This is a genomic window from Rhodopseudomonas sp. (assembly GCF_036404135.1).
Taxonomy (GTDB): Bacteria; Pseudomonadota; Alphaproteobacteria; order Rhizobiales; family Xanthobacteraceae; genus Rhodopseudomonas_A.
The window spans coordinates 1-53,237 of sequence record NZ_DASWPE010000025.1; the positions used below are offsets into that span (position 1 = coordinate 1).

Consider the following 53,237-nt stretch of genomic DNA (forward strand, 5'->3'; position numbering starts at 1 on the left):
CCCAGCGAACTCGCCACCGCGATCAGCTGCTTGAACAGCGTGCTGCCGACGCCCTTGCGCCGCAGGCTGGCCTCGACGCTGAAGGCGATTTCGGGCAGCGAGTCGGACGACAGGTCGGGCTGGTGCAGTTCGGCGGCGGCATGCACCGCGCCGTCCTCGGCGAAATAGGCCAGAATGATGGTGCCGTCGCCGGCGCATTTGCCAGCGTAGCGCTCGATGAATCCCTCATCGGCGTAACCGTTGAAGCGATCCCGGCGGCTCTCCGGATCGAGCCGCATCAGGTGATCCTTCAGTAAGGGCAGTTCCTGATTGATCAGCGAGCGAACCCTGCACTTGGCAGCCGTCTGACCAGCTATCGCAGCGTCGTTCATTGCCTTGCTCCTCTTGGAAGAAGGCCCTCGAGGAGGCGTTCGATTCCCTAGACCGACAATATTGTGCATCGCAGCATGCATTTCAAGAGCATATGCCATGCGTGCCCCACAGGGACGAACAGGATCCCATGCGGACCAAGTCTTAAGCAAAACTAAACGACTGTCGTTAAAGGGGACTTAAGATAAATCAAACCACCACGGACTGTGGTCAGTCCTAGGCGCAGCCGAAGGTTGCGCGCCGCGTCGCGACGCCCGCCGGCCTCAGAGTACCAGCTGAGTCGGCGTCACCGCCGCGACCAGGCGGCCGTCGTCGGTTTCGATCCGGGTCTTGCCAGACCGGCAGTCCCAGCAGCGCGGCCAACGCCAGCGGCCGCGACCGGATCAGCTCGAGCGGCGTCATCGCTCTCCCTGACCTGTGTCGCGGTCGCAGCTCGCGGCCCGCTGTCGCTATGCGGCTTCGACGCCACACCATTCGGCGATGAACAGCGCGGTGGCCTTGGTGGATTGCCGCAACGAGTCCAGATCGACGAATTCGTTGAAGCCGTGCATCGCGCCGCCGCTGGCGCCGAAACACAGGCTGGGGATGTTGTAGTTCAGCCCATAGAACCGGGTATCGGTCAGCGCGGTGAACGCCAGGTCCGGCGCGGTGCCGCCATAGACTGCGTCATAGGCCTTGCCGAATGCGGCTTCCGGCGCCGCGGAGTTTTTCAGCTCATAGCCCTCGGAGAGAAACCCGGTCCATTCCACCACCGGCGGATTGTTCGACAAGAAGCGATGGTCGCGCGCCGCCGCGGCCACGCAGGCCACGATCTCGGCCTGATGCTCAGCCACCGACCAGCCCGGCATGATCGCGATCCGGCAATCGACGTCGCACCACGCCGGCACGCTGGACGCCCAGTCACCGCCCTTGATGATTCCGGGATTGAAATTGATCGGATGCGGCAGCTTGCCGAAATGCGGATCGGACGCCGCGCGCGCGTTCCAAGTGGCTTCCAGTTGTTGCAGCGCCTGGATCAGATGATACGCCGCGGTGATGGCGTTGGCGCCGGCGCCGGCCTCGTAGACATGCACCGGCAGGCCGCGCACCTTCAGCCGGAACCAGATCACGCCGACCTGCGAGCGCACCATCTTGCCGAAGGTCGGCTCCGGAATGAAACAGGCGTCGGCGCGATAGCCGCGCTGCAGCGTCGACAGCGCGCCGAGCCCGGTGCTCTCCTCCTCGATCACCGACTGGAAGTGAATCCGCGCGGTCGGCTTCAAGCCGGCGGCCTTGATCGCATCCAGGGCATAGAGCGCGCCGATGGTGCCGGACTTCATGTCGCAGGCGCCGCGGCCGAACAGCTTGCCGTCCTTCACCACCGGCGAGAACGGCGGGGTGTCCCACATCTCCACCGGCCCCGCCGGCACCACGTCGCAATGGCCCTGCAGGATCAACGAGTGGCCATCATGGCGCATCGGCCGATAGCTGCCGACCACGCTGCGGGCCTTGGAAAAATCGTGTTCGATCGGACCGAAGCCGCGCAGCTCTTTCAGCTCGTCGATATCGATATGCCAGTCGTCGACCTCATAGCCGCGCTGCCGCAACAGATCCGCCATCATGTCCTGGCACGGCGCTTCCGCGCCGCGGGTGCTGGGGATCGCCACGAAATCGCGCGTGGTGGCAAGCTGGGCGTCGAAGCCCGTATCAACCGCGTCAAGAATGCGGCGTTGATCATCGTTCAAGGTTGGGTTCTCCTGCTGTCAGCCGGCGGCTGTCGTCGCGCTGGGCCGATGCGATCAAATCACGTCTGGCGAAGATTTGAAGCGGTTTCTGCAAGCTTTGAGAATCGCCGACCGACAATTACAGTTGTGGTTCTGCAACCACCTGGAGAGCCCCGTGCCCACCAATCGCAATGTTTTGTTTCTGATCATCGGCGCACTGGTCGTCGTGCTCGGCGTCGTCGGCTACAATCTTTATCAAGCGAAGCAGGAGCCGAAGGGCGTGCAGATCAACATCGGCCCCGACGGCCTGAAGATCGAGAACAAATGATGATGCTGAGAGCCAGATCGACGAAGCCTATTCATGCATTGCTCGCCGCCGGTTGCGGAATGGCTGCGTTGCTGCAGGTGGGGGCCGCCGCGGCCGAGCAGGTGCCGCGCGAAAACGACATCGTCGACTTGCGATTGGGCCAACGCATTCTGGTCGACGACGGCTCCTGCCCGACCGGGCAGATCAAGGAAGTGCTGGGGGCGACGCTGACCTCGAGCGGCATCACCCGGACCCGCAGCTGCGTGCCGCGGTTCGGCACCAAAAAGAAATAGCAACGCACGCATCGCGCGGGTCGCGCCGCACTCGGTCTTCGCCGCCGATCAACACGATCCGTCTTTGCAACAAGACGACTCATTCTCCACAGAGTCCGACCGAAAAAGCAGCGAGCAAAATGGGCGTGTCATTGCGAGCCGAGGCCGGCGCGTAGCGCCGAACGAACAGCGAAGCAATACAGGGGCTGCATGCGTGGCCCGGATTGCGTCGTCGCAACAGCTCCTCGCAATTGCGCGTTGAATGTCTGATTTCATCGATCGCTTTTTGAGTGAGACTCTCACATCAAATTCCGCTGCTTGCGTTCGTCCTCGCGCGAAGCTGTTGCGACGAAACATGCGAGAGCCCTCGCTTGCATACCGGCGGCCTGCCCGCGCGCTCCCGACGAATCCGCCCCTGCCCGCAGAGCTCGCAGCCAAGGCCGCGCCACTGCCCCGACATCATTTAGCTCATTTCGGGTCGTAACCGGGCGGCACGGTCGAGCGCAGATATCCACAATGCGGGTGACTACGCAGTTACTTCGGCCGGATCATTCTGCAAATGTGACCACAATTGAACGTGACGCCGTCGTGGTATGATCAATAATGCAAGGCGCAGATCTCTGCGGAGGCTATCATTATGCCCAGGCAATCCCCCGCCAGTTCAGACGCCTCAGCCGAATTCAATTTGCGCGGCGAGGCGGATTACCGCATCGCGAAAAGTCTCACCATGATCAGCGGTATCGTGCGGCTGCAGGCGTTCCGCGGCGAGTCCACCGACCCGCAACTGGTGCTGCTGGAAATCGCCAACCGCATCGACGCCGTGGCCAGGCTGCATAGCCTGCTGGCGCATTCGATGACCGGAACCATCCAGCTCAGCAAGTATCTCGAAGATATCTGCGAGCGTTCGATGCGCGCGCTGTGTTCGGCCGCCACCACCTTCGCGGTGACCTGTTCTCCGGAACATGTGGTGCCGTTCCGGCTGGCGCTGCCGCTCGGGCTGATCACCGCGGAGCTGTTTTCCAATTCGGTGAAGTACTCGCATCCTGCCGGCCTTCCGCTGCGGATCTGGATCAGCTGCCGCCGCGACCTGCGCGATTCCCTCACCTATCAGTACCGGGATGACGGCGAGGGCTTTCCCGAGAATTTCGACGTCGGGCGGGACGGCCATGTCGGCATGCGGCTGATCAAGTCGCTCAGCGAGCGCGCACGCGCCGTCCATCGTTGGTCGAGCGGCCCGCGCGGCATCAGCTTTGAGATGGTGGCGCCGATGGCGATGACGCCCGGCCTTTCGGCCTGATCGTCGCGCCGCGTCAGCCGGCGGGCGCGCCGCTCAGTTCAAAGGTTCGAACATGCATTGCAACGCCGGCTTGGCGATTTGCGTGAAGGTTTCGTCGATCCGGGATTGTTTCGACGCCGGCACCCAGTCGCTCTCGATGGTCGGAACGCCGGTTTCGCCGATCCCGCGCAGCAGCGCCTCGCGCAGATCCGGATCCTGCACCGCGGCGATCGCGTGATCGTGCAGGCAACCGCATACCGCCTGGGGATGCGCCCACCGTCCCGCCATGTGGCTGGTGCACAGCCGGATGAACTCGCCGCGCCGATCCGGCGATTTCAGCGGGGCCCAGAGTGGCGGCGCCGGCGCTTTGGCCTCGACCGGAATCGGGCGTTGCAGCGCGACTTGCGCCGCGGCCGCAGTTCCCAGACCGGCGACGGCCAACGCGAAGAACGCCATCATTCGAAACATCATCAGGCTTTGACCAACTCGGACCAACTCGCCCCGGCGGTGGTGATCAGCAACCGCCACCTCGATCTGCGGAAGTGGCGCCGGCCAACCGCATCGTGCGACGCCGTGCCGCCGCCGTTGCAGTTTTGATAACCAATCGATGTTTCAGGATGTCTGCGTGCGGCAAGGAAACGGTTTCGTCACGCGTTTGAATTGTTTCGTCGGTACAAAGGCGACGAAACAAACCGTGCGTTGCCGAACCAAATGAACTATCCTGGAAGTGGCAATCGCCGGGATGGAACTTTTCCGTCGCTCGCGGGTTACCCAACAATATTCAGGGAAAGGATGACGATCGTGAACAGAAGCACGCGTATCGGCGACGCTTCATCAAACGTTGGATCATCTCAGATGGCGGCGCGGCTCAGCAGCCGGCGCAGTCTGGCGCAGGACAGGATGATGCTCGGCGATACGCCGGGCGAAATGGCGCTGCAATCCAACAATAATCACCATTCCAGCTACTGCGCGCCGCAAGGCTTCGTGCAACTGGTCGGTTATCGCGACCCGAGTGGCAAGTTGCGCGCGGGACAATCCGCCGAGCGGCGCGGCGCGCGCTAGCGCCGCAGTTTGAAGGGGTGCTTTCGCTCGCCGTTGACACTTTGTTCCGAGACTCTGACCGGAATCCCGAGAGTCGGACCGGAAAAGCAGCGAGCAAAATCAGGGTTTTTGTCATTGCGAGCCGAAGGCGGCGCGCAGCGCCGACCGAACAGTGACGCGATCCAGGGGCCTCATGCGTGGCCCTGGATTGCTTCGTCGCAAGAGTTCCTCGCAATGACGCGTTGAATGCCTGATTTCATTGATCGCTTGTGAGTCCGCCTCTGAGGTGTGGTGATCATCCGGCTCGCATCGGTGGGTTCAGTCAGCAGCGCTCGGACAAAGCTCCTTCAAGTGGACCAACGTTAGGATGGGCTGGCCGGCAACGGTCAGCCCATCATGCGTTTGCGCGGTGCTTTTAGCGCCGATCGTTTGCCGCGGTTACTTGAAAAAGTCCGCGCATTTCTGAACCGCGGCGTCGCCCGCGCCCCACGGCATCACCGGCACCGAGGAGGTCGAATTCTTCGGCGAGCCTTCGATGATGCGGTCGGAATACACCATGTAGACCAGCACGTTGCGCTTGGTGTCGCAGCCCCGCACGATCTGCATCTTCTTGAAGAACAACGAGCGCTTCTTCTGGAACATATCGTCGCCCTGCTCCAGCTTGTCCTTGAAGTGGATCGGCCCGATCTGGCGGCAGGCCAGCGAGATGTCCGACACCTCCTCGGCCAGTCCGAGCCAGCCCTTGAAGCCGCCGCGCTCGGGCACCGTGAAATGGCATGCGACGCCTTCGACTTCCGGATCGTCGAGCGCGTAGGTGGCAAGCTTGTCGTTCGGGCTGAGCCATTTGAACACGGTCGAGCGCCGGAAGATCAGGTCGGGTTCTTCGGCGGCGCTGGCCACCGACCCGGACAGCATCGCGAAGGCGAGCGCGGCGAGGGTCCAGGTCTTCAAATTGGAAATGCGAGGGGCTCGAACAGTCATTGATGTCTCCGTCAGCAAAGGTTCCCCCTATGTAGGACGACGCGGCGATGCTGATAAGATGCCGCGGCCGGGCATTAACCCGTTGTGAGGCTTTTCTGTTACTGTCGAGACGAAATGAGCATGAATTCGAGCGCTGCGCTGGTGACAGTGCAGCGGCTCTGCGACACATATTAACGATTCAGTCGCAGCGACGGTATTCGAGGGCATCAAGTGGACCAGCAGCAGGCGTTTCATCCCACTGGTCCGCATCGCGCGAATGCCCTGCCCGTCCCGGCGATGCGATCCCCTTCGTGGTTGCGCCTTGCCATGATCGCGGCGGCCGGGCTGCTGGTCAGCCGCGGCGCCGAGGCCTCGCCGGCGCTGTACTGGCCCGACGACACCGCCGATTACAGCAGCACCGAACCGACGCCGCCGCCCGCACCCGCGCCGAAGCGGCGGCACAAGGCGCAGCGCCGTCCGGACGTCAAACCCGACAAGCTCGGCAGCGAGGCCCGCAAGCCGCAGGGCCCGCTGGTGATCGCGATCTCGATCGACAAGCAGCAGCTCAAGCTCTACGACGCCAACGGCCTGTTCGCGGAAACCCCGGTGTCCACCGGGATGCGCGGCCATTCCACGCCGATGGGCGTGTTCAGCGTGATTCAGAAACACAAATGGCACCGCTCCAACATCTATAGCGGCGCGCCGATGCCCTATATGCAGCGCATCACCTGGTCCGGCGTGGCGATGCACGCCGGCGTGCTGCCGGGCTATCCGGCCTCGCATGGCTGCATCCGGATGCCGACGAATTTCGCCACCAGGATGTGGGGCTGGACCCGGATGGGCGCGCGGGTGGTGATCACCCCCGGCGAGATCGCGCCGGAGCATTTCGCGCATCCGCTCTTGATCGCGCAGAAGCCGGCGCCGGTGCCCGGCGCGGCGCTGCCCGAGCCGGTCACCACCGGCAAATCCGACAAGGCCGCCGCGGCGCCGGTCGTCCCCGAATTGCGCAGCACGCTGGCCTCCGACAAGCCGGCGATCGCAGCACCCGCCATTGCCTCGAGCGCGCCGGCTCAGCGTCGCACCGCCGACGCCAGCAGCGTGCTGCCGGGTCCCGCCGCGAGCGACGCCATCCCGAACGGCAAGGACGCCGCCAACGAGGCCGCGGCGCCGGTCGCGCCGGCCGCCAGCGAGGCGACGACGCCGCCGGCCGCCGAGCCATCGGCGGCGAAAGCCGTCGAGACCACCGAATCCGTTGCGCCGCCGGCCGCAGCGCCCGAGCTGCCCAAGGATCAGGGCCGCGCCGCGGACGCCGGCGCCGCCAAACCGGATCAGGCTCAACCGGCAAAGCGCGGCGGCCCGATCTCGGTTCTGGTCAGCCGGAAGGACGGCAAGCTCTATGTGCGGCAGAATTTCGCGCCGCTGTTCGACGCGCCGATCGAGATTGCCGGCGATCGCCCGCTCGGCACCCATGTCTTCACCGCCAAGACCGACAAGGCCGACAAGGCCGACGCCAGCGCGATCACCTGGTCGGTGCTGTCGATGCCGAATGCGCCGCGGCGCGCCGAGATGGCGGACGATGACGGCCCGGCGCGACGACGCAAGAGCGTCGGCGCGATCGAGGTGAAGTCCGTGCCGTTGCCGGGCAGCGCCGCCGAGGCGCTCGACCGGCTGAAGATTCCGCCCGACGCGGTGGCAAGGATCGCCGAACAGCTGTCGACCGGCAGCTCGATCATCGTCTCCGATCAGGGCATCGCCGCCGGCGAAACCGGCGAAGGCACCGACTTCATCGTCCGGCTGCGCTAGATAGCGCCGGCGCGCGGCCGCGCATCGCCGCCCACCTCGGAGAAATCCCAGTCGCCCCGCGCAGCAGCCGGGACAACGCATAAAAACGTTGCCGTTTCGGCGCGGCTGCCTCTAGGCTGGTGAATCAGGCGGGATCCAACTCCGGCCCCGAGCCGGAGGACGCGAGCGAAGGGAAACGCGATGCGCATGGCGACAGGATTGCTGGTTGCGGGTGCCGTTTCGGTCGGCGTGGCGGTGACGGCTTTCGCGCAGAGCACGCCGCGCAACACCCACGCCGCCGCCCAAGCCGCGGCGCCCACCACGGTCGGCGCCGCGCCGCAACCGGCGCCCGCCGCGCCGGCTCCTGCCCCCGCGGCCGCGCCGGCGAAAGCCGTCTGCGGCAATCCCGATGCACTCGGCGTCGGCCGGGTGGTCGAAATCGACACCACCGGCGGGCCCGGCTTCGGCTTCGAGCATTTCAAGCAGCTGGATTTCCTGCGCGACAAGGAAGTGGTGCTGACCTTCGACGATGGTCCGTGGCCGGTCAACACCCCCTCGGTGCTGAAGACCCTGGCCGACGAATGCACCAAGGCGATCTTCTTTCCGATCGGCAAGCACGCCACCTATCACCCGGAAATTCTCAAGGCGGTGGCTGCCGCCGGCCACACCATCGGCGCGCACACCTGGTCGCATGCCAACCTCAACAACAAGAAGCTCACTGAGCAGCAGCAGAAGGACGAGATCGAAAAAGGCTTCAGCGCGGTGAAATGGGCGCTCGGCACCGCGCCCTCGCCGTTCTTCCGCTTCCCGGCGCTGCAGCATCCGCCGGCGATGGTGAGCTATCTCGGCAGCCGCAACGTCGCGATCTTCTCCTGCGATCTCGACTCCTTCGACTTCAAGGCCGGCAAGCCGGAAAAGATCATCGACACCGTGATGAGCAAGGTCGACCGGCTCGGCAAGGGCATCATCCTGATGCACGATTTCCAGAAGCACACCGCCGAGGCGCTGCCGACGCTGTTGCGCCGGCTGAAAGCCGGCGGCTACAAGGTGGTGCAGATGAAGGCCAAGGCGCCGGTCGCGACGCTTGCGGAATATGACGACGCGCTCGCCAAGGAGACCAAGCTGCCGACGGTGTCGACCCGCCCGCTCAACAGCGTGGTGCAGACGATTTCCGAATAGCATCGTAGCGATCGAAATGGCGTCGTGTTGAGTTGGTGATTTCGCAGCAGTCCAGGCTTGTGGTCGAAGGCTACGTCATCGTGTCGGCGGACGGCATGTTGGCGGACGCGCGCCACGTCATGCCCGAGGCGCTGAAATTCCCCGGCGACCAGCGCTTCTTTCTCGCCGCGCTGGAGCGCGCCGCGCTGATCGTGCACGGCCGGCATTCCTATGAGGATCAGCCGAATTCGGCGCGGCGCAAGCGCCTGGTGGCGACCCGAAGCATCGCCGCGCTGGCGCCGGACCCGTCCAATCGCAATGGCACGCTGTGGAATCCGGCCGGCGCCGCGTTCGAACAGGGCTGCAAAGCCGCCGGGGTCGACGCCGGCAGCGTGGCGATCATCGGCGGCCCCGAGGTGTTCGCGCTGTTCTTCGACCGCTTCGATACGTTCTGGCTGTCGCGGGCGCCGCAGGTCCGCCTGCCGGACGGCGAGCCGTGCTTTCCCGGCGTGCCGGAGCACACCCCCGAACAGATCCTGGCAGCGCACGGGCTGCGCGCCTGCGAGGCCGAGATGCTCGACGAGGCAGCCGGCGTCAGCGTCACCGCTTGGCGCCGTGCCACGCCGTCCTGATCGGTAAGCCGCCACGGCGATCCGATTCACCGCACCGCACCTGCCTCGCATCGGCGCGTCTCCGGACGGCTTGAACGGCCGCGGCGCTGGCGAGACTACTGAATAACACAACCCCAGGTCACGCCTCTTGCGCAGAGCGACTCTGCGAGCAATGATGCCATATAGCAACCAAGGATTGAAAGAGGGAGACGTACCATGCGTGCCATGCGTGCCGGCTGCTTGACTGTGCCGATTGTCGCTCTGGCGCTGACCGCCGGCTCGCCGGCGCGGGCCGCGGACCCTCCGCCGATCTTCGCCGACCAGGGCCCGAAATGGAACGCGGTGTCACGCGCCGACTATTACAGCCGCGACCAGGGCTCGCGGATGATCCCGCTGGCCTGGCTGCAAGCCTTCAAGCAGCCCAACGGCCAGCCGTTTCTGGCCGACAGCCTGGCGCGCTACGGCTATCTGCCGAACCCCGCCAACAGCGACGGGCTTCCGGTCGGCTTCACCGCGTCGGGCGCCGCCGGCGTCGAGATCGCCGGCATGACCTGTTCGGCCTGCCACACCAGGCAGATCACCGCCGAGGGCAAGACCTATCGGATCGATGGCGGCCCGGCGATCGTCGACTTCCAGGCCTTCCTCAGCGATCTCGACGCCGCAGCCTCCCAGGTCCGCGCCAGCGACGCCAGCTTCAACCCGTTCGCCGCGACGGTGCTGCATTCGGCGACGCCGGATCCGGACGACGTCGCAACGCTGCGGCAGAACTTCGAACTCTGGTACTTGCGCTACCACACGCTGATCACCCGGGCGCTGCCGGCTTCGAGCTGGGGGCCGTCGCGGCTCGACGCCGTCGGCATGATCTTCGATCGCTTGACCGGGCTCGATCTCGGCCCGCCGCCGAGCTACCTGATCGCCGACAACATCAAGCGCGCCGACGCGCCGGTGCGCTATCCGTTCCTGTGGAACGCGCCGATCCAGTCGAAGACGCAGTGGCCGGGCTTTGCCGACAACGGCAGCGACATCCTGGCGCTGTCGCGCAATCTCGGCGAAGTGTTTGGCGTGTTCGGCGTGTTCGAACCGCAGAACGACGGCCTGGTGGTCGACTTCCTGCACAACAATTCCGCGAATTTCGACGGCCTCAACAAGCTCGAGCAGCTGGTCAAGGATATCGGGCCGCCGAAATGGCCCTGGCTGGTCGACGACGAGCTGGCGGCCCGCGGCAAGGCGATCTATGCCCGCGCCCAGGCCGATGGCGGCTGCATCGAATGCCACGGCATCAAGGCCGGGCCGGTCCGCTTCCCCAATCAGCAGACCTGGGCGACGCCGGTCGACAATGTCGGCACCGACACCCGCGAATACGACGTGCTGGCGTGGACCGCCAAGACCGGGGTGCTGCAGGGCGCTTTCATCCCGTTCGTGACCGAGCCGCTGAAGGACACCGACCTGGCGTTCAACGTACTGGCCACTTCGGTGATCGGCTCGATCGCCGAGCAGGCGTTATTTGGCGCCACCGCAACGCCGGGGGCCTCGGCGCTGGTGGCGACCGCGGCCAACGCGCCGACCCGCACCGCCGCCAACGCGCCGCGGGCGCCGCTGACCCGGCTGCCGCCGGCGCTGCGCGATCTGCAAGGCGCGTTCCGCACTGCGACGCCCGCGGCCCCCTCGCCGCAACCGCAGGATCTGCGCATCCAGGGCGCGGTGCCGCCGGGACTGACCCAGGCCGCCGCGGCGCCGCCGCCGAAAGGCTCCTACGAGTCCCGGGTGTTGCAGGGGATCTGGGCCGCCGCGCCCTATCTGCATAACGGCTCGGTGCCGACGCTGGTGGAATTGCTGAAACCCGCAGCCAACCGCGTCAAGCAGTTCAAGATCGGGCCGGCCTACGACACCATCAATGTCGGGCTGGCGGTGGAGCAAGGCGAGTTCAACTACACGCTCACAACCACCGACTGCGCCAACCTGAATTCCGGCAACAGCAATTGCGGCCACGAATTCGGAACGCAACTGCCCGCCGAGGACAAGAAGGCATTGCTGGAATATCTCAAGACGCTGTGACGCGGCGCCTCACGACGGCGACGCCTGGTCAGGCGTCGCTGTAGGTCGGCTCGGCCGCCACCGGGCGCGGGCCGCGGCCGATTCCGATTATGATCAACAGCGCGCCGATCAAGGACAGGTTCTTCAGCGCGTGGATCATGTTGTTGGTGGATTCCGCGCCGCTCTGATTCCAGAAATCATGCTGGGTGTAGGTCGCCACGATGACGAACACGATCAGGATCATCGCGAAGTAGCGAGCGGCGAAGTTGAAGCCGATCATCACCCCACACAGCAATTCGGTGACGCCGGCGGCGATCGCCAGCATTTTCGGCGTGGTCATCCCGGCCATGGTTTCGAGTTCGGCGGTATAGGGCGTCAGCAGCGCGGGGATCGCGATCTTCGACACCACCTCGGTGGTCGCCGCGAGGTCGAGCAGTTTGGCGGCTCCGGAAAAGATGAACAACACGGCGAACAGAAAGCGGCCGAAACTGATGAACGCAGGCATGGTCGACCTCACTGAGAGCAGAGACGGTTGGCGATGGCGCGCGGAGTATGCGGGGTCGGTCGGCGGTTTTCAAACGATGATATGATGGCGGCGGCGCGACCAAAGTGGCGCGCGCGTTGCGGCGCGGTGCTCGGGGGGCTGACCGTCATTGCGAGCCGTAGGCAGCACGCAGCACTTCGATCAGTTCGACGCTCGGTCAGCACAAATCTGTCATCCGGCCGGCTCGGCCAAAGGCCGGAGCCGAATACGCAATGACGAAGCTTTCAGGCAAACAGCGCCGGCTGCTGGCGCCCGGCGCGTTCCTGGGCCTCGACGGCGGCGACCGCGGTCATGTTGAGAATGCCACGCGCGGTCACCGACGGCGTCAGGATATGCGCCGGCCGTGCCGGCCCGATCAGGATCGGCCCCACCGGCAGCGCGTCCGCCAGCACCTTGATCATCTGATAGGCGACGTTGGCGGTATCCAGGTTCGGCATGATCAGCACGTTGGCTTCGCCCTCCAGCCGCGAATGCGGCAGGATCAAGCGCCGCGCCGCCTCCGACAGCGCGGTGTCGCCCTGCATTTCGCCGTCGGCTTCGATCTCCGGATGGTTCTGCGCCAGGATCGCGGTGGCGCGGCGCATCTTGCGCGAGGATTCGGTATCGTAGCTGCCGAAATCCGAATGCGACACGAAGGCGATCCGCGGCTTCATGTTGAAGCGCTGCACGTGGATCGCGGCGAGCGCGGCGATTTCGGCGAGTTCTTCCGGGCTGGGGTTCGGCCGTACCTGGGTGTCGGCGATGAAGATCGCGCCCTTCGAGGTGATCATCAGCGACAGCGCGGCGAAATCGGTGACGCCGGGCAGCGAGCCGAGGATCTCGCGGATGTGGCGCAGATGGCTCATGTAGCGGCCGTCGACGCCGCAGATCATCGCGTCGGCCTCGCCGCGCGCCACCGCCAGCGCCGCGATCACGGTGGCGTTGGTGCGCACCACGGTGCGCGCGGTCTCCGGGGTGACGCCGCTGCGGCCGGCGGCGTCGATATAGGACTGCACATAGGAGCGGTAGCGCGGATCGTCCTCGGGATTGACCAGGTCGAAGTCCTCGCCGGCGCGGATCGACAGGCCGTAGCGCTTGATCCTTGCCGCCACTACCGCGGGGCGCCCGACCAGGATCGGCCGCGCCAGCTTCTCCTCGAGGATGGTTTGCGTCGCGTGCAGCACGCGCTCGTCCTCGCCTTCGGCGTAGATCACCCGCACCGGCTGCGCCTTGGCCTTGGTGAACAGCGGCTTCATCACCAGACCGGAGCGGAACGCGAAGCGCTCGAGCTGGGCGCCGTATTCGTCGAAATCGCTGATCGGCCTGGTGGCGACGCCGGAGTCCATCGCCGCCTTGGCCACCGCCGGCGCGATCCGCAGGATCAGCCGCGGATCGAACGGGCTCGGGATCAGCGAGCCCGGGCCGAAGCCCAGTTCCTCGTCGCCGTCAAAGCCGATCGCCACCGCTTCCTGCGGCGGGTCGCGCGCCAACTGCGCGATGGCGTCGACCGCGGCGGCCTTCATCTCCTCGTTGATCGCGGTGGCGCCGACGTCGAGCGCGCCGCGGAAGATGTAGGGAAAGCACAGGACGTTGTTGACCTGGTTGGGGAAGTCGGAGCGTCCGGTGCAGATCATCGCGTCGGGGCGAATCTTGCGCACCTCGTCCGGCATGATTTCCGGGGTCGGGTTGGCGAGCGCCATCACCAGCGGCCGCTCCGCCATCTGCGCCACCATCTCCGGCTTCAGCACGTTCGGCCCGGACAGCCCGAGAAAGATGTCGGCGCCGCCGATCACCTCGGCCAGCACCCGCTTGTCGGTCGACTGCGCATAGATCGCCTTCCAGCGGTCCATCAGCACGGTGCGGCCTTCATAGACCACGCCCTCAAGGTCGCAGACCCAGATATTCTTGCGTTGCGCGCCGAGCGACACCAAGAGGTTGAGGCAGGCCAAAGCCGCGGCGCCGGCGCCGGCGGCAACGATCTTGACCTCGTCGAGCTTCTTGCCGGTGAGCCGCAGCGCGTTCTTCACCGCGGCGCCGACGATGATCGCGGTGCCGTGCTGATCGTCGTGAAACACCGGGATCTTCATCCGGTCCTTGAGCTTGGCTTCGATCTCGAAGCACTCCGGACCCTTGATGTCTTCCAGATTGATGCCGCCGAAGGTCGGCTCCAGCGCCGCCACCGTCTCCACCACCCGCTCCACGGTGTCGGCGGCGATCTCGATGTCGAACACGTCGATGTCGGCGAATTTCTTGAACAGAACCGCCTTGCCTTCCATCACCGGCTTCGAGGCCAAGGGCCCGATATTGCCGAGCCCCAAAACCGCGGTGCCGTTGGTGACCACCGCCACCAGATTGCCGCGGATGGTCAATGAGGCTGCCTGGGTCGGATCGGCGGCGATGGCGTTGCAGGCGGCGGCGACGCCGGGCGTATAGGCCAGCGCCAGATCGAGCTGGTTGGCGAGCGGCTTGATCGCCTGGATCTGGAGCTTACCGGGACGCGGCAGGCGGTGATACGCCAGCGCCGCGGCCTGCAGCTCTTCGGAATTGCTCACCATGCGTCCCCCCGGCAACGTCGTCGGCATTTTAGTCGGCGTTTTAGCCGTTATTAGTTTTCCGGCAGATTGAGCCGGATGTGCAGCTCGCGCAACTGCTTGGGCGTGACGTCGGACGGCGCGCCCATCAGCAGGTCCTCGGCGCGCTGGTTCATCGGAAACAGCGAGATTTCGCGCAGATTGTTGGTGCCGCACAGCAGCATGACGATGCGGTCGACGCCGGCCGCCATGCCGCCATGAGGCGGCGCGCCGTATTGGAACGCGCGGTACATGCCGCCGAAACGATCGACCACTTCCTGCTCGCCATAGCCGGCGATCTCGAACGCCTTCACCATCGCCTCGGGGCGATGGTTGCGGATGCCGCCCGAGGCGATCTCATAACCGTTGCAGGTGATGTCGTACTGGAACGCCTTGATGGTCAGCGGGTCCTGCGTCAGCAGCGCCTCCATGCCGCCCTGCGGCATCGAGAACGGGTTGTGCGAGAAGTCGACCTTCTTGTCGTCCTCGTTGTATTCGTACATCGGGAAGTCGACGATCCAGGCGAGCTCGAAGCGCTCCTTGTCGACCAGGTTCAATTCCTCGCCGAGTTTGGTGCGCGCAAGTCCTGCAAAGCGGACAAACTTCGCCGGATCGCCGGCGACGAAGAACGCGGCATCGCCGGCCTTCAGGCCAAGCTGCTCGCGGATCGCCGCGGTGCGCTCCGCGCCGATGTTGTTGGCCAAGGGGCCAGCCCCCTCGCCGCCCTCGCGCCACATGATGTAGCCGAGGCCGGGCTGGCCCTCGCCCTGCGCCCAGGAATTCATCCGGTCGCAGAACGCGCGGGAACCGCCGCCCGGTCCTGGGATCGCCCAGACCTGGTTGCGCTCCTCCTCGAGCATGCGGGCGAACACCTTGAAGCCGGAACCGCGGAAATGCTCGGAGACCTCGGACATCTCGATCGGGTTGCGCAGGTCGGGCTTGTCGGTGCCGTACTTTTTCAGGCTGTCGGCATAGGCGATCCGCGGCCATGATTTGGTCACGGGTTTGCCTTTGGCAAAATCCTCGAATACGCCGGTGATCACCGGCTCCATCGCCGCGAACACGTCGTCCTGGGTGATGAAGCTCATCTCGACGTCGAGCTGGTAGAATTCGCCGGGCAGCCGGTCGGCGCGCGGGTCCTCGTCGCGGAAGCACGGCGCGATCTGGAAATAGCGGTCGAAGCCCGACATCATCAACAGCTGCTTGTATTGCTGCGGCGCCTGCGGCAGCGCGTAGAACTTGCCCGGATGAATGCGCGACGGCACCAGGAAGTCGCGCGCGCCTTCCGGCGACGACGCCGTCAGGATCGGTGTCTGGAATTCGAAGAAGCCCTGCTCCTTCATACGCTTGCGCATCGAATCGACGATCGCGCCGCGGGTCATGATGTTCTGATGCAGCTTGTCACGGCGCAGGTCGAGGAAGCGGTACTTAAGCCTGATGTCCTCGGGATATTCCTGCTCGCCGAACACCGGCAAAGGCAGCTCGCCGGCGGGTCCCAGCACCTCGATCTCGGTGATGAAAATCTCGACCTGGCCGGTCGGCAGGTCGTCATTGTCGGTGCCTTCGGGACGGCGGCGGACCTTGCCGTCGATCCGCACCACCCATTCGGCGCGCAGCTTCTCGGCATCCTTGAAGGCCGGCGAATCCGGATCGGCGACGCATTGCGTCAGCCCGTAATGGTCGCGCAGGTCGATGAACAACAGCCCGCCATGGTCGCGGATGCGGTGGCACCAGCCGGAGACGCGGACGGTCTGGTCGATGTGGCTTTCGCGGAGCGCGCCGCAGGTGTGGGATCGGTAACGGTGCATGGAAATCCTGGAAAGCCGTCAGAGGGCAGAATCAAACGGTTCCGCAGCGGCTGCGGAACGGGTCAGGGTTTAGCCGAGCCAACCGGGTGGGGCAACCGCATGCCGGCGCAGGGGCAGGCGTGCAATGGCAGGGATCGCGCGGCATTGCAACAAATCGGAACGACTTGCAGATGCCACGCTTGGGTGATTGTCTGAACCTGGATCGATCCCCAGCTGGGTGTGTGATGACCGTACATTTTCCGTTCGACAACAGCTACGCCGCGCTGCCCGAAGGCTTCTTCCAGCGGGTGGCGCCGACCCCGGTGGCGACGCCGCGGCTGATCAAGCTGAACCGGCCGCTGGCGCTTGAGCTCGGGCTCGATCCGGATCGGCTCGACAGTCCGGAGGGCGCCGAGATCCTGGCCGGCAAACGCATCCCGGAGGGTGCCGAGCCGATCGCGATGGCCTATGCCGGGCACCAGTTCGGCCAGTTCGTGCCGCAACTCGGTGACGGCCGCGCCATCCTGCTCGGCGAGGTGATCGATCAGCACGGCGTGCGCCGCGACATCCAGTTGAAGGGCTCGGGTCCGACGCCCTATTCGCGCCGCGGCGACGGTCGCGCGGCGCTGGGGCCGGTGTTGCGCGAGTATATCGTCAGCGAGGCGATGGCGGCGCTCGGCATCCCCACCACCCGCTCGCTCGCAGCCGTCATCACCGGCGAAACCGTGGCCCGCGAAACCCTATTGCCCGGCGCGGTGCTGACCCGCATCGCCACCAGCCATATCCGGGTCGGCACCTTCCAGTTCTTCGCGGCGCGGCGCAATCCGGACGCGGTCAAGGCGCTCGCCGACCACGTCATCGCGCGGCATTATCCCAATGCGAACAATGACAAACAGCCATATCTTGCTTTGCTGCAGGAGGTGATCGCGCGGCAGGCCGAACTGGTGGCGCGCTGGTTGTTGGTCGGCTTTATCCATGGCGTGATGAACACCGACAATTGCTCGGTGGCCGGCGAGACCATCGATTACGGCCCCTGCGCCTTCATGGACGGCTACGATCCGGCCAAGGTGTTCAGCTCGATCGACCAGACCGGCCGTTATGCCTATGGCAACCAGCCGCGGATCGCGCTGTGGAATCTGACCCGGCTGGCGGAGTGCCTGGTGCCGCTGATTGCCGACCAGCAGGACCAGGCGATCGCCGACGCTGAGGCCGCGCTCGGCCAGTTCTCGGAGCGCTTCGGGCAGGCGTACCACGCCGGGCTGCGCGCCAAGCTCGGGCTATTCACCGCGCAGGACGGCGACCGCGAATTGATCGGCGACCTGCTCGCCGTGATGACCGAGCAGCAGGCCGATTTCACCCTGACCTTCCGCATGCTCAGTGACTTAGCTGGAAATGCTGAGACGGATTCGGTGCGCGCCTTGTTTGCCGATCCGGCCGCCTTCGACGGCTGGCTGGAGCGCTGGCGGCAGCGCATCGCCGCCGAGCCGCAGGATGCGGCCAGCCGCAGCAAGGCGATGCAGGCGGTCAATCCGGCGTTCATTCCGCGCAACCACCGCATCCAGGCGGTGATCGAGGCGGCGGTCGAGCGCGACGACTTCGCGCCGTTCGAGGAATTGCTGGCGGTGTTGGCGCATCCCTATGCGGATCAGCCGGCATTTGCCCGATATGCTCAGCCGCCGCAGCCGCACGAGCAGGTGCTGCAGACCTTCTGCGGAACTTGATCGCGGCGGAGGGAGCGTGTCTAGTGGGCGGATTCGCCCGCCATTTCTCGAAAGCCGCTTGACATATCAGCGCTTTGGGCAGAACGCCGGTCAAGAAGCGTTATGGACAATCCATGGATCTGATCACCACCACCGACCAACTCACCGCGGTTTGCGACCGTCTTGCCAAGCACCCGGCGATCACCGTCGATACCGAATTCCTGCGCGAGACGACTTACTATCCTTTGCTCTGCGTGGTGCAGATGGCCAGCGCCGAGGACGCCGTGGTGGTCGATACCCTGGCGCCGGGCATCGACTTGAAGCCGTTCTTCGACCTGATGGCGAATGACGACGTGCTGAAGGTGTTCCATGCCGCCCGGCAGGACATCGAAATCGTCTGGCACCGCGCCGGCATCGTGCCGCATCCGATCTTCGACACCCAGGTCGCCGCGATGGTGCTGGGTTATGGCGATTCCATCGCCTACGACCAGTTGGTCGAGCGCATCACCGGGCATCGCCCCGACAAGACCCACCGCTTTACCGACTGGGCGCGCCGGCCGTTGACCGAAGAGCAACTGCATTACGCGGTGTCCGACGTCACCCATTTGCGCGACGTGTTCGCGGCGCTCGACGCCGACTTGAAGAAGCGCGGCCGCAGCGACTGGGTCAGCGAGGAAATGCGGGTGCTGACCTCACCGAAGACCTATGACTTCGACCCCGGCAGCGCCTGGGAACGGTTGAAAACCCGCGTGCGCAAGCCGAAAGAGCTGGCGGTGCTGATGGAGGTGGCGGCCTGGCGCGAACAGGAAGCGCAGAGCCGCGACGTGCCGCGCTCGCGGGTGCTGAAGGACGACACCGTCGGCGATATCGCGACCCATGCCCCGACCACGCTGGAACGGCTCGCCGGGCTGCGCTCGCTGCCCAAGGGCTTCGACCGCTCGAAATGGGGCGCCGACATCGTCGCCGCGGTGCAGCGCGGCCTCGCCCGCGATCCCGCCACGCTGCCCAAGATCGAGAAGCCGCGCGGCAACGGCAACGGCGCGGCGATCGTCGAATTGCTGAAGGTGCTGCTGCGGATGACCTCGGAGCGCCACGCGGTGGCCAGCAAGGTGATCGCCACGGTCGACGATCTCGAGCAGATTGCCGCCGATGACCATGCCGACGTCGGCGCGCTGCAAGGCTGGCGGCGCGAATTGTTCGGCGAAGCCGCCCTCGCCCTGAAACAGGGCCGGCTGGCGCTGGCGATCGAAAAGGGCAAAGTGGTGCGGGTCGAACGGACCGAAGTCTAACGCCGCACGATATTGCCGGAGCAGCCGACCAACCGCGCCAGTTGCTTGAAGCGGCTGCCGACCCGGTCGGCCACCAGGTCGACCATGCGATGCTCGAACACCAGCGTCAGCTTGCGGCCCTTGCTGCTGAAATGCGTCGCCGGCAACACCCCGGGACGCGCCGCGCTGATCAGATGGGCGACCCGGAACGCGGCGCCGAGCAGCTTGGCGCGCTCGTCCATCGCCGGCGTCACCATGGCGCGGACCTGCGGCGACGGCTCGTTCTGTTCGCCGAAGCCGGCGTAGCGATAGAAAACCGACAACGCTAGGAACGCGCGGCCCTGATGGCTGACGTCGCCGAAATTGCCGTTGATGATCAGATTGAGGGTCTGTTCGCCGCGATAGTCCGGATGCACCCGCCAGCCGACGTCGGACAAAAGACAGGCGGCGTGCCGCAGCCTCCGGTCGTCGGGGGTCTCGGCCTGCTTGGCGATCCTGATGAAGCGGTCGGTCCAGCCGATCAGCTCCTGGGCGTGCAGCGCCGAGCGCGACAGCAATTCGTTGAGATTGCCGGCGGCGCAGATCAGCCCGTCCTTGGCGCGTTCCGCCGCGGGCAGCTGTTCGTAGAGCAGGCCCTCGCGCACCCCGAAGGTGGAAAACACGATGGTGGTCGGCTGCGCCACCCGGATCACATATTCCAGGACCAGCGCGGCATAGACCAATAGCGGCCGCCGCGCCTCGGCGACCGACTCGATATCGGCCAGCGTGTCGGCCGCCGCCAGCCTTCGCAGCCGGCGGGCAAAGCGCAGCGCCTCGGTCGCGGGAATCGCGTAGCCGTGCATCACCCGCAGCGGATATTCGCTCTGCAGGATGTGGATGCGGGCCAGCGCCCGCCAGGTGCCGCCGACGGCGTAGAAGGTGCGCCCTCGCCCGGCCTGCAGCGGCCCGACCTCGGCCAATGCCGCCTGCACGATGCGCTCGGCGCGCTTCGGCGATTTCTGCGAGGCGTCCTGCAGCGCCAGGCTGCCGAGCGGCAAGGTCACGCCGGTGCGAACGCGATTGCCGCGCACGTCAATCAGTTCCAAGGAGCCGCCGCCGAGATCGCCGACGATGCCGTCCGGCTTGTGCACGCCGGAGATCACCCCCAGCGCCGACAATTTGGCTTCGCGCGGACCGGACAGGATTTCGATATCGACGCCGCAGATCCGCTCGGCATTGGCGATGAACTCCGGGCCGTTGGTCGCGTCGCGGCAGGCCGCGGTGGCGATGGCGTGGACGCGGCCGACCTTCATCACCTTGATCAGCGCGCGAAACCGCCGCAGCGAGGTCAAAGCCTTGTCGACCGCATCGGCCGCCAACAGCCCGGTCGACTGCACCTCGCGGCCGAGCCCGCACAGCGTCTTTTCGTTGAACAGCGAAACCAGGCTGCGCGCCATCGATTGATAGACGACGAGACGGACCGAATTCGATCCGATGTCGATGACCGCCACGCTGGGGTCGGGCTTGCGCCTCCGGCTGGTCACCACGTGATCGTCCTAGGACGAGTGCTGCCGCTCCGCCTTGCGGGTGAGCCTGCGCGGCGACGATTCCTTGAGCGACTTTCCACGGCCTGACAGACTCGGATTGGTCATGAAATAATTATGCACGTTGAACGGCTCCTCGCCCTTCGCGGCCTTCATACGCGTTGACGATCCATCCGGCAATAACTGCCAGCTCTGCTCGGTGTCCTTCAGATTGGCCACCATGATCTGTTCCAGAACCTGCTGGTGTACCGTGGGATTTTGCAACGGACAGAGCACCTCGACGCGGCGGTCGAGGTTGCGCGGCATCATGTCGGCCGAGGAAATATACACCGCCGCCCTCGCGGACGGCAGGCCGTGGCCCATGCCGAAGCAGTAGATCCGGCCGTGCTCGAGGAAGCGGCCGATGATCGACTTGACCCGGATGTTCTCCGATAGCCCGGGAACCCCGGGCCGCAGGCAGCAGATTCCGCGCACCACCAGTTCCACCGAAACGCCGGCCTTGGAGGCCTCGTACAGCGCGTCGATGATCTCGGAATCGACCAGCGAATTCATCTTCAGCCAGATCGCCGCCGGCTTGCCGTGTTTGGCAAAAGCGGTTTCGCCGTGGATGTGGTCGAGCATGCATTTGCGCAAGGTCAGCGGCGACACCGCCATCTTCTCGATGTCGCTCGGCTCGGCGTAGCCGGTGATGTAGTTGAACACCCGCGCGGCGTCGCGGCCGATGGTCGGGTCGGAGGTGAAGTAGGACAGATCGGTGTAGATCCGCGCGGTGACCGGATGATAGTTGCCGGTGCCGGTGTGCACGTAAGTGGTCAGGCTGGATCCCTCGCGGCGCACCACCAGCGACAGCTTGGCGTGGGTCTTCAATTCGAGAAAACCGTACACCACCTGCACGCCGGCGCGTTCCAGATCGCGCGCCCAGCGGATATTGGCCTCTTCGTCGAACCGCGCCCGCAGTTCGACCAGCGCGGTGACCGACTTGCCGGCCTCGGCGGCCTCGGCCAGCGTGCGCACGATCGGCGAATTGTTCGAGGTGCGGTACAGCGTCTGCTTGATCGCCACCACGTCGGGATCGCGCGCCGCCTGCTGCAGGAACTGGACCACGACGTCGAAGGATTCGTAAGGGTGATGGACGATCAGATCCTTCTGCCGGATCGCCGCGAAAATATCGCCGCCGTGGTCGCGCACCCGCTCCGGATGCCGCGGCACGTAAGGCGTGAATTCGAGGTCGGGGCGGTCGAGCCTGGTCAATTGCGACAACTCGTTCATCGCCAGCACGCCGTCGACCAGCAGCACCTCGTCGTCGGAGGCCGGCAGCGCGCGCTGCACGAAGTGGCGCAATTCCTCCGGCATGGTGGCCTCGACCTCGAGCCGGATCACCGAGCCGCGGCGCCGCCGCTTCAGCGCGGTCTCGAACAGCCGCACCAGATCTTCGGCCTCTTCCTCGATTTCCAGTTCGGAATCCCGGATCACCCGGAACGCGCCCTGGCCCTTGACCACGTAGCCGGGAAACAGCCTGCCGATGAACAACGAGGTGGCCTGCTCCAGCGTCATCAGCCGCACCACGCCGTCCTTGCCGGACGACGGCAGCCGGATGAAGCGGTCGATCCTGCCGGGCATGCGGATCAAGGCATTCATCGGCTTGCCGTCCTTCACCCGCGCCAGTTGCAGCGCGATGGTGAAGCCGAGGCTCGGGATGAACGGAAACGGATGCGCCGGATCGATCGCCAGCGGCGTCAACAGCGGAAAGATGTTGTGCAGGAAGTGGTCCTCGATCCAGGCCCGCTCCTGCTTGGTGGCGTCGCGGCCGTCGAGCAGCGCGATGCCGACGTCGCCGAGGATGCCGCGCAGGCCGCGCCAGATCGCCTGCTGGTCGTTGCCCAGGCGCGACACCGCTTCGTTGATCAGCACCAATTGCTCGGCCGGCGACAGCCCGTCGGGGCTGCGTTCGGTGATACCTTCGCGCACCTGGGCCTTGATACCGGCGACCCGGACCATGAAGAATTCATCAAGGTTATTGGCGGAGATCGAGAGGAATCGCACCCGCTCCAGCGCCGGATGGCTGGGATTGACGGCTTCCTCGAGCACCCGGCGATTGAAATGCAGCCAGGACAGTTCTCGATTGATGAACCGTTCGGGGCCCGTCGCAATCACCGCAGCCGGTTCGGTTTCCCCGTTTTTCTCTTCGATAGCAATCGCTTGCGACAAGCTCATCAGTTCATCAATCCGTTTGAATTCAATGATTTGGGGCGACCCGGGATCGGCCGCGGACCTTCGCTGATTGTCGTGACAGTTTTCTGACATTGGGGGACCTGCCGCGCACCGCGTCAAGCGGCGTGGCGCGGGCAAGATGCCGCTGGGCCGGCAATGACTCGGCCGGCAACGACTCAGATGTCGCGCAATAGTTCCGCAGCCAGCGCCCGGGTCACCGGCCGGCCGAGTCGCAGCGCCTCGGTGTCGAGCCGCTCCACCACCTGCCGGGCCGCCGCGAACGAACGGTCGATCCGGTTGGCGAGAAAGCTGACTAGGCTCTCGTCGACGCTCATCTGGCGGTCGGCGCAGAATTTGACGATCAGCGCGCGAAACAACTGGTCGTCGGGCGGCTGCAGCGTCACCACCGGCACCGCGCGCAGCCGCGAGCGCAGATCGCGCAATTCGATCTGGAACGCCGACGGGGCCAGCCGCGAGGTGATCAGCACATAGGCCTGATCCTCGCGCGCCAGATTGAGCAGATGAAACAGCGCCCGCTCGTCGATCGCGGGCGGGCAGAGATCCTCGACCACCAGCGCGCCGGTCGCCAGCGCGCCGGGCACCGCGGCGGAGTTCAGCGCGTGCGCGGTGATGGCGCGGGCGCCGGCCTGCTCCGCCCAGATCGACGACAGATGGCTCTTGCCGGAGCCTTCCGGGCCGATCAGCAGCATCACCCGGTTCGGCCAGTCGGGCCAATGGTCGATCAGCGTCAGGGCTTCGCTGTTGGCCGGACCTTCAAGGAAATCGTCGCGAGACAGGCTTTCGGCGTGCGGCAACGCCAAGGCCAGTTGACGAGGTTGAACGCGAGCTACCACGCGATGACTCCATGCAGGCCGGAGACCGGCCTTCGTTCACACTATAGCGTTTCCGAGCGAAGTGGATCCCGGTTCGCGCGAAGAAAACGCGTCAAAACATCAATCGAGAGCTCCGGTTCTGATCCATCAGACCCGCAACAGCTCTAATGGCTGCGCTCGATGCTGCCCATGTGTTTGGTCCATTCCACGAGATAGAAGGCCACCGAAAGCAGGGTCAGGACAGCGACCAGGCCCATGAGAACAAGATCATAAGGCTCCGGCGAGAACCCGAATCCGAGCGCCGCCAGAATTAGGGCCGCGAACCCGACCTGCGCCACGGTGTTGAGCTTCGACACCATCAGCGGCTTCATCGGCATCGGCTTGCCGAACACCCAGGACACGATCACCGCGCCGACGATCATGATGTCGCGCGACACCACCAGGATCACCAGCCAGCGCGGGATCGCGCTCTCGATTCCCAGCGAGACATAGATCGACACCAGCAGCGCCTTGTCGGCCAGCGGATCGAGCAGCGCGCCCAATTCGCTCGCCATATTGAACCGCTTGGCGAGGAAACCGTCGACCGCGTCGCTGACGCCGGCGACGATGAACAACGCGAAGGCGATCTCCATTTGGTTGGACGCGATCGCCCAGACAATCACCGGCACCAGCAGGATGCGGCCGAGGGTAATGATGTTGGGGATGCTCACGCGACGATTCCGGCTCCCGGCCTCACTGCCAACACGCGACTGAACTCTGGCGACCGGGGTCTGCATGCTGTCTACATAATATAACCTGGCCACGCGAGCCATTGCACGTTGGCGTAATCCGACGTAACCAGCCCCGGCATTACAAGGCCCGCGGCCGGCCGGGGTTCCCGTCCGGCCTTGCGCGGCGTTATGGTTAATCAGTCGAGCCGTTTCGCGCACCGGCGGAACGGCTTCGCGCAGCAGCCCCAGGACAGGCTATGACCGACCGCAACAACGGCCTCACCTATGCCGACGCCGGTGTCGACATCGACGCCGGCAACCGCCTCGTCGATCTGATCAAGCCGCTGGTGCGGGCCACCGCCCGCCCCGGCGCCGACGCCGAAATCGGCGGTTTCGGCGGGCTGTTCGATCTGAAGGCCGCGGGCTTCAAGGATCCGGTGCTGGTCGCCGCCACCGACGGCGTCGGCACCAAGGTCAAGATCGCGATCGAGGCCGGGCTGCACACCGGGATCGGCATCGATCTGGTGGCGATGTCGGTCAACGACCTCGTGGTGCAGGGCGCCGAGCCGTTGTTCTTTCTCGACTACTTCGCCTGCGGCAAGCTCGATCCGGAGGCCACCGCGGCGATCGTCGCAGGCATCGCCGAGGGCTGCCGCGATAGCGGCTGCGCGCTGATCGGCGGCGAGACCGCGGAGATGCCCGGTCTGTACAAGGACGGCGATTACGATCTGGCGGGCTTTGCGGTCGGCGCCGCCGAACGCGGCACGCTGCTGCCCGGCAAGGACATCGCCGCCGGCGACGCGGTGCTCGGGCTCGCCTCCTCCGGGGTGCATTCCAACGGCTTCTCGCTGGTGCGCAGAATCGTCGAGCGCTCCGGGCTCGGCTACGACGCCAATGCGCCATTCTCGCCGGTGATGACGCTGGGCGGCGCGCTGCTGACCCCGACCAAACTCTATGTGAAATCCTGCCTGCGCGCGATCCGCGAGACCGGCGCGGTGAAGGGCCTCGCCCACATCACCGGCGGCGGCTTCACCGACAACATCCCGCGGGTGCTGCCGGCGCATCTCGGCGTCGGCATCGACCTGCCGCGGCTGCCGGTGCTGCCGGTGTTCAAATGGCTCGCCGAACAGGGCGGGATCGCCGAACTCGAACTGCTGCGCACCTTCAATTGCGGCATCGGCATGATCGCCATCGTCAGGGCCGACGCGGTCGAACAGGTCAGCGAGATTCTCACCGAAGCCGGCGAAACCGTCTGCCTGCTCGGCGAAGTCATCGCCGCCCCGGCCGAGCACCGCGTGGTCTATAGCGGCCATCTCGATCTGGCGTGGTGAGCGCCGTGAAGCGTCGGGTTGCCCTCCTGATTTCCGGGCGCGGCTCCAACATGGCCGCGCTGATCGACGCCGCCTCGGCCGACGCGGACTTTCCCGCCGACATCGTCGCGGTGGTGTCCAACACGCCGACCGCCGGCGGGCTGGCGATCGCCGCACAGGCCGGCATTCCGACCGTGGTGGTGGAAAGCAAGCCGTTCGGCAAGGACCGCGCCGGCTTCGAGGCCAAGCTGCAACAGGCGCTCGACGAGCATCGCGTCGAACTGATCTGCCTCGGCGGCTTCATGCGGCTGTTCACCGCCGAATTCGTGCAGCGCTGGCACGGCAGGATGCTGAACATCCACCCCTCGCTGCTGCCGTCGTTTCCCGGGCTCGACCCGCACGGCCAGGCGCTGCGCGCAGGCGTCAAGATTTCCGGCGCCACGGTGCATTTCGTGATTCCGGAGACCGACGCCGGACCGATCGTGATGCAGGGCGCGGTCGCGGTGCGCGACGACGACGATGCCGACAGCCTCGCCGCGCGGGTGCTCGCCGTGGAGCACCGGATCTATCCGGAAGCGCTGCGGCTGGTGGCCTCGGACGGCGCCCGGCTCGACGGCAACTATTGCCGGCTGGCGACGTTGCAGAGCTGCGACGATAGCCTGATCGTTCCGCCGCCGCATTGACCCGACCGGCCGCGCCGCCGGTGTTCCCGCGTCAGCCCGCGGCGCTGCCGGCCTCCGCCGCCGCGGTCTCGGAAAAATGCCGCATCATCCACAGCGCCGCCGGGCCGAGCGGCCGCGACGCCAGATGCGCGGCGCCCATCACCAGATTCGCGGTGCGGACGTCGAACTCGGCGGGATGGATCACCTTGAGGCGGCCGCTTTGCACATCATCCGCCACCAGATGCGTCGGCATGCTGCCCCAGCCGAGCCCCGCCAGCAGCATGGCGTGCTTGGTGCCGAGATCCGCCACCCGCCAGGTCTGCGCCGACAGCACGCCGTAATCGCGCCCTTCGGTGAGCGCCGAACGATCGGTCAGCACCAGTTGCAGATGCCGCCGGATGACGTCGGTCGCAATCGGTCCCTCGAGCCGCGCCAGCGGGTGATCATGCGCCACCACCGGCAACAGCTGCACGGTGAGCAGCGGCACATGCGTCAACCCCGCCGTATCGCTGAACACCAGCGACAATAGCCCGATCATGCAGGTGCCGTTGAGCACGAATTCCGCCCCCGCGCCCATCGATTGCACGTAAATCCGCGGCGGCACCGTGGGGAATTTGGCGGTGAAGGCGCGCAGCGCCTCGACCAGCCGCGGCATCGGAAACATCGCGTCGATCACCACGGTCAGCTCGGCTTCCAGCCCGCCCGCCAGCCCCTGCGCCTGATCGCGCAGCGCGGCGGTTTCCTCGATGATGCGCCGAGCCCGCGGCAACAGCGCGCGTCCGGCTTCGGTCAACGATGGCCGATAGCTGGAGCGATCGAACAGTGCCACGCCGAGCTGCGCCTCCAGCTTTTGAATGCCATAGGTCACCGCCGATTGCGCGCGGTTGAGTTTTCGCGCGGCGCCGGAGAAGCTGCCGTGATCCACCACGGCAAGCAGAAGCTGGATCTGGTCGAGCGTGAGCGCGTCGGACATGATCGAAACTATAGATCATCCTAAGCTAAACTCTTTCTCTATTTTCGGGCAAACTCCTAGGCTAAACGCGGTCAACTTGCAAAAAGGAGCTATTTTCATGATACGACCTCTGCTGTTGCCCGTCCTGGCCGCCACTTTGGCCTTCACCGTCCCGGCGCTGGCGCAAACCGCCGCGGCTCCGCAGGTCGAGGCCGGCACCTATGCCGTCGACCCCGCTCACACCCAGGTGGAGTTCGGTGTCTCCCATATGGGCTTCACCAATTTCCGCGGCCGGTTCAGCGACGTCTCGGGCACGCTGCAGCTCGATCCGAAGGCGCCGGCGAAGAGCAGCTTCGACGTCACCGTGCCGACCGCCTCGGTGAATACGCCGGTCGCCAAGCTCAATGACGAATTGAAGGGCGACCAGTGGCTCGACGCCAAGGCGCATCCGAAGATCACCTTCAAGGCCACCAGCGTCACCCCCAGCGGCCCGAACGAGGCCAAGGTGACCGGCAACTTCACGCTGCACGGCGTGACCAAGCCGCTGACGCTCACCGCCAAGCTGCATGGCGCCGGGGTCAATCCGCTGAGCAAGAAGGTCACCGTCGGCTTCGACCTCACCGGCTCGCTCAAGCGCAGCGATTTCGGGGTCAAGACCTACGTGCCGCTGATCGGCGACGAGGTCGATATCACCATCAGCGCCGCCTTCGAAAAGCAGAGCTGACCGCTGCAGACCGCGGTCGCGCCATGACCCGTTCTCGCTATACCGGCGTGGCGATCGGCCTGCATTGGCTGATCGCCGCCCTCATCGTCGCGCTGATCGTCGTCGGCCTGACGATGGCACACGCGCCGATCGCGGCAGCGACCAAATTCCAGCTCTACCAGCTGCACAAATCGATCGGCGTCAGCGTGCTGGGCCTGGTGGTGCTACGGATCTTATGGCGGCTGAGGCATCGGCCACCGCCGTTGCCGGACCGCATGCCGCAACTCGAGCGCCGGGCCGCCGCCGGCAGCCATTCGTTGCTTTATCTCTTCATGATCGGGCTGCCGTTGACCGGCTGGGCACTGGTCTCGGTCTCGCCGCTGCGAATTCCGACCGTGCTGTTCGGGCTATGGAGTTGGCCCGACCTGCCGCTGCTGCCGCAACTGGCCGACAAGGCGCGCTGGGCCGCGGTGTTCGACAATATCCACGCCTACGGCGCATTCGTGCTGATCGCGCTGATTCTGCTGCACAGCGCCGCGGCGCTGCGACATCATTTTGTCGTCGGCGACGACGTGCTGCATCGGATGCTGCCGGTCGTGAAGCCGGGCGAAACCGCGCCGGACGGCGCACATTCGGAAAGGACGCCGACATGATCGGAGTTGCGAAAACCGCGCGGATCTTCGCGGTGGCCGCGTTCGGCGTCGTTGTCAGCAACGTCGCCGAGGCGGCGAGCTGGAAGGTCGATCCGGCGCGCAGCCAGATCGGGTTTTCCGGCACGCAGACCGGCGAACGCTTTCAGGGCAAGTTCGGCCGCTATCAGGCCACGATCGATTTCGATCCCGCAGCACCCGACGGCGGACATGCGGTCATCGTCATCGAGCTTGGCAGCGCCAGCACCGGCGACAAGCAGCGCGACCAGGCTTTGCCCGGCGAAGACTGGTTCGACGTCGCCCGCTTCCCCACCGCGACCTTCGAGGCCAAGCGTTTCGTTGGCAAGGGCGGCAACGCCTATGAGGCGCAAGGCACGCTGTCGCTGCGCGGCATCAGCCACGATCTGGTCCTGCCGTTTACGCTCGACGTGCAGGACGGCGTCGCCCACGCCAAAGGCCACGTCGATCTGCTGCGCAACGCCTATGGGGTCGGACAGAATGCCTGGAACAGCGACGCCTATGTGGCGTTTGCGGTCGGCGTCGACATCGACCTCGTCGCGACGACCGGTCCGTAGCAAAAAACCCCCGGCTGCGCGCCGGGGGCCGTGCTCGCGACGCGCTGCGCGATGGGGGAGCTTAAGAGACCTTCAGGTTTTCCGCGGACGTCTTGCCGCGATTTTCCACCAGCTCATATTCGATCGTCTGATTTTCATTGAGGGTGCTAAGTCCCGCGCGCTCGACCGCCGAGATATGGACGAACACGTCCTTGTCGCCGGTGGTCGGGCGAATGAAGCCGTAGCCCTTGGTCGGGTTGAACCACTTGACGGTGCCTTTCTGCATCGTCTGTCTCCTCCAGCGCGCTTGCTCGCAAAAGTGGATTCCGGCGTTGCGATCAGACGGCGCGCATCCTCATGGTCGAGTTGAGAGCATTTTCCGCCGGCAAGCCGGATCCCACCTTGCCGCAAAAACACCCACGACGAAAAAGACGCGCCACGCTTCATGCGTGCCGCGCCACAAACCGGCTTCCCGATGTCTGCTTGTTTTCTGGGTCGTGAAACGCACAGTCGAACGGCCTAACTCCGATTGTGAAGCGATTGCAACACGAAACGCCGGTATTCGCAAGCCTCGCGGCGAAGCCGCGCCGGCCCGGCCGGCGCTCTGGCGGCTGCTCAGGCCGGATCGATCCGGGCAGCGTCCACCGCGACCGCGCGCAGTTTGGAGCGCCGCCACAGCGTGCCGGCGATCAGCACCACGATGGCGCCGGCCAGCGACAGCGAAAACTCGCCGAGATTTTCGACGCCGGCAAGATGCCGCGCGACGCCGAACCACGCCGAGGTCAGGTCGAGATTGATGCCGATCTGGCCGTCCAACAGCCGCTGCAGCCAGGGCTGCACCGCGGGATCGGTCGCCATGATGTCGCCGGCGATCCAGCCCAGCAACGCCGCCCCCGCCCACACCAGGATCGGCAGTCGGTTCAGCACCAGCATGATCAGCGCGGCGCCGGCGACGATCAGCGGGATGCTGATTGCAAGGCCGAGGATCAGCAGCGGAACGCTGCCATTGGCGGCCGCGGCTACCGCGATCACATTGTCGAGACTCATCACGATGTCGGCGACCACGACGATCTCGACGGCGCGCCACAGATGCGCCGCAGCCTTAATGCTGTTCTCGTCCTCTTCGTCCGGAACCAGCAGCTTGGCGGCGATCACGATCAGGATCAGCCCGCCGATCAGCTTGAGATAGGGCAGCCCCATCAGCGTCGCGACGATGCCGGTGAAGATGATCCGCAGCACCACGGCGATGCCGGCGCCGAGCACCATGCCCCACACCCGCTGCCGCGGATCGAGCGCGCGGCAGGCGAGCGCGATCACCAGCGCGTTGTCGCCGGACAGAAGAATGTTGATCCAGATGATTTTGCCGACCGCGAGCCAGAACGCCGGCTGCTGCATCTCGCTGTGGAACTGGCCGCTCAGGGTTCCGATCGTCGCGGAATCAAAAATATGGAGCAGCCAGTCCACCGTCACCTCACGGGCCGTGGCATAGCATCACGCCAGGCAGAAGTCGATCAATGCCTGGCGTGATGGTGAGTTGCGATCGATCAGCCGACGATTTCGTTGCCGGAGAAGAACTGCGCGATTTCGACCGCCGCGGTTTCCGCGGCGTCGGAGCCGTGCACCGAATTCTCGCCGATCGACTTGGCGTGCAGCTTGCGGATGGTGCCGTCGGCGGCCTTCGAGGGATCGGTGGCGCCCATCACGTCGCGATGCTTCAGCACGGCGTTGTCGCCTTCCAGCACCTGCACCACCACCGGGCCGGAAATCATGAAGTCGACCAGTTCGCCGAAGAACGGCCGCGCCTTGTGCACGGCGTAGAAGGTCTCGGCCTGCTCGCGGGTCATGCGGATGCGCTTCTGCGCGACGATCCGCAGACCGGCCTGCTCGATCAGGGCATTGATCGCGCCCGTCAGATTGCGCGCGGTGGCGTCGGGCTTGAGAATCGAAAAGGTGCGTTCAATGGCCATGTCGTGTCCTTGAGATACGGTGTTTTTGAGCTTTGGAGAGGTGCGGCGCTTATATCGGCGCCGTTCCGGAACGGCAAGCCGCCGGGCGGGCGCCTTCGCTGACCCTGGCCTCAAGCCTCCCGCAGCCGCGGCTTGGACAACGCGGCCTGAACAACACGGCCTGGACAACGCGCCGCAGCCGAGCAATTTTGACCGCCCTTGCCCCGGTTTCGGGGGCAAGGGCGAGTTTATTCCTCGCTCGGTGCACAAGAGCGGCCAATGTTTATTCAATTTTTACCTAATCCGCGTGCAATCCCCGGGCGAAGAAACCATTGCAGACGCACCGACTTAATGCTGTGACGACAACGTGATAGTGGAACCAGCGATGCCGACTGCCAGCAACAACGAACCACTCGACGGGCGAACCAGCCGTTCGATCTGCAAGGCGATCGGCGAGAAGCTGCAGCAGAGCATGCCGCTCGAAAATCCCAAGTTGCCGGACCGGCTGGCGCAGCTGGTCGCCGAAATGCGCCGCCGCGACGCCGAGGACTGACCCGTCGCCGCCGCGCTGCGGGGTTGCGTTTGACCGGGGAGCCGGTCACAACGCGCCATGCTCTCACTCAATGAAATCTCGATCCGGCTTGCCGGACGGCTGTTGATCGATCACGGCACCGCGCAGATCGCGCCGGGCGCCCGGGTCGGCTTCATCGGCCGCAACGGCGCCGGCAAATCCACCCTGTTCCACGCCATCCGCGGCGAGTTGCCGACCGAGACCGGCTCGATCGCGCTGCCGCCGCGCTGGCGGATCGGCAGCCTCGCCCAGGAAGCGCCGAACGGCCCGGAGAGCCTGCTCGAAGTGGTGCTGAAGGCCGATCTGGAACGCGACGCACTGCTGATCGAGGCCGAAACCGCGCACGATCCGCACCGGATTGCCGAGATCCAGACCCGGCTCGTCGACATCGACGCGCATTCCGCCCCGGCGCGCGCCGCCGCGATCCTCTCCGGCCTCGGCTTCTCCACCGCCGATCAGGCGCGGTCCTGCTCGGAATTCTCCGGCGGCTGGCGGATGCGGGTGGCGCTCGCCGCCACGCTGTTCTCGGCGCCGGATCTGCTGCTGCTCGACGAGCCGACCAACTATCTCGATCTCGAAGGCACGCTGTGGCTCGAGGACCATCTCGCCAACTATCCGCGCACCGTGATCGTGATCAGCCATGACCGCGACCTGTTGGATACTTCGGTCAACGAGATCCTGCATCTCGACCGCGGCAAGCTTGTGCACTACCGGGGCACGTACTCGGCTTACGAGGAATTCCGCGCCAACAAGGAAGCGCTCGACGCCAAGAACCTGAAGCGCCAAGAGGCCCAGCGCAAGCATCTGCAGTCCTTCGTCGACCGCTTCAAGGCCACCGCCTCGAAGGCGCGCCAGGCGCAGTCGCGCGTGAAAATGCTGGAGCGGATGAAGCCGGTGTCGGCGCTGGTGACGCAGGACGTCAAGGAATTCCACTTCCCGGCGCCGGAGAAAATCCTGTCGCCGCCGATCATCGCGGTCGACAATGTCACCGTCGGCTACGACAAGAAGCACCCGGTGCTGAAGCACGTCACGCTGAGGATCGATACCGAGGACCGCATCGCGCTGCTCGGCTCCAACGGCAACGGCAAATCGACGCTGGTGAAACTGCTCGCCAACCGGCTGGCGCCGTTCTCCGGCTCGGTGATCCGCGCGGACAAATTGGCGATCGCGTACTTCGCCCAGCATCAGCTCGATGAATTGAACGAAGACGGCTCGCCCTACGACCACGTCCGCAAGCTGATGCCGGACGCCACCGAGACCAAGATCCGCGGCCGCACCGGCGCGCTCGGGTTTTCCGGCAAGGCCGGCGACACCATCGTCAAGAGTCTGTCGGGCGGCGAGAAGGCGCGGCTGTTGCTCGGGCTCGCCACCTTCTTCGGTCCCAACATGATCATCCTCGACGAGCCGACCAACCATCTCGACATCGACAGCCGCGCCGCCTTGGCCGAGGCGATCAACGACTATCCCGGCGCGGTGATCATGGTGTCGCACGACCGCTATCTGATCGAGGCCTGCGCCGATCAGTTATGGGTGGTGGCCGATCACAAGGTGACGCCCTATGACGGCGACCTCGACGATTATCGCCGCTCGGTGCTGTCATCGCGCGGCCTGCGGTCGAGCGCGCGCGACCGCGCCGCCAATGCGCAGGAGCGCGGCGGCGATCGCGGTAGCAAACCGGCGCGCGCCAAGGCCGACAAGAAGCCCTCGCTGAAGCAGCAGATCGCCGAGGCCGAGCAGGAGATCGAACGCATCACCGGCATCATCGCCAAGCTCGACACCGCGCTGGCGCTGCCCGATCTGTTCAAGAAAGATCCGAAACAGGCCGCGCAACTCAGCAAGGCCCGCGCCGGCGCCGAAGCCGCGTTGCAGAAGGCCGAGGAAAGCTGGCTGGCGGCGAGCACGTCCTACGACCAGGCGCAAGGGTGACAGCGTTCGGGCGTCGGTAGCTGTCGCTGTCGTTGTTCAGACGCCTAATCAAAAACGCGACCGTCATTCCGGGGCGCGCGTTCGTCAGAACGAGCGACCCCAGACTCTTGCTACGCGGGCAACGCTCCGCCACGCGTTGCGATATTTCGGGTTCGCTTGCGGCTTACGCCGCACGCGCCCCGGAATGACGGCGTTAAACTGGAATGCAAGCGGCAAATATCTGCAAAGCGCCATCAGGCGGCAAATATTTGCGAAGCGTAATGAGCCCGAACAACCGCGCTGATCAGATCAAGCGGTCCGGATATCTTTACGTCGCGGCGTGCCTCTTCGCCTTCGGCTTGGCGGCCTTGGGCTGCGCCGCCGGCTCGGCGACGCGCTCGATCGAGGTCAGCCGCCCGGCGGTGAAGGTGTAGAGGCCGGCGCGCGGGCCGCGCGAATAGGTCAACAGCGCGACGCGATCGCCGCGCGGATTGGTCGACAGGCTGACATTGTCCGGCGCGCCGGCGCCGCGCGCCACGTCGCATTCGGTGTGACCCAAAGCCACCACGCCGATCCGCGACGGCTGCGGCGCGGCCCCCTCGGTCAAAGCGTTGGCATCGGCCGGCGGCGTCATGCCCGGACACATGCCGTCGGCGCTGATCAGATCCTCCGGCGACACCGGCTTGTCCGGGGTCAGCGGCGGGGTTTCGATCGAGACGTTCTTGATGAACACCCGGCCCGGCCGCGAGAACCATTCGGCGTCGCGCGACAGCAGATCCGAGGAAAACATATCCGAGGTCGCCGCGCAGCCGCCGAGCAACGGGGCGCCCAGACACAACACCAGCACGGCGTTGCGAGGAGTGATTTTCTGTCGCACGGTCAAGTTTGTCCCATCCAGCGGCTTAAGCGGTTGTCCAACCATCCCTTTACGGCACGACCGTGACCGTCGGCAAGTTCATCGCCGGCCGGAAGGTAGCATCGTTTAGTGACGCTCGCTATCGGCGGCGCCGGCTATTCCCGGCTTTGCCAGCCGCCAGCGCCGTCGGCCTGGCGGTAGATCACCGCAAAGCCCTGCGCCTTGCTCTGCGTCCAGGCCGCGCGCGCCATCGCCACCGAATCGTCGTCGTCGCCGTTGAATACCAGCACCAGCCGGTCATACGTCGCGATGTCGGCGGGCAACGCCGCATTGTCGATCAGAAACCGCACCTTGGCGCCATTCGGATTGGCCTCGTCGACGGTCAGCAGGATCGGCTGCTGCGCGGCGTCGGCCACCCGCCAAGTGGCGTGCGGCAGAAACGAATCGTCACGATAGGTCCACAGATGCGTATCAAGCGCGTCGGCGCGCTCCTCGGTGGTGGCCTGCACCACCACCCGCCAGCCGCGTTGCAGCGATTTCTCCAGCAATGACGGCAGCACCTTTTCCACCGTCAAATTCTGCAGATGGTAGAACAGCACTTCGGTCATTTGGACTCGTAATAATCCGCAACAAGCCGATCCAAGAGCCGCACGCCGTAGCCGGAGCCCCAGCTCTGGTTGATGTCGGTTTTCGGCGCGCCCATCGCGGTGCCGGCGATATCGAGATGCGCCCACGGCGTATCGTCGACGAAGCGCTGCAGGAACTGCGCCGCGGTGATCGAACCGCCATGGCGGGCGCCGGCATTTTTCATGTCGGCAAATTGCGAGTCCATCATCTTGTCGTATTCCGGACCCATCGGCAGCCGCCACACCCGCTCGCCGGTGGCCTGCCCGGCTTCGGTCAGCCGCTCGGAGAGCTGATCGTTGTTGGAGAACAGCCCGGCATATTCGGTGCCGAGCGCGACCAGAATCGCCCCCGTCAGCGTGGCAAGGTCGACCATGAATTTCGGCTTGTGCTTCTTGGCCACGTACCAGAGCACGTCGGCCAAGACCAGGCGGCCTTCGGCGTCGGTGTTGATGATCTCGATGGTCTGACCCGACATCGAGGTGACGATATCGCCGGGCCGCTGCGCGTTGCCGTCCGGCATGTTCTCGACCAGGCCGATCGCGCCGACCACGTTGATCTTGGCCTTGCGCGCCGCCAGCGCATGCATCAGCCCGACCACGCAGGCGGCGCCGCCCATGTCGCCCTTCATGTCTTCCATGCTGCCCGACGGTTTGATCGAAATGCCGCCGGTGTCGAAGCACACGCCCTTGCCGACGAAGGCGACCGGCTGCTCGCCCTTCTTGCCGCCGTTCCAGCGCATGATCACGGTGCGGCCGGGCTGCGTCGAGCCCTGCGACACGCCGAGCAGCGCGCCCATCTTCAGCCGCTTCATCGCCGCCACGTCGAGCACCTCGACGGCGACGCCGAGCTTGCGCAACTGGCTGGCGCGGCGGGCGAATTCCACCGGATACAGCACGTTCGGCGGCTCGTTGACCAGTTCACGGGCCATGATCACGCCGTCGACGACGTGGTTCTGCGGCGCGAACGCCTTCTTCGCCGCCGCGACGTCGCGCACCGCGATGGTGACGCTGGCATTCAGCGGCGTGTCCTCGCCGTCCTTCTTCTTGGTCTTGTAGCGGTCGAACTTATAGGCCCGCATCCGAACCCCGGCGGCGATCGAGGCCGCCTGCGCCGGGGTCATGGCGCCGCCCGGCAATTCCGCGATCACCGTCACCGCATCCTTGCCGCCGCCGAGCTTGCCGGCCAGCACGCCGCCGAGCTTGAGAAAGTCGTGGTCCTTGATGGCGGCGAGCTTGCCCGCCCCGATCACCACCAGCCGCGTCGCCTTCAGGCCTTCCGGCGCAAGGATATCCAGCGCCGAGCCGCTCTTGCCCTTGAACTGGCTGGTCGCCGCGGCGCGCTTCACCGCACCCGCCGCGGTTCCCAGTGCCTTCACGGTGTCGGGGCCGAATTTCAGCGTGTCATCGCAAAACACGAACAGCACGCCGCGCGCGCTCGTGGCCATCGGAACGAAGCCAACGTTGACGACGTCGGGCATGGGCAATCCTCCAAACTTGGGCAAAAATGACGGTCGAGGCGAAGATCCGGACAAGCGGGTCGCGGAATCGTCGGTTCGGATCCGGCGCGGGATGACTCACACTATGACGCGTCATTCCCCATGCTGCCAACCCCATGCTGCCGAGAGCGCCGCCTGCCTCCCTCTGGCCGCCATCGCAAACCCGTGACCTCGGATATCCACCCGGAAACACGGGGCGAAACCGTAAAGCGTGGCCTTGGGGACACATCCGGGAAACATTAACCATCCCGGCAAGGCGCCATGCCTCAGCCATTTTGTTGACGGATCAGACACATGGTAATGATGCAGTGGGGATGGGGACGCGCCTGACGGCGGCGGGAGACTGGTTTGCGGGGATTCGGGCGGTGCAGACGCAGCATCGCGGCGGAATTGGGATCGTGCGGAGCGATGGGGTCAATCGACAGCTACATTTTCCGCACGACGCTGACGTCGTTTGCGGTGGTCCTGGCCAGCCTCACCGGCGTGATCTGGATCACCCAGGCGTTGCGCGGAATCGACCTGATGACCAGCCAGGGTCAGACCATCCTGACCTTTGTCGGGCTGACCGGCATGGCGGTGCCGGTGTTGGTGCTGGTGATCGCCCCGGTGGCGCTGATGATCGCGGTCGCCCACACCTTGAACCGGCTGGCCAACGATTCGGAAATCATCGTGATGAACGCCGCGGGGCTGTCGCCGCTGCGGCTGGTGCGGCCCTTCATGTATGCCGCGGTGGTGGTGGCGATTCTGGTCGGCTTCATCTCCGCCTATGTGGCGCCGGAGGGCCTGCGCCGGATCAACCGCTGGGACAGCGAAATCACCGCCGACATCCTGGCCAATATTCTGCAGCCCGGCCGGTTCTCGCAACTCGAGACCAATCTGACGATCAGGGTGCGCGAACGCCAACCCGGCGGCGTGCTGGTCGGCGTGTTCATCGACGACCGCCGCGATCCCAACGAGCGGGTCAGCATCATCGCCGACCACGGCACCGTGCTCAAGAACGACGACGGCTCGTTCCTGGTGCTCGAAGACGGCACGCTGCAACGCTTCGAACTCGGCAAGCAGGACCCGGCGCTGGTGGCGTTCGGCCGCTACGCCTTCGACATGTCGAAATTTTCCAAGGCGCGCGACGTCACCTATGGCATCCGCGAGCGCTATCTGTGGGAACTGCTGTGGCCGCAGCCCGACGACACGCTGTTTGCCCGGCTGCCCAATCAGTTTCGCGCCGAGATGCACGACCGTATCCTGGCGCCGATCTATCCGTTCGTGTTCGCGGCCCTGACCTTCGCGTTTCTCGGCTTGCCGCGCACCACGCGGCAGAGCCGCAACTTCTCGATGACCGGGGCGATTGCCGCGGTGTTCGTGGTGCGGCTGGCGGGCTTTGCCTGCTCGATCCTGACCAGCAGCACCCCGGCGGTGGCCGCGGCGCAATATCTGCTGCTCGGCGCGGCGCTGGCGGCAAGCCTGTGGGTGATCGCCCGCAACGTCGTGATCGAACCGCCGGCGCGATTGCTGGAATTGATCAACGCGCTGAACGCCTCGATCGCCCGGCTGCGCCTGCGGCCGTTGCCGTCATGACGGGGCCCCGCGCATGATCGCCACCACGCTCAATCGCTACTTTGCCGCGCGGTTCGTCACCGCGGCGCTGGCGGTGTTTGCCGGGCTGTTCGTGCTCCTGGTGTTCGTCGATTACATCGACCTGTTGCGCCGCGCCGGCGGACGGCCGTCGATCTCGGCGCTGTTGATCGTGCAGACCTCGGTGTACCGGGTGCCGCAACTGCTGGAGCGGCTGATGCCGTTCTGCATCCTGATCGGCGCGATGACCTGCTACCTGGCGCTGTCGCGGCGACTCGAACTGGTGGTGGCGCGCGCCGCCGGGATCTCGGCCTGGCAGTTCATGGCGCCGGCGCTGTGGAGCGCGCTCGGGCTCGGAGTGCTGGCCACCGTGGTGTTCAACCCGATGTCGGCCAACATGCAGGAGCGCGCCAAACAGATGGAAGCCGAGATGTTCGGCGATTCCTCCGGCAGCCTGCAGGACGCCAGCGGGTTCTGGATCAATCAGGTCACCAGCGAGGGCCAGGCCATCATCAACGCCGCGCGCAGCCAGCAGCAGGGCGCGCTGCTGACCGGGTTGAGCGTGTTCCGGTTCGAGCCGGACTTCTCCTTCAAGGAGCGAATCGAGGCCCGCGAGGCGACGCTGGAGCCCGGCTTCTGGCGGTTCAAGAATCTGCGCCGTTACACGCTGGACGGCCCGCCGGTCGATCAGGACGTGTTCCTGCTGCCGACCACGCTGACGCTGGCGCAGGTGCGCAACAGCTTCTCCACTCCGGAGACTGTGTCATTTTGGCAACTTCCGGGTTATATCCGCTCCTCGGAAAGCTCAGGATTCGCCACGGCGGGCTACCGATTGCAGTTTCATAAGCTTCTGGCACGGCCATTTCTTCTTGCCGCTATGGTGATGCTAGCCGCTTCTGTTAGCTTGCGATTCTTCCGTTTTGGCGGTGTTCAAAAGATGGTTTTGAGTGGCGTGGGCGCAGGCTTTCTGCTCTATATCCTGTCGAAAGTAACCGAAGATCTGAGCAAGGCCGAGTTAATGCATCCGCTTGCTGCCGCGTGGCTCCCTGTGTGCGTGGGAAGTCTCGCTGGTTTTTTAGCCTTGCTGCACCAGGAGGACGGATAGTGGTCGCCGCCCTCCCGCAAAGGCGTTTGATTGTGCGGCCGCGCCGTGTGGCGCGCCGCAGTCGCCTTGTCATGTCCGCGATGCTGAGCGCGTTCGGCGCTCTCGTGCTGTCCACGGCGTTCGGCGTCGTGCTGACAACGCCCGCGGCCGCCCAGAGTTTCACCTTCAATCAGCCGCCGGTGCGCCCCAAGGCGCCGCCCACCGCCGACACCGGCCAGATGCTGGTTCAGGCGACCGAGGTCGATTACGACTACAACAACTCGCGGGTGTCGGCGGTCGGCAACGTGCAGATGTTCTATGGCGGCACCACCGTCGAGGCCGACCGGGTGGTCTACGACCAGAAGACCAAGCGGCTGCAGGCCGAAGGCAATGTCCGCATGACCGACGCGGACGGCAAAATCACCTACGCCAACCAGCTCGATCTCAGCGACGACTACCGCGACGGCTTCGTCGATTCGCTGCGGGTCGACACCGCCAACCAGACGCGGATCGCGGCGTCGCGGGCGGAGCGCACCGACGGCGCCTACAACGTGTTCCAGAACGGCGTCTACACCGCCTGCGCGCCGTGCCGCGACAATCCCAAGAAGCCGCCGCTGTGGCAGGTCAAGGGCGCCCGCATCATCCACGATCAAAACGACAAGATGCTGTATTTCGAGAACGCCCAGCTCGAATTCTTCGGCGTCCCGTTGGCCTATCTGCCGTATTTCTCGACGCCCGACCCCACCGTGCAGCGCAAGACCGGCTTCCTGATGCCGATCTATCTCTCAAGCTCGGCATTCGGCTCCGGCTTCGAAGTGCCGTTCTACTGGGCGCTGGCGCCGGATTACGACTTCACCGTGTCGCCGCGCTACACCACCACCCAGGGCGTGTTGATGCAGGGCGAATTCCGCCAGCGGTTGCTGGACGGCGCCTACCAGATTCGTGCCTACGGCATCGATCAGCTCAATCCCGACAGCAGCGCCTTGATCGGCACCCCCGGGCAGCGCGAATTCCGCGGCGCCATCGACACCAAGGGCCAGTTCGCGCTGAACGACAAATGGGTCTGGGGTTGGGACGGCGTCCTGATGACCGACAAGACCTTCTTCATCGATTACCGGCTGGCGCAGTACAAGGACACGCTGGGCACCTTCCTCAGCCAGTCCAACGAGGCGACCTCGGACCTGTATCTGACCGGGGTCGGCAACCGCAGCTATTTCGATGCGCGGGCGTTCTACTTCCAGGGCTTCACCGGCTATGACGTGCAGAGCCAGATCCCGGTGGTGCTGCCGGTCATCGATTACGCCAACGTGTTCAACCGGCCGATTCTCGGCGGCGAGGTCAGCTTCAAGACCAACCTGACCAGTCTCAACCGGCAGAGCGCGGATTTCGATGCGCTGACGGCCGCCGCTGCTTCGACTCAGCAGGATTTGTGCAGCACTAGTTCGATTGCGCAGATGTCCGCCGACAAGTTAGCCAATCTCAGAAACAACTGCCTGCTGCGCGGCATTCCCGGCACCTATACGCGGTTCAGCGCCGAGGCGCAGTGGCGGCGGTCCTACACCGATCCCTACGGCCAGATCTGGACGCCGTTCGCCTCGCTGCGAGTCGACGCGATCGATTCCTCGATCTCGAACCAGCCCGGGGTCTCCAACTTCATCGCCACCGGCGACACCCAGGCGCTGCGGGTGATGCCGACGGTCGGCCTGGAATATCGCTATCCGTTCATCAACGTGCAGCCGTGGGGCACCACCACGGTGGAGCCGATCGCGCAGGTCATCGTCCGCCCCAACGAAACCTATGCCGGCAAGCTGCCGAACGAAGACGCCCAGAGCATGGTGTTCGGCGCCGACAACCTGTTCGAGGTCAACAAATTCTCCGGCTACGACCGGGTCGAGGGCGGCGGCCGCGCCAATGTCGGCGTTCAGGCCACCACCCAGTTCGATCGCGGCGGGTCGGTGAACGTGCTGTTCGGGCAATCCTACCAATTGTTCGGTATGAACTCCTACGCCGTGGCCGACCTGATCAACACCGGCCTCGACTCCGGCCTCGACAAGCCGCGCTCGGATTATGTGGCGCGGGCGTCGTATTCGCCGAACAGCACCTTCAAATTCACCACCCGGGCGCGGTTCGACGAAGCCTCGATGAACGTGCAGCGGTTCGAGGCCGAAGGCAGCGCCAGCTTCGACCGCTGGTCGGTGGCGCTGACCTATGGTGACTACGCCGCGCAGCCGGATCTCGGCCTCCTGACCCGCCGCGAGGGCATTCTGGGAACCGGCTCGATCAAGCTCGCCTCGAACTGGGTGGTGTCGGGCGGCGCGCGCTGGGATCTCGAAGCCAACAAGATCGACCAGTACATCGTCGGCGCGGGTTACGTGGACGATTGCTTCGTGCTGGGGCTGAATTACGTGACGGCGTATTCTTATTCGACCAGTGCGCTGGTGGCGCCCACACTTAGCCATTCCATCATGCTGCAGATCGGGTTGCGAACGATCGGCACCACGGCGTTCTCCCAGAGCGTGTCGGGCGCCACGAACGGTCTGATCGGCCAATAACAAACGAGGCGCCGCGCATCCGGGGAATCCGGCCGCGCGGTAGCAGAATTATGGATCTCGATCCGCCCCATGGCAGACCTGACATGACCGCACGCCCTCCCCTCCGTCTGTTCCATTTGGCGCTGTGCTGCGCCATCGCCCTGCTGGCGATCGGCCGCGCTCCCGAGGCGCGCGCGCAGACCGTCGCGGTCATGGTCAATGGCGAGCCGATCACCAATTACGACATCGAGCAGCGCTCCAAGCTGATGGCGCTGTCGACCCACAAGAGCCCGTCGCGGCAGGAAGTGATCGACGAACTGATCAACGAGAAGGTCAAGATCCGCGAAGGCAAGAAATTCGGCATCGACCCCAGCGCCTCCGACATCGACGGCGCCTTCGCCAATATGGGCTCGCGGATGCGGATGACGCCGGAGGCGCTGACCAAATCGCTCGAGGCCCAGGGCATACGGGCGGAGACCTTGCGGCACCGGATGCGCGCCGAAATGGTCTGGACCAGCCTGGTCCGCGGCCGCTTCAAGGACAGCCTTCTGGTCGGCGAAAAGGAAGTTCAGGCCGCGGTCGGCGGCGACGACAAGACCCAGGGCGACAGCTTCGAATATCAGATGCGACCGATCGTCTTGATCGTGCCGCGCACCGCTGCTCCCGCGGCGCGTGAATTGCGCATGAAGGAGGCCGAGGCGCTGCGCAACCGGGTGCAGAGCTGCGAGGAGGCCAACGACCTGTTCAAGTCGATGCAGAACGCCGCGATCCGCGACACCGTTACCAAGACCTCGGCGGACATCCCGCAGGTGCTGCGCGAGGTGCTGGACAAGACGCCGATCGGCCACCTGACGGCGCCCGAAGTCACCAAGCAGGGCGTCGAGATGGTGGCGCTGTGCGCCCGCAAGCCGACCACCGCGGATACCCCGAAGAAGCGCGAGATTCGCGACAAGATGTTCGCCGAGAAGTTCGACGCCAAATCGAAATCCTATCTGCGCGACGTCCGCAAGGCGGCGATGATCGAGTACCGCTAGTGTCGGCACGCCGCATTTCGCCAGAGGCCGCGCGGCTTGCGCTCGGCAAGACAGGACCACGCGCGTGCTGAGCAAACCGCTGGCGCTGACGCTTGGCGAGCCGGCCGGCATCGGCCCGGACATTGCGCTGGCGGCGTGGCTCGGCCGCGCGCAATCGCAGATTCCCGCCTTCTATCTGCTCGGTGACCGGGATTTCCTGCAGGCCCGCGCCGCGGCGCTCGGCCTCACGGTGCAGTTGGCGGACGTCACGCCGGATCAGGCCGCAGCACGCTTTGCCGAGGCGCTGCCGGTGGTCGGCACCGGCCACCGCGTCACCGCGACGCCGGGCCACCCCGACGCCAGCAGCGCACCGGCCGCGATCGGCGCGATCCGCCAGGCGGTCGCCGACGTCGTCGCAGGCCACGCCGCCGCGGTGGTGACCAATCCGATCGCCAAGAGCGTGTTGTATCAGGCCGGCTTCAAACATCCCGGCCACACCGAATTCCTCGCCGAGCTGGGGCGCGGCGAGGGGCCGGCGCCGCAGCCAGTGATGATGCTGTGGTCGCAGACGCTGGCCGTGGTGCCGGTGACCATCCATCTGCCGCTGCGCGCGGCAATCGCGCAACTGAGCACCGAACTGATCGTGTCGACGGCGCGGATCGTCGCCGACGCCCTCAAGCGCCACATGAAGATCGCCGCGCCGCGGCTGGCGATCTCCGGGCTCAATCCGCACGCCGGCGAAAACGGCGGCCTCGGCAGCGAGGAGCACAGCATCATCGCGCCCGCGATCGAGATCTTGCGCGGCGACGGCATCGACGCCCGCGGCCCGCTGCCCGCCGACACCATGTTCCACGAAGCCGCGCGCGCGACCTACGACTGCGCGCTGTGCATGTATCACGACCAGGCGCTGATCCCGGTGAAGACGCTGGCGTTCGATCGCGCCGTCAACGTCACGCTGGGGCTGCCGTTCGTGCGCACCTCGCCGGATCACGGCACCGCCTTCGACATCGCCGGCAGCGGCCGCGCCGATCCCTCCAGCCTGATCGAGGCATTGCGGCTGGCGGCGCGGATGGCCGCGCCGTTGCCGCCTTCATGAGCGGCGTCGACGACCTGCCGCCGCTGCGCGACGTCATCAAGCGCCACGCGCTGTCGGCGCGCAAATCGCTTGGCCAGAACTTCCTGCTCGACCTCAACCTGCTGACCCGGATCGCGCGGGCCGCAGGGCCGCTCGACGGCGCCACAGTGGTCGAGGTCGGCCCCGGCCCCGGCGGGCTGACCCGGGCGCTGCTGGCGCTCGGCGCCGCCAAGGTGATCGCGATCGAACGCGACGAACGCGCGCTCGGCGCGCTGCAGGAAATCGCCGCGCATTATCCCGGCCAGCTCGAGATCGTCTGCGCCGACGCCACGACCTATGATCCGCGCCCCTTGCTCGGCGGCGCGCGGGCGAAGATCGTCGCCAACCTGCCCTACAATATCGCCACCGCGCTGTTGATCGACTGGCTCAGCCTGGAGCCGTGGCCGCCCTGGTACGACGCCATGGTGCTGATGTTTCAGCGCGAGGTCGCCGAACGCATCGTGGCGCGGCAGGACGACGAGGCCTATGGCCGGCTCGCGGTGCTCGCCAATTGGCGCGCCGAGACCAAGCTATTGTTCGACATTTCGCCGGCCGCCTTCGTGCCGCAGCCCAAAGTGACCTCCTCTGTGGTGCGCTTGGTGCCGCGCGAAAATCCCGAGCCCTGCGACCGCAGGACGCTGGAGCAGGTCGCCGCCGCAGCCTTCGGCCAGCGCCGAAAGATGCTGCGGCAGAGCCTGAAGCCGCTCGGCGTCGATCCGGCGCGGCTGGCGGCCGCCGCCGGCGTCGATCCGACCCGCCGCGCCGAGACCATCGCGGTCAGCGGCTTCGTGGCGATGGCCCGCGAACTGAGCGCCAGCCGCAAGCCGGCGGGGCGCTGAGCGGCGCGGGCACGATCGCCGCGAGATTGTCGGTGGATCGCGTTCCATGGTATGCGACCCTCAACCGCAGGATCGAAAATGATGGCAGTGAACGGCAGACGCGTCGCGGTCCTGATCCCGTGCTACAACGAAGACATCACCATCGGGAAAGTCGTCGAGGATTTCCGCGCGGCTTTGCCGGAGGCACAGATCTTCGTCTACGACAACAATTCCACCGACCGCACGGCGGAATGCGCCAGGGCCGCGGGAGCGATCCTGCGCCGCGAGCCGCGCCAGGGCAAAGGCAACGTCGTGCGTCGGATGTTCGCCGACATCGAGGCCGACCTCTACGTGCTGGTCGACGGCGACGGCACCTACGACGCCGCGGCGGCGCGCGCGCTGGTCGACCGCTTCGTCGACGAGCGGCTGGATTTCCTCAACGCGCTGCGGGTGTCCACCGCCAAGCAGGCCTACCGGGCCGGCCATCGCTTCGGCAACTGGATGTTGACCGCGCTGGTGCGCAGCATCTTCGGCCGGCAGCTCGACGACATGCTGTCGGGCTACAAGGTGCTGTCGAAGCGCTTCGTGAAATCGTTTCCGGCGATGTCGTCCGGCTTCGAGATCGAAACCGAACTCGCGGTGCACGCGCTGGAGCTGCGGATGCCCTGTGCCGAAGTCGCCACCAACTACGTCGAACGCCCGCCGGGCTCGGCGAGCAAGCTGCGGACCTACAGCGACGGCGTCCGGATCCTGGCGCTGATCGCCCGGCTGGTCAAAGACGAACGCCCGCTCAGCTTCTTCGCGGGGTTCGGCGTCCTGCTGATGGTCGTCGCGGTGTTCCTTAGCATTCCGCTGCTCGAAACCTATCTCGCGACCGGGCTGGTGCCGCGCCTGCCGACCGCGGTCCTCAGCGTCGCGCTGGTGATCGTCGGCGTCCTCAACGTGTTCGCTGGACTGATCCTCGACATGACCACCAAGATGCGGCGCGAGGTCAAGCGACTGGCCTATCTGGCGATCCCGGCGCTCGATTGACCGCCCGCGGCCGCCCGCCCCTCGGCTTGAACGCGACGGCGAGCTGTGATCTGTGGGAGCAGAAAAAACGGAGAGGAACGCCATGGCGTTGATGCGGAGGCAGTCGCTCGTCAAATTCGACGCGCCGTTGTGCGAGACCATCGTCGAGACGCCGAAGCCGCAGGGCCGCGAGGTGCTGGTGCGGGTCGAGCGCTGCGGGCTGTGCCATTCTGATCTGCATATCCAGGACGGCTACGCCGACCTGGGCGGCGGCAAGAGGCTCGACACCACCAAGGGCATGACGCTGCCGTTTACGCTCGGCCACGAGATCGCCGGCGTCGTCGCCGAGGTCGGGCCGGACGCGCCGGCCGAATTGATCGGCCGCAACACCGCGGTGTTTCCCTGGATCGGCTGCGGCCAATGCCGCGATTGCCTGAACGACGACGAGAATCTTTGCGTGCGCAACCGCTTTCTCGGCGTCGCGATCGACGGCGGGTTTGCCAGCCACGTGCTGGTGCCGGACGCCAAATATCTGCTCGACTACGATCCGTTGCCGATCAACCAGGCGGCGACGCTGATGTGCTCCGGCGCCACCGCCTATGGCGCGCTGAAGCGGCTGGTCGATCGCAAGCGGCAGCGCAATCTGCTGCTGATCGGGCTCGGTGGCGTCGGCATGATGGGGCTGTCGCTGGCCAAAGCGATGTTCAAGCAGGACATCAGCGTGGCCGACATCAATCCGGCGGCGCGCCAGGCCGCGCTGAACAACGGCGCCGCGACCGCCTATGATCCGACCGAGCCGGATCTGGTCAAGCGCATCATGAAGGAGACCGGCGGCTTCGACGCCATCGTCGATTTCGCCGGCAGCGACAAGTCGATGGGCTTTGCCACCGGCGTGGTGGCGCGCGGCGGCAAGATCGTGGTGTCCGGGCTGATGGGCGGCAGCTTCAGCATGCCGATGGTGAACTGGATCTACAAGCGGATGAGCATCGAAGGCTTCATGACCGGCACGCTCGCCGAGGCCAAGGAATTGCTGGAACTGGCGCGCGCCGGCACGATCAAGCCCACGCCGATGCAGGAACAGCCGATGGCCGAGGTGCAGAAATGGATCGACGAATTGCGCGCCGGCCACGTCGTCGGCCGCATCGTGCTGACCAACTGAGTGCCGCGGCCGCAGCGTTCAGCAGCATTGATCGCGCCGCGCCGGCGCGCTCGCGCGGGGCCGGAATATTGCCCAATGCTGTTCAGATTTATGGCGCATTGCCACCCCATTTCTCAACGAAAAGTTACCGGCAACAACCGCCGATGACGACCGCATCGTTGAGTAACAAGGGGACACGCGCATGCGACAGCGCAACCGGACATTGCCCAATAGGATTTGGGCTTCCGCAGCGATCGCCGCCATAGTGCTGGGCGGAGGGCTCGCGATGCCGCCCGCTCCGCTGTACGCCGCCGACTGCCTGACCGCGCCGAGCGGCGCCGCGCCGAAAGGCGCGCATTGGTACTACCGGCTGGAGCGCGAAACAAAACGGCAATGCTGGTACACCCGCGCCAAGGGCGCACCCCCGACCACCGCCGTCGCCGACGCCGAGGCGGCGCCGCCAATTGCGACGGAGACGCCGGCGCCCGTCGCGCCCGCGCCGCGCAGCCTGTCCGACGCCCGCGCCGAATACGTCCCGACCCGCGAACTGACCGAGCCCAGCCGCGGCGACGTCGCACTGCCGCAACAGGCCACCGCGCCGGCCTCCGCGGCCGCCAGTCTCGAAAACCAGCGCGTCGCCTTCGCCAACCGCTGGCTGGAGCGTCAGGCGGCGCAGGCCGATCCGGCTGCCAGCCCCGTGAGCGATGACAGCATGACGGTCGCCGACGCGCCCGCGGCCAACGCCGACGTAGCGCCGGCGCCGGCCGCCGTCGCCGGCGACGATTCGATGTGGATGCTGTTCGCCGGCCTTGCCGGCGCGCTGGGATTGGCCGGACTGATCGCGCATCTGGTGATGCGGTTCGGGCCGTCACGGCCGATCATCCGCCGCGAGGAGCCGCTGTATCACGACGCGATTTACGACGGGATGCCGGAGACCCCATCGGCGGCGCCGTGGCCAGCGCATGCTGAAGTTGCCCCCGCTGCATCCGATGCCATCGAAGACGAGCCGCCGCCGATGAACTGGCTGCGCATCGCGCGCGACCGCGCCAGCGCCGCGCCGGCCAACGCCGCCGTTGCGCCGCTGTTGGCCAAGGCGCCGCGGCCGCGTTGACGCTGCCACGCGACGCCTGAAGCGAGACGACTTGCAGACTGCGTCGCCCTGGCAGATGGCTTCGCCGTTCGGTCGACGGGATGCGCCACAGACAACGCGGCCGTCATTCCGGGGCGCGAGGCCGATGGGCCGAGCGAACCCGGAATCTTGCGGCCAGCAGGGCAGCGGCAGATGCAGCGAGATTCCGGGTTCATTCGCGGCTGACGCCGCTCCTGCCCCGGAATGACGCCGTGGGGAGTTGCGATCGCCGGCATCGCGAGCGACGTTCAACACCGCGCGGTCATCGCGGCATTCAAGGACAGCTACCGCTCCAGCTGCTGCCGCATCGCGCTGACGAACGACGCCAGGCCGACCTGGCGATCGCGCCTCAACTGCTCGGCGCGCAGAATCGCGCGCACCGATTCGAACGCCAGCCCGATATTGCGGTTGATCACGATGTAGTCGTAGTCGTCGTAATGGCTCATCTCGTCGCCGGCCTTTTTCATCCGGCCGCGGATCACCGCGTCGGAATCCTGCGCCCTGGTGTGCAGCCGGTGTTCGAGCTGCTGCACCGACGGCGGCAGGATGAACACGCTGACGACGTCCTTCGGCGCGCGCTTTCGCAGCTGCTCGGTGCCCTGCCAGTCGATGTCGAACAGCACATCGCGGCCGGCCGACAACGCAGCTTCGACCGGCACGCGCGGCGTGCCGTAGCAATTGTCGAACACGTTGGCCCATTCCAGGAATTCGCCGGCGGCGACCATGGCGTCGAATTTTGGCCGGTCGACGAAGTCGTAATCGCGGCCCTCGACTTCGCCGGGCCGCATCGGCCGCGTCGTCGCCGACACCGACATCTGCAATTCCGGGGTTTCGGCGACCAGCATCCGCGACAGCGTGGTCTTGCCGGCGCCGGACGGCGACGACAGCACGAACATCAGCCCGCGCCGCTCCACTCCGTTCAAACTGTGGTCCGGCTCGGTCATGCTCATTCCAGATTCTGAACCTGTTCGCGGAATTGCTCGACCACGTTCTTCATCGCAAGCCCGGTGTTGGTCAATTCCAGATCGTTGGACTTGGAGCAGCAGGTGTTGACCTCGCGGTTGAATTCCTGCGCCAGGAAATCCAGCCGCCGCCCCACCGCGCCGCCCTTCTTGATCATGTCGCGGGCCTGCGCGACGTGCGAGGCAATGCGGTCGAGTTCTTCGCGGATGTCGGCCTTGGTCGCGATCATGATCGCTTCCTGATTGAGCCGGTCGGAATCGAAGCGGTCGGAGGCCTCCAGCAGCGCCGCGATCTGCTCGGCGAGCCGCGCCCGGATCGCCTCGGGCTTGCGGCCCGGCGCCTGCTCGGCCTGTTTCGCCAGGCTTTCGACTTCGTCCATGCGCTGCAGCAGGATGTCGCCGAGCGTTCCACCTTCGCGCTTGCGCATCTCGACCAGGCTGGCCAGCGCCTGCGCGAAGGCGGCTTCCACCGCGGCGCGCGCCGCCTTGTCCTCGGCCTCGTCGCTGTCCGGCTCGACCACCTCGATCACGCCCTTGATCGCCAAGAGGCCGTCGACGCTCGGCGCCACCGCGTCGATCCGCCCGGTCAACTCGCCGGCGACCTTGAGGATCGAATTGAGCACGTCCTGATTGATGCGAATCGTGGACAGCGCGTTGGCGCGCTTCACGGTGAGGTTGGCGTAGACGGTGCCGCGCGACAGCGCCTCGGCGGCGCGCTTGCGCACCGGCTGTTCGATGTCGTCCCAGCCCGGCGGCAGCCGCATCCGGAAATCGAAGCCCTTGGCGTTGACCGACTTCAATTCCCATTCGAAGGCATAGGGGCCACTGCTCCCGTGGCACCGGGCAAACCCGGTCATGCTCGACAACGACATCGCCAAAAGATCTCCACGGATTTCAGGATTGAGACTCGCAAAAACTGTGCGCGAAACTTAGCGCGTCTGGCGGCAAAGCGGGACCCGCTTTCGCCGGGCGTCTGTGTCGCTGCTCGGTTATTCCTGGCTGGCGGGCGGCGGCGCCGCCGGCTGCTGTGCCGCGCCTTGCCGCGCCGGCGCCGGCGCCGTGGCGCGCGCCCGCTTCTGCGGCTTCGCAGGCGCTGTCGCGGCCGGCGCCGCGGCGTTGGCGTCGGGCCCCGCCTGCGGCGCGGCGGCGGGTGCTGCGTCGTCCGCGGGCTCCACGGTGTCGTTCTGGATCTGGCGTTCCAGCGTGCGCAGCCTCGCCACGTTCTTCTGGTGCTGATCGTAGGTCTCGGTGAAGCTGTGGCCGCCGCTGCCGTCGGCGACGAAGAACAGATCACGGGTGCGCGCCGGATTGGCGGCGGCTTCCAGCGAGGCGCGACCGGGATTGGCGATCGGACCCGGCGGCAACCCGTCGACGACGTAGGTGTTGTAGGGCGACGGCTGGGTGATCTCGCTGCGCTTGATCGGGCGGCCCAGCGTGCCCTTGCCGCCGACCAGGCCGTAGATGATGGTCGGGTCGGATTGCAGCTTCATCTTCTGGCGCAGCCGGTTGACGTAGACCGCGGCGACCCGGCTGCGTTCGTCGGGCTTGCCGGTTTCCTTTTCGACGATCGAGGCCAGCGTCACCAACTGCTCCGGAGTCTTCACCGGCACGTCGGGATTGCGGCGCTCCCAGATCTCGGCGAGCACGCGTTTCTGCGCCTGCTGCATGCGCTGCACCACCGCCTCGCGGGTGGTGCCGCGCGGAAACTTGTAGGTCTCCGGCAACAGCGTGCCTTCGCGCGGCATCTCGCGCACATTGCCGGCGAAGATATCGTTTTCGGCGAGCCGCGCCAGGATCTGCTCGGAGGTCAGCCCTTCGGGAATCGTCACCGCGTGCTGCACCACCTTGCCCTCGACGATGGTGGCGATCACGTCGCGCAGGCTGGCGCTCTTCTGGAACAGATATTCGCCGGGCTTCAGATCGGCGCGCGCCTTCAGCGCGAACACGCTGCCGATAAAGGCCCAGCGATTGTTGTCGATCACGCCCTCGCGCTGCAGGATGTCGCCGATGTCGCCCATCCCGGCGCGCTGCGGAATGTTGACGATCTTGTCGTCCTTGAGCGGCCCGGCGGCCTCGATCTTCTGCTTGCCGTAGACGTAGATGCCGCCGGCGCCGATCATCGCCACCAGTACGATGGTGATAATGGCGTTGCCGATCACCACCAAAGGATTGCGGGCGCGCTCCGAGCGCTTCGGCGGCGGCGGCACCTGCTCGGGCTCCAGCGCGGCACGCGGGCTCTTCGGCGAAATCGGCGGCCTTTCACTCATCGGTGCAACCTGATTCCTGTCGTTCAATCGGGGCCGGCGAAAACGACGATCGTAGCCGAGACTTGGGAGAGACGCCCAGCGCAGTTGCAGGCTTTGCAATCGGCGCTTCGCGAACCACCGACCCCTCGTGTCCCGATCCGAAATTCGCTTCGCGCCAGACACGCACTGCGGCGAACTTCGGCTTCGCTAGGACACTAGCAAATTTTGAGTCTTGAGCAGCATGAGGTTTGTTCGAATCGTCACCCTGCTCTCGCATTTTGGTGGAGCATGATCTTGTCCGAAAACCGGCAGCCGCTTTTCGGTATCATGCTTTGGTTCGGAAGGTCTCTTGAACAACGCGCGGCAAGACTGACGAGAACTTCCGAACCCCCGCCCTAGGGTTTAGCAGCGATTGCGGCGAAACGGAGGAGCCATCCACCGTTCAGCGCTAGTTGGGCACACGCTGCACGATCACCGAGGCATTGGTGCCACCGAACCCGAACGAGTTCGACAGTGCGACGTTGATCTCGCGCGAGCGGGCTTTCAGCGGCACCAGATCGATGGCGGTCTCCACCGACGGATGATCGAGATTGATGGTCGGCGGTGCGGTGTTGTCGCGAATCGCCAGGATGCAGAAGATCGTCTCCACTGCGCCGGCGGCGCCGAGCAGATGGCCGATCGAGGATTTGGTCGACGACATCGACGCGGTCGAGGCGGCGTTGCCGAGCAGGCGCTGCGCCGCGGCGAGCTCGATCTCGTCGCCGAGCGGCGTCGAGGTGCCGTGGGCGTTGATGTAGTCGAGGTCGGATGGCGACAGCCCGGCGCGCTTCAGCGCCGCGCTCATGCAGCGATAGGCGCCGTCGCCGTCCGGGCTCGGCGCGCTGATGTGATAGGCGTCGCCGGACATGCCGTAGCCGACGATCTCGGCGTAGATCCGGGCGCCGCGGGCCTTGGCGTGCTCGTATTCCTCAAGCACCAGGATTCCGGCGCCCTCGCCCATGACAAAGCCGTCGCGATCGCGGTCGTAGGGACGCGATGCCTTGTGCGGGGTGTCGTTGAAATTCGTCGACAGCGCGCGCATCGCGCAGAAGCCGGCCATCGCCAGCCGGCTGATCGGAGCCTCGGAGCCGCCCGCCACCATGACGTCGGCGTCGCCCAGCGCGATCAGCCGCGAGGCGTCGCCGATCGCATGCGCGCCGGTCGAACACGCGGTGACCACCGCATGATTCGGACCTTTCAGGCCGTGCTCGATCGAGACGTAGCCGGAGGCGAGGTTGATCAGTCGTCCGGGAATGAAGAACGGCGACAGCCGCCGCGGCCCGCGCTCCTTCAGGAGCACCGCGCCGTCGGCGATGCCGGACAGCCCGCCGATCCCGGAGCCGATCATGGTGCCGGTGGCACAGCGATCTTCTTCGGTAGCGGGATGCCAGTTGGCATCGTCCAGCGCCTGCCGCGCCGCACATATCGCGTAGATGATGAAATCATCGACCTTGCGCTGGTCCTTCGGCTCCATCCACTGATCGGGATTGAAGGTGCCATCGCTACCGTCGCCGCGTGGGACCACGCAGGCGATTCGGCTGGTCAGATCGGAGACGTCGAAAGTCTCGATCTGCCGAGCCCCACTTTCGCCGCTAAGCACCCGGTTCCAGGTCTGCTCGACGCCGCAGCCAAGCGGCGAGACCATGCCAAGGCCCGTGACGACAACCCGCCTCATATCCAGCACTCCGGCTCGCGGCGCGGTCATAACAAG

Annotated in this window: 48 protein-coding genes; 26 read left to right on the plus strand and 22 right to left on the minus strand. The window is 65.8% G+C overall.

Going from position 1 to position 53,237, the window contains the following annotated elements; genetic code table 11:
* Positions 1-371, minus strand: a 371-nt coding sequence (locus tag VGC77_RS03060; RefSeq protein WP_331170092.1) for a GNAT family N-acetyltransferase, incomplete at its 3' end; no start/stop codon positions are given.
* 447 nt (positions 372-818) lie between these two features.
* On the minus strand, positions 819-2,093 hold the full coding sequence (locus VGC77_RS03065) for an ArgE/DapE family deacylase (RefSeq protein ID WP_331170093.1): 1,275 nt from the start codon (positions 2,091-2,093) through the stop codon (positions 819-821).
* 154 nt (positions 2,094-2,247) lie between these two features.
* On the opposite strand from VGC77_RS03065, the gene VGC77_RS03070 reads away from it, so the two are divergent.
* The 3 genes from VGC77_RS03070 (at position 2,248) to VGC77_RS03080 (ending at position 3,948) form a co-directional block, all read left to right on the plus strand.
* Positions 2,248-2,400, plus strand: coding sequence for a hypothetical protein (locus tag VGC77_RS03070; RefSeq protein ID WP_331170094.1), 153 nt, complete (start codon positions 2,248-2,250; stop codon positions 2,398-2,400).
* Positions 2,401-2,402: 2 nt separating this feature from the next.
* Positions 2,403-2,672 (plus strand): DUF6719 family protein, encoded by a 270-nt coding sequence (locus tag VGC77_RS03075; RefSeq protein WP_331170133.1) that lies wholly within the window; start codon positions 2,403-2,405, stop codon positions 2,670-2,672.
* A gap of 616 nt (positions 2,673-3,288) precedes the next feature.
* The gene (locus VGC77_RS03080; protein WP_331170095.1) at positions 3,289-3,948 is read left to right on the plus strand and encodes a sensor histidine kinase; all 660 of its coding nucleotides are present in this window, start codon (positions 3,289-3,291) and stop codon (positions 3,946-3,948) included.
* A 33-nt stretch (positions 3,949-3,981) separates the two neighbouring features.
* On the opposite strand, the gene VGC77_RS03085 is transcribed toward VGC77_RS03080, so the two are convergent.
* Positions 3,982-4,395, minus strand: a complete 414-nt coding sequence (locus tag VGC77_RS03085; RefSeq protein WP_331170134.1) for a hypothetical protein — start codon at positions 4,393-4,395, stop codon at positions 3,982-3,984.
* 387 nt (positions 4,396-4,782) lie between these two features.
* On the opposite strand from VGC77_RS03085, the gene VGC77_RS03090 reads away from it, so the two are divergent.
* Positions 4,783-4,989 (plus strand): hypothetical protein, encoded by a 207-nt coding sequence (locus tag VGC77_RS03090; protein ID WP_331170096.1) that lies wholly within the window; start codon positions 4,783-4,785, stop codon positions 4,987-4,989.
* A gap of 417 nt (positions 4,990-5,406) precedes the next feature.
* Here VGC77_RS03090 and VGC77_RS03095 read toward each other — a convergent pair whose 3' ends face one another.
* Positions 5,407-5,949, minus strand: coding sequence for a CreA family protein (locus VGC77_RS03095; protein ID WP_331170097.1), 543 nt, complete (start codon positions 5,947-5,949; stop codon positions 5,407-5,409).
* Positions 5,950-6,255: 306 nt separating this feature from the next.
* Here VGC77_RS03095 and VGC77_RS03100 point away from each other — a divergent pair, with 306 nt between their 5' ends.
* From VGC77_RS03100 to VGC77_RS03115, 4 genes are all read left to right on the plus strand, one after another.
* Positions 6,256-7,731 (plus strand): L,D-transpeptidase, encoded by a 1,476-nt coding sequence (locus tag VGC77_RS03100; RefSeq protein ID WP_331170098.1) that lies wholly within the window; start codon positions 6,256-6,258, stop codon positions 7,729-7,731.
* Between the two features lie 180 nt (positions 7,732-7,911).
* The gene (locus tag VGC77_RS03105; RefSeq protein WP_331170099.1) at positions 7,912-8,889 is read left to right on the plus strand and encodes a polysaccharide deacetylase family protein; all 978 of its coding nucleotides are present in this window, start codon (positions 7,912-7,914) and stop codon (positions 8,887-8,889) included.
* A gap of 95 nt (positions 8,890-8,984) precedes the next feature.
* Positions 8,985-9,500, plus strand: a complete 516-nt coding sequence (locus tag VGC77_RS03110; protein ID WP_331170135.1) for a dihydrofolate reductase — start codon at positions 8,985-8,987, stop codon at positions 9,498-9,500.
* Positions 9,501-9,695: 195 nt separating this feature from the next.
* Positions 9,696-11,534: a di-heme-cytochrome C peroxidase gene (locus VGC77_RS03115; RefSeq protein WP_331170100.1), complete on the plus strand. Its 1,839-nt coding sequence runs from the start codon at positions 9,696-9,698 to the stop codon at positions 11,532-11,534.
* Positions 11,535-11,562: 28 nt separating this feature from the next.
* Here VGC77_RS03115 and VGC77_RS03120 read toward each other — a convergent pair whose 3' ends face one another.
* From VGC77_RS03120 to aspS, 3 genes are all read right to left on the minus strand, one after another.
* Positions 11,563-12,018 (minus strand): DoxX family protein, encoded by a 456-nt coding sequence (locus VGC77_RS03120; RefSeq protein ID WP_331170101.1) that lies wholly within the window; start codon positions 12,016-12,018, stop codon positions 11,563-11,565.
* 263 nt (positions 12,019-12,281) lie between these two features.
* Positions 12,282-14,591, minus strand: a complete 2,310-nt coding sequence (locus tag VGC77_RS03125) for an NADP-dependent malic enzyme (RefSeq protein ID WP_331170102.1) — start codon at positions 14,589-14,591, stop codon at positions 12,282-12,284.
* A gap of 50 nt (positions 14,592-14,641) precedes the next feature.
* Positions 14,642-16,414, minus strand: coding sequence for an aspartate--tRNA ligase (gene aspS / locus VGC77_RS03130; RefSeq protein ID WP_331170103.1), 1,773 nt, complete (start codon positions 16,412-16,414; stop codon positions 14,642-14,644).
* 224 nt (positions 16,415-16,638) lie between these two features.
* Between aspS and VGC77_RS03135 the strand changes: the two genes are divergently transcribed.
* Positions 16,639-18,114: a protein adenylyltransferase SelO gene (locus VGC77_RS03135; RefSeq protein ID WP_331170104.1), complete on the plus strand. Its 1,476-nt coding sequence runs from the start codon at positions 16,639-16,641 to the stop codon at positions 18,112-18,114.
* A 113-nt stretch (positions 18,115-18,227) separates the two neighbouring features.
* Complete coding sequence (rnd, locus tag VGC77_RS03140) at positions 18,228-19,382, plus strand: ribonuclease D (RefSeq protein ID WP_331170105.1); 1,155 nt, start codon at positions 18,228-18,230, stop codon at positions 19,380-19,382.
* Here rnd and ppx read toward each other — a convergent pair.
* From ppx to VGC77_RS03160, 4 genes are all read right to left on the minus strand, one after another.
* Positions 19,379-20,884, minus strand: coding sequence for an exopolyphosphatase (gene ppx / locus VGC77_RS03145; RefSeq protein WP_331170106.1), 1,506 nt, complete (start codon positions 20,882-20,884; stop codon positions 19,379-19,381). The genes rnd and ppx overlap by 4 nt on opposite strands.
* 12 nt (positions 20,885-20,896) lie before the next feature.
* Complete coding sequence (locus VGC77_RS03150; RefSeq protein WP_331170107.1) at positions 20,897-23,098, minus strand: RNA degradosome polyphosphate kinase; 2,202 nt, start codon at positions 23,096-23,098, stop codon at positions 20,897-20,899.
* A gap of 173 nt (positions 23,099-23,271) precedes the next feature.
* Complete coding sequence (locus VGC77_RS03155; protein ID WP_331170108.1) at positions 23,272-23,949, minus strand: DnaA ATPase domain-containing protein; 678 nt, start codon at positions 23,947-23,949, stop codon at positions 23,272-23,274.
* Positions 23,950-24,092: 143 nt separating this feature from the next.
* The gene (locus VGC77_RS03160; protein ID WP_331170109.1) at positions 24,093-24,638 is read right to left on the minus strand and encodes a CDP-alcohol phosphatidyltransferase family protein; all 546 of its coding nucleotides are present in this window, start codon (positions 24,636-24,638) and stop codon (positions 24,093-24,095) included.
* Between the two features lie 257 nt (positions 24,639-24,895).
* Here VGC77_RS03160 and purM point away from each other — a divergent pair, with 257 nt between their 5' ends.
* Together purM and purN are read left to right on the plus strand one after the other, a co-directional pair.
* Positions 24,896-25,969, plus strand: coding sequence for a phosphoribosylformylglycinamidine cyclo-ligase (gene purM, locus VGC77_RS03165; protein WP_331170110.1), 1,074 nt, complete (start codon positions 24,896-24,898; stop codon positions 25,967-25,969).
* 5 nt (positions 25,970-25,974) lie between these two features.
* Entirely contained in the window at positions 25,975-26,631 is a 657-nt protein-coding gene (purN, locus tag VGC77_RS03170; RefSeq protein ID WP_331170111.1) for a phosphoribosylglycinamide formyltransferase, read from the plus strand.
* A gap of 31 nt (positions 26,632-26,662) precedes the next feature.
* Here the strand turns inward: purN and VGC77_RS03175 are convergent, their stop codons facing one another.
* Positions 26,663-27,583: a LysR family transcriptional regulator gene (locus VGC77_RS03175; RefSeq protein ID WP_331170112.1), complete on the minus strand. Its 921-nt coding sequence runs from the start codon at positions 27,581-27,583 to the stop codon at positions 26,663-26,665.
* Between the two features lie 97 nt (positions 27,584-27,680).
* Between VGC77_RS03175 and VGC77_RS03180 the strand changes: the two genes are divergently transcribed.
* Genes VGC77_RS03180 through VGC77_RS03190 form a run of 3 tightly spaced genes read left to right on the plus strand, consistent with a single transcriptional unit; the run spans position 27,681 to position 29,490 of the window.
* Positions 27,681-28,286 (plus strand): YceI family protein, encoded by a 606-nt coding sequence (locus tag VGC77_RS03180; RefSeq protein ID WP_331170113.1) that lies wholly within the window; start codon positions 27,681-27,683, stop codon positions 28,284-28,286.
* Between the two features lie 23 nt (positions 28,287-28,309).
* Positions 28,310-28,918 (plus strand): cytochrome b, encoded by a 609-nt coding sequence (locus VGC77_RS03185; protein ID WP_331170114.1) that lies wholly within the window; start codon positions 28,310-28,312, stop codon positions 28,916-28,918.
* Positions 28,915-29,490 (plus strand): YceI family protein, encoded by a 576-nt coding sequence (locus VGC77_RS03190; RefSeq protein ID WP_331170115.1) that lies wholly within the window; start codon positions 28,915-28,917, stop codon positions 29,488-29,490. The genes VGC77_RS03185 and VGC77_RS03190 overlap by 4 nt, the downstream gene beginning before the upstream one ends.
* A gap of 61 nt (positions 29,491-29,551) precedes the next feature.
* On the opposite strand, the gene VGC77_RS03195 is transcribed toward VGC77_RS03190, so the two are convergent.
* The 3 genes from VGC77_RS03195 to ndk form a co-directional block, all read right to left on the minus strand.
* Positions 29,552-29,755 carry a cold-shock protein gene (locus VGC77_RS03195; RefSeq protein ID WP_331170116.1) on the minus strand — a complete coding sequence of 68 codons (204 nt, stop codon included), beginning with the start codon at positions 29,753-29,755 and terminating at the stop codon, positions 29,552-29,554.
* 329 nt (positions 29,756-30,084) lie between these two features.
* On the minus strand, positions 30,085-30,933 hold the full coding sequence (locus tag VGC77_RS03200; RefSeq protein WP_331170117.1) for a TerC family protein: 849 nt from the start codon (positions 30,931-30,933) through the stop codon (positions 30,085-30,087).
* A gap of 80 nt (positions 30,934-31,013) precedes the next feature.
* Entirely contained in the window at positions 31,014-31,436 is a 423-nt protein-coding gene (gene ndk, locus VGC77_RS03205; protein WP_331170118.1) for a nucleoside-diphosphate kinase, read from the minus strand.
* A gap of 364 nt (positions 31,437-31,800) precedes the next feature.
* Here ndk and VGC77_RS03210 point away from each other — a divergent pair, with 364 nt between their 5' ends.
* Positions 31,801-31,968, plus strand: coding sequence for a hypothetical protein (locus VGC77_RS03210; RefSeq protein ID WP_331170119.1), 168 nt, complete (start codon positions 31,801-31,803; stop codon positions 31,966-31,968).
* Positions 31,969-32,025: 57 nt separating this feature from the next.
* The gene (locus VGC77_RS03215; protein ID WP_331170120.1) at positions 32,026-33,912 is read left to right on the plus strand and encodes an ABC-F family ATP-binding cassette domain-containing protein; all 1,887 of its coding nucleotides are present in this window, start codon (positions 32,026-32,028) and stop codon (positions 33,910-33,912) included.
* Between the two features lie 307 nt (positions 33,913-34,219).
* Here the strand turns inward: VGC77_RS03215 and VGC77_RS03220 are convergent, their stop codons facing one another.
* The 3 genes from VGC77_RS03220 to VGC77_RS03230 all read right to left on the minus strand — a co-directional run bounded on the left by VGC77_RS03220 (position 34,220) and on the right by VGC77_RS03230 (position 36,851).
* Complete coding sequence (locus tag VGC77_RS03220; RefSeq protein ID WP_331170136.1) at positions 34,220-34,768, minus strand: hypothetical protein; 549 nt, start codon at positions 34,766-34,768, stop codon at positions 34,220-34,222.
* Between the two features lie 134 nt (positions 34,769-34,902).
* A complete protein-coding gene (locus VGC77_RS03225) occupies positions 34,903-35,355 on the minus strand; it encodes a DNA polymerase III subunit chi (RefSeq protein ID WP_331170121.1) in 453 nt (150 codons plus the stop codon).
* Positions 35,352-36,851, minus strand: coding sequence for a leucyl aminopeptidase (locus VGC77_RS03230; RefSeq protein ID WP_331170122.1), 1,500 nt, complete (start codon positions 36,849-36,851; stop codon positions 35,352-35,354). Before VGC77_RS03230 ends, VGC77_RS03225 begins: the two co-directional genes overlap by 4 nt.
* 426 nt (positions 36,852-37,277) lie before the next feature.
* Between VGC77_RS03230 and lptF the strand changes: the two genes are divergently transcribed.
* The 9 genes from lptF to VGC77_RS03275 all read left to right on the plus strand — a co-directional run bounded on the left by lptF (position 37,278) and on the right by VGC77_RS03275 (position 48,261).
* Positions 37,278-38,444 carry an LPS export ABC transporter permease LptF gene (gene lptF / locus VGC77_RS03235; protein WP_331170123.1) on the plus strand — a complete coding sequence of 389 codons (1,167 nt, stop codon included), beginning with the start codon at positions 37,278-37,280 and terminating at the stop codon, positions 38,442-38,444.
* A gap of 13 nt (positions 38,445-38,457) precedes the next feature.
* Positions 38,458-39,546, plus strand: a complete 1,089-nt coding sequence (gene lptG, locus VGC77_RS03240; RefSeq protein ID WP_331170124.1) for an LPS export ABC transporter permease LptG — start codon at positions 38,458-38,460, stop codon at positions 39,544-39,546.
* Complete coding sequence (locus tag VGC77_RS03245; protein ID WP_414709600.1) at positions 39,546-42,077, plus strand: LPS-assembly protein LptD; 2,532 nt, start codon at positions 39,546-39,548, stop codon at positions 42,075-42,077. The genes lptG and VGC77_RS03245 overlap by 1 nt, the downstream gene beginning before the upstream one ends.
* A gap of 83 nt (positions 42,078-42,160) precedes the next feature.
* The gene (locus VGC77_RS03250; protein WP_331170125.1) at positions 42,161-43,090 is read left to right on the plus strand and encodes a SurA N-terminal domain-containing protein; all 930 of its coding nucleotides are present in this window, start codon (positions 42,161-42,163) and stop codon (positions 43,088-43,090) included.
* A 67-nt stretch (positions 43,091-43,157) separates the two neighbouring features.
* A complete protein-coding gene (gene pdxA / locus VGC77_RS03255; RefSeq protein ID WP_331170138.1) occupies positions 43,158-44,165 on the plus strand; it encodes a 4-hydroxythreonine-4-phosphate dehydrogenase PdxA in 1,008 nt (335 codons plus the stop codon).
* Entirely contained in the window at positions 44,162-45,022 is an 861-nt protein-coding gene (gene rsmA / locus VGC77_RS03260) for a 16S rRNA (adenine(1518)-N(6)/adenine(1519)-N(6))-dimethyltransferase RsmA (RefSeq protein WP_331170126.1), read from the plus strand. The genes pdxA and rsmA overlap by 4 nt, the downstream gene beginning before the upstream one ends.
* A gap of 81 nt (positions 45,023-45,103) precedes the next feature.
* On the plus strand, positions 45,104-46,033 hold the full coding sequence (locus tag VGC77_RS03265; protein WP_331170139.1) for a glycosyltransferase: 930 nt from the start codon (positions 45,104-45,106) through the stop codon (positions 46,031-46,033).
* A gap of 82 nt (positions 46,034-46,115) precedes the next feature.
* Positions 46,116-47,171 (plus strand): alcohol dehydrogenase, encoded by a 1,056-nt coding sequence (locus VGC77_RS03270; RefSeq protein ID WP_331170127.1) that lies wholly within the window; start codon positions 46,116-46,118, stop codon positions 47,169-47,171.
* Between the two features lie 265 nt (positions 47,172-47,436).
* On the plus strand, positions 47,437-48,261 hold the full coding sequence (locus VGC77_RS03275) for a hypothetical protein (protein WP_331170128.1): 825 nt from the start codon (positions 47,437-47,439) through the stop codon (positions 48,259-48,261).
* 302 nt (positions 48,262-48,563) lie between these two features.
* Here VGC77_RS03275 and gmk read toward each other — a convergent pair whose 3' ends face one another.
* From gmk to fabF, 4 genes are all read right to left on the minus strand, one after another.
* Positions 48,564-49,223, minus strand: coding sequence for a guanylate kinase (gene gmk / locus VGC77_RS03280; RefSeq protein WP_331170129.1), 660 nt, complete (start codon positions 49,221-49,223; stop codon positions 48,564-48,566).
* Between the two features lie 2 nt (positions 49,224-49,225).
* A complete protein-coding gene (locus VGC77_RS03285) occupies positions 49,226-50,113 on the minus strand; it encodes a YicC/YloC family endoribonuclease (protein WP_331170130.1) in 888 nt (295 codons plus the stop codon).
* 117 nt (positions 50,114-50,230) lie between these two features.
* Positions 50,231-51,508 (minus strand): endolytic transglycosylase MltG, encoded by a 1,278-nt coding sequence (mltG, locus tag VGC77_RS03290; protein WP_331170131.1) that lies wholly within the window; start codon positions 51,506-51,508, stop codon positions 50,231-50,233.
* Positions 51,509-51,935: 427 nt separating this feature from the next.
* Positions 51,936-53,201, minus strand: coding sequence for a beta-ketoacyl-ACP synthase II (gene fabF / locus VGC77_RS03295; RefSeq protein ID WP_331170132.1), 1,266 nt, complete (start codon positions 53,199-53,201; stop codon positions 51,936-51,938).
* Positions 53,202-53,237: the final 36 nt, after the last annotated feature.

Coding starts and splice junctions, on each gene's coding strand:
- VGC77_RS03075 (WP_331170133.1), top strand. CDS start 2,403: ATGCTGAGAGCCAGATCGACGAAGCCTATTCATGCATTGCTCGCCGCC.
- VGC77_RS03080 (WP_331170095.1), top strand. CDS start 3,289: ATGCCCAGGCAATCCCCCGCCAGTTCAGACGCCTCAGCCGAATTCAAT.
- VGC77_RS03085 (WP_331170134.1), bottom strand. CDS start 4,395: ATGTTTCGAATGATGGCGTTCTTCGCGTTGGCCGTCGCCGGTCTGGGA.
- VGC77_RS03090 (WP_331170096.1), top strand. CDS start 4,783: ATGGCGGCGCGGCTCAGCAGCCGGCGCAGTCTGGCGCAGGACAGGATG.
- VGC77_RS03095 (WP_331170097.1), bottom strand. CDS start 5,949: ATGACTGTTCGAGCCCCTCGCATTTCCAATTTGAAGACCTGGACCCTC.
- VGC77_RS03100 (WP_331170098.1), top strand. CDS start 6,256: ATGATCGCGGCGGCCGGGCTGCTGGTCAGCCGCGGCGCCGAGGCCTCG.
- VGC77_RS03105 (WP_331170099.1), top strand. CDS start 7,912: ATGCGCATGGCGACAGGATTGCTGGTTGCGGGTGCCGTTTCGGTCGGC.
- VGC77_RS03110 (WP_331170135.1), top strand. CDS start 8,985: ATGTTGGCGGACGCGCGCCACGTCATGCCCGAGGCGCTGAAATTCCCC.
- VGC77_RS03115 (WP_331170100.1), top strand. CDS start 9,696: ATGCGTGCCATGCGTGCCGGCTGCTTGACTGTGCCGATTGTCGCTCTG.
- VGC77_RS03120 (WP_331170101.1), bottom strand. CDS start 12,018: ATGCCTGCGTTCATCAGTTTCGGCCGCTTTCTGTTCGCCGTGTTGTTC.
- VGC77_RS03125 (WP_331170102.1), bottom strand. CDS start 14,591: ATGGTGAGCAATTCCGAAGAGCTGCAGGCCGCGGCGCTGGCGTATCAC.
- aspS (WP_331170103.1), bottom strand. CDS start 16,414: ATGCACCGTTACCGATCCCACACCTGCGGCGCGCTCCGCGAAAGCCAC.
- VGC77_RS03135 (WP_331170104.1), top strand. CDS start 16,639: ATGACCGTACATTTTCCGTTCGACAACAGCTACGCCGCGCTGCCCGAA.
- rnd (WP_331170105.1), top strand. CDS start 18,228: ATGGATCTGATCACCACCACCGACCAACTCACCGCGGTTTGCGACCGT.
- VGC77_RS03150 (WP_331170107.1), bottom strand. CDS start 23,098: ATGAGCTTGTCGCAAGCGATTGCTATCGAAGAGAAAAACGGGGAAACC.
- purM (WP_331170110.1), top strand. CDS start 24,896: ATGACCGACCGCAACAACGGCCTCACCTATGCCGACGCCGGTGTCGAC.
- VGC77_RS03175 (WP_331170112.1), bottom strand. CDS start 27,583: ATGTCCGACGCGCTCACGCTCGACCAGATCCAGCTTCTGCTTGCCGTG.
- VGC77_RS03180 (WP_331170113.1), top strand. CDS start 27,681: ATGATACGACCTCTGCTGTTGCCCGTCCTGGCCGCCACTTTGGCCTTC.
- VGC77_RS03185 (WP_331170114.1), top strand. CDS start 28,310: ATGACCCGTTCTCGCTATACCGGCGTGGCGATCGGCCTGCATTGGCTG.
- VGC77_RS03190 (WP_331170115.1), top strand. CDS start 28,915: ATGATCGGAGTTGCGAAAACCGCGCGGATCTTCGCGGTGGCCGCGTTC.
- VGC77_RS03195 (WP_331170116.1), bottom strand. CDS start 29,755: ATGCAGAAAGGCACCGTCAAGTGGTTCAACCCGACCAAGGGCTACGGC.
- ndk (WP_331170118.1), bottom strand. CDS start 31,436: ATGGCCATTGAACGCACCTTTTCGATTCTCAAGCCCGACGCCACCGCG.
- VGC77_RS03210 (WP_331170119.1), top strand. CDS start 31,801: ATGCCGACTGCCAGCAACAACGAACCACTCGACGGGCGAACCAGCCGT.
- VGC77_RS03215 (WP_331170120.1), top strand. CDS start 32,026: ATGCTCTCACTCAATGAAATCTCGATCCGGCTTGCCGGACGGCTGTTG.
- VGC77_RS03225 (WP_331170121.1), bottom strand. CDS start 35,355: ATGACCGAAGTGCTGTTCTACCATCTGCAGAATTTGACGGTGGAAAAG.
- VGC77_RS03230 (WP_331170122.1), bottom strand. CDS start 36,851: ATGCCCGACGTCGTCAACGTTGGCTTCGTTCCGATGGCCACGAGCGCG.
- lptF (WP_331170123.1), top strand. CDS start 37,278: ATGGGGTCAATCGACAGCTACATTTTCCGCACGACGCTGACGTCGTTT.
- lptG (WP_331170124.1), top strand. CDS start 38,458: ATGATCGCCACCACGCTCAATCGCTACTTTGCCGCGCGGTTCGTCACC.
- VGC77_RS03250 (WP_331170125.1), top strand. CDS start 42,161: ATGACCGCACGCCCTCCCCTCCGTCTGTTCCATTTGGCGCTGTGCTGC.
- rsmA (WP_331170126.1), top strand. CDS start 44,162: ATGAGCGGCGTCGACGACCTGCCGCCGCTGCGCGACGTCATCAAGCGC.
- VGC77_RS03265 (WP_331170139.1), top strand. CDS start 45,104: ATGGCAGTGAACGGCAGACGCGTCGCGGTCCTGATCCCGTGCTACAAC.
- VGC77_RS03270 (WP_331170127.1), top strand. CDS start 46,116: ATGGCGTTGATGCGGAGGCAGTCGCTCGTCAAATTCGACGCGCCGTTG.
- VGC77_RS03275 (WP_331170128.1), top strand. CDS start 47,437: ATGCCGCCCGCTCCGCTGTACGCCGCCGACTGCCTGACCGCGCCGAGC.
- gmk (WP_331170129.1), bottom strand. CDS start 49,223: ATGACCGAGCCGGACCACAGTTTGAACGGAGTGGAGCGGCGCGGGCTG.
- VGC77_RS03285 (WP_331170130.1), bottom strand. CDS start 50,113: ATGTCGTTGTCGAGCATGACCGGGTTTGCCCGGTGCCACGGGAGCAGT.
- mltG (WP_331170131.1), bottom strand. CDS start 51,508: ATGAGTGAAAGGCCGCCGATTTCGCCGAAGAGCCCGCGTGCCGCGCTG.
- fabF (WP_331170132.1), bottom strand. CDS start 53,201: ATGAGGCGGGTTGTCGTCACGGGCCTTGGCATGGTCTCGCCGCTTGGC.